Origin of the sequence: Sphingomonas sp. Leaf208, assembly GCF_001421415.1 — a bacterium.
GTDB lineage: Bacteria > Pseudomonadota > Alphaproteobacteria > Sphingomonadales > Sphingomonadaceae > Sphingomonas.
Genome location: NZ_LMKH01000015.1, coordinates 1 through 45,533 on the forward strand (window position 1 = coordinate 1; position 45,533 = coordinate 45,533).

36 protein-coding genes and 4 pseudogenes are annotated in these 45,533 nt (G+C 62.2%); 20 read left to right on the forward strand and 20 right to left on the reverse strand.

Features of this window, described 5'->3' with window-relative positions; genetic code table 11:
• Positions 1 to 336: 336 nt before the first annotated feature.
• Together ASE69_RS09245 and ASE69_RS09250 are read right to left on the reverse strand one after the other, a co-directional pair.
• The gene (locus ASE69_RS09245; protein ID WP_056485482.1) at positions 337 to 771 is read right to left on the reverse strand and encodes an acyltransferase; all 435 of its coding nucleotides are present in this window, start codon (positions 769 to 771) and stop codon (positions 337 to 339) included.
• A 72-nt stretch (positions 772 to 843) separates the two neighbouring features.
• Positions 844 to 3,738, reverse strand: coding sequence for a TonB-dependent receptor plug domain-containing protein (locus ASE69_RS09250; protein ID WP_082453025.1), 2,895 nt, complete (start codon positions 3,736 to 3,738; stop codon positions 844 to 846).
• A gap of 157 nt (positions 3,739 to 3,895) precedes the next feature.
• Here ASE69_RS09250 and ASE69_RS09255 point away from each other — a divergent pair, with 157 nt between their 5' ends.
• The 3 genes from ASE69_RS09255 to ASE69_RS09265 are packed head-to-tail and all read left to right on the forward strand — an operon-like array spanning position 3,896 to position 6,911.
• Complete coding sequence (locus ASE69_RS09255) at positions 3,896 to 5,191, forward strand: extracellular solute-binding protein (RefSeq protein WP_056485484.1); 1,296 nt, start codon at positions 3,896 to 3,898, stop codon at positions 5,189 to 5,191.
• A complete protein-coding gene (locus tag ASE69_RS09260; protein WP_056485486.1) occupies positions 5,188 to 6,069 on the forward strand; it encodes a carbohydrate ABC transporter permease in 882 nt (293 codons plus the stop codon). Before ASE69_RS09255 ends, ASE69_RS09260 begins: the two co-directional genes overlap by 4 nt.
• Positions 6,060 to 6,911: a carbohydrate ABC transporter permease gene (locus tag ASE69_RS09265; protein WP_056485488.1), complete on the forward strand. Its 852-nt coding sequence runs from the start codon at positions 6,060 to 6,062 to the stop codon at positions 6,909 to 6,911. Before ASE69_RS09260 ends, ASE69_RS09265 begins: the two co-directional genes overlap by 10 nt.
• On the opposite strand, the gene ASE69_RS09270 is transcribed toward ASE69_RS09265, so the two are convergent.
• Positions 6,872 to 7,981 (reverse strand): ABC transporter ATP-binding protein, encoded by a 1,110-nt coding sequence (locus ASE69_RS09270; protein WP_056485490.1) that lies wholly within the window; start codon positions 7,979 to 7,981, stop codon positions 6,872 to 6,874. The two genes, ASE69_RS09265 and ASE69_RS09270, sit on opposite strands and share 40 nt — an antisense overlap.
• Positions 7,982 to 8,244: 263 nt before the next feature.
• On the opposite strand from ASE69_RS09270, the gene ASE69_RS09275 reads away from it, so the two are divergent.
• Positions 8,245 to 8,862 (forward strand): tyrosine-type recombinase/integrase, encoded by a 618-nt coding sequence (locus ASE69_RS09275; protein ID WP_093401111.1) that lies wholly within the window; start codon positions 8,245 to 8,247, stop codon positions 8,860 to 8,862.
• A gap of 235 nt (positions 8,863 to 9,097) precedes the next feature.
• Here ASE69_RS09275 and ASE69_RS09280 read toward each other — a convergent pair whose 3' ends face one another.
• The 5 genes from ASE69_RS09280 to ASE69_RS09300 form a co-directional block, all read right to left on the reverse strand.
• Positions 9,098 to 10,231: a hypothetical protein gene (locus ASE69_RS09280; protein ID WP_056485492.1), complete on the reverse strand. Its 1,134-nt coding sequence runs from the start codon at positions 10,229 to 10,231 to the stop codon at positions 9,098 to 9,100.
• 508 nt (positions 10,232 to 10,739) lie between these two features.
• Positions 10,740 to 12,944, reverse strand: a complete 2,205-nt coding sequence (locus ASE69_RS09285; protein WP_156362261.1) for a CHAT domain-containing protein — start codon at positions 12,942 to 12,944, stop codon at positions 10,740 to 10,742.
• A 127-nt stretch (positions 12,945 to 13,071) separates the two neighbouring features.
• Positions 13,072 to 13,335 carry a hypothetical protein gene (locus tag ASE69_RS09290; RefSeq protein ID WP_056485495.1) on the reverse strand — a complete coding sequence of 88 codons (264 nt, stop codon included), beginning with the start codon at positions 13,333 to 13,335 and terminating at the stop codon, positions 13,072 to 13,074.
• A gap of 215 nt (positions 13,336 to 13,550) precedes the next feature.
• Positions 13,551 to 14,099: a sugar O-acetyltransferase gene (locus ASE69_RS09295; protein ID WP_056485497.1), complete on the reverse strand. Its 549-nt coding sequence runs from the start codon at positions 14,097 to 14,099 to the stop codon at positions 13,551 to 13,553.
• A gap of 2 nt (positions 14,100 to 14,101) precedes the next feature.
• Positions 14,102 to 14,791 (reverse strand): DUF1349 domain-containing protein, encoded by a 690-nt coding sequence (locus ASE69_RS09300; protein ID WP_056485499.1) that lies wholly within the window; start codon positions 14,789 to 14,791, stop codon positions 14,102 to 14,104.
• A gap of 71 nt (positions 14,792 to 14,862) precedes the next feature.
• Here ASE69_RS09300 and ASE69_RS09305 point away from each other — a divergent pair, with 71 nt between their 5' ends.
• Positions 14,863 to 15,411, forward strand: a complete 549-nt coding sequence (locus ASE69_RS09305; protein ID WP_056485502.1) for a TetR/AcrR family transcriptional regulator — start codon at positions 14,863 to 14,865, stop codon at positions 15,409 to 15,411.
• Positions 15,412 to 15,561: 150 nt separating this feature from the next.
• The gene (locus tag ASE69_RS09310) at positions 15,562 to 16,659 is read left to right on the forward strand and encodes a biotin carboxylase (RefSeq protein WP_056485504.1); all 1,098 of its coding nucleotides are present in this window, start codon (positions 15,562 to 15,564) and stop codon (positions 16,657 to 16,659) included.
• 246 nt (positions 16,660 to 16,905) lie between these two features.
• On the opposite strand, the gene ASE69_RS23215 is transcribed toward ASE69_RS09310, so the two are convergent.
• On the reverse strand, positions 16,906 to 17,028 hold the full coding sequence (locus tag ASE69_RS23215; RefSeq protein ID WP_268795490.1) for a hypothetical protein: 123 nt from the start codon (positions 17,026 to 17,028) through the stop codon (positions 16,906 to 16,908).
• A gap of 125 nt (positions 17,029 to 17,153) precedes the next feature.
• A complete protein-coding gene (locus tag ASE69_RS09315) occupies positions 17,154 to 18,116 on the reverse strand; it encodes a hypothetical protein (RefSeq protein ID WP_156362262.1) in 963 nt (320 codons plus the stop codon).
• Positions 18,117 to 18,621: 505 nt separating this feature from the next.
• Here ASE69_RS09315 and ASE69_RS09320 point away from each other — a divergent pair.
• Entirely contained in the window at positions 18,622 to 19,641 is a 1,020-nt protein-coding gene (locus ASE69_RS09320; RefSeq protein WP_200924154.1) for an IS110 family transposase, read from the forward strand.
• Between the two features lie 432 nt (positions 19,642 to 20,073).
• On the opposite strand, the gene ASE69_RS09325 is transcribed toward ASE69_RS09320, so the two are convergent.
• Both ASE69_RS09325 and ASE69_RS09330 read right to left on the reverse strand, forming a co-directional pair.
• Positions 20,074 to 21,126, reverse strand: coding sequence for a S1 family peptidase (locus tag ASE69_RS09325; RefSeq protein ID WP_056485512.1), 1,053 nt, complete (start codon positions 21,124 to 21,126; stop codon positions 20,074 to 20,076).
• 181 nt (positions 21,127 to 21,307) lie between these two features.
• Positions 21,308 to 22,500: pseudogene (locus ASE69_RS09330) on the reverse strand (IS701 family transposase).
• Between the two features lie 144 nt (positions 22,501 to 22,644).
• Between ASE69_RS09330 and ASE69_RS09335 the strand changes: the two are divergent.
• A pseudogene (locus ASE69_RS09335) lies at positions 22,645 to 22,971 on the forward strand (transposase); the annotation flags it as partial.
• A gap of 235 nt (positions 22,972 to 23,206) precedes the next feature.
• Here ASE69_RS09335 and ASE69_RS09340 read toward each other — a convergent pair.
• Positions 23,207 to 24,141 (reverse strand): annotated as a pseudogene (locus ASE69_RS09340) (IS110 family transposase).
• Between the two features lie 159 nt (positions 24,142 to 24,300).
• Here ASE69_RS09340 and ASE69_RS09345 point away from each other — a divergent pair.
• Positions 24,301 to 24,738, forward strand: a pseudogene (locus tag ASE69_RS09345) (IS5 family transposase); the annotation flags it as partial.
• Between the two features lie 544 nt (positions 24,739 to 25,282).
• Here ASE69_RS09345 and ASE69_RS09350 read toward each other — a convergent pair.
• On the reverse strand, positions 25,283 to 27,151 hold the full coding sequence (locus ASE69_RS09350) for a hypothetical protein (protein WP_056485515.1): 1,869 nt from the start codon (positions 27,149 to 27,151) through the stop codon (positions 25,283 to 25,285).
• A 430-nt stretch (positions 27,152 to 27,581) separates the two neighbouring features.
• Here ASE69_RS09350 and ASE69_RS09355 point away from each other — a divergent pair, with 430 nt between their 5' ends.
• Positions 27,582 to 27,917, forward strand: coding sequence for a hypothetical protein (locus ASE69_RS09355; RefSeq protein ID WP_156362263.1), 336 nt, complete (start codon positions 27,582 to 27,584; stop codon positions 27,915 to 27,917).
• A 228-nt stretch (positions 27,918 to 28,145) separates the two neighbouring features.
• On the opposite strand, the gene ASE69_RS09360 is transcribed toward ASE69_RS09355, so the two are convergent.
• A complete protein-coding gene (locus tag ASE69_RS09360; protein WP_056485521.1) occupies positions 28,146 to 29,687 on the reverse strand; it encodes an alginate export family protein in 1,542 nt (513 codons plus the stop codon).
• Between the two features lie 282 nt (positions 29,688 to 29,969).
• On the opposite strand from ASE69_RS09360, the gene ASE69_RS09365 reads away from it, so the two are divergent.
• From ASE69_RS09365 to ASE69_RS09395, 7 genes are read left to right on the forward strand one after another with little or no spacing between them, the layout of a single operon-like run.
• Positions 29,970 to 31,313, forward strand: coding sequence for an MFS transporter (locus ASE69_RS09365; RefSeq protein ID WP_056485524.1), 1,344 nt, complete (start codon positions 29,970 to 29,972; stop codon positions 31,311 to 31,313).
• Complete coding sequence (locus ASE69_RS09370) at positions 31,310 to 34,294, forward strand: xanthine dehydrogenase family protein molybdopterin-binding subunit (protein WP_056485527.1); 2,985 nt, start codon at positions 31,310 to 31,312, stop codon at positions 34,292 to 34,294. Before ASE69_RS09365 ends, ASE69_RS09370 begins: the two co-directional genes overlap by 4 nt.
• On the forward strand, positions 34,291 to 35,118 hold the full coding sequence (locus ASE69_RS09375) for an FAD binding domain-containing protein (protein WP_056485530.1): 828 nt from the start codon (positions 34,291 to 34,293) through the stop codon (positions 35,116 to 35,118). Before ASE69_RS09370 ends, ASE69_RS09375 begins: the two co-directional genes overlap by 4 nt.
• Positions 35,106 to 35,657 (forward strand): (2Fe-2S)-binding protein, encoded by a 552-nt coding sequence (locus tag ASE69_RS09380; RefSeq protein ID WP_056485534.1) that lies wholly within the window; start codon positions 35,106 to 35,108, stop codon positions 35,655 to 35,657. The genes ASE69_RS09375 and ASE69_RS09380 overlap by 13 nt, the downstream gene beginning before the upstream one ends.
• Positions 35,650 to 37,197 carry an AMP-binding protein gene (locus ASE69_RS09385; RefSeq protein ID WP_056485537.1) on the forward strand — a complete coding sequence of 516 codons (1,548 nt, stop codon included), beginning with the start codon at positions 35,650 to 35,652 and terminating at the stop codon, positions 37,195 to 37,197. Before ASE69_RS09380 ends, ASE69_RS09385 begins: the two co-directional genes overlap by 8 nt.
• The gene (locus tag ASE69_RS09390) at positions 37,194 to 37,979 is read left to right on the forward strand and encodes an enoyl-CoA hydratase/isomerase family protein (protein WP_056485540.1); all 786 of its coding nucleotides are present in this window, start codon (positions 37,194 to 37,196) and stop codon (positions 37,977 to 37,979) included. Before ASE69_RS09385 ends, ASE69_RS09390 begins: the two co-directional genes overlap by 4 nt.
• Before the next feature lie 53 nt (positions 37,980 to 38,032).
• Positions 38,033 to 38,527, forward strand: coding sequence for a MaoC/PaaZ C-terminal domain-containing protein (locus ASE69_RS09395; protein ID WP_056485543.1), 495 nt, complete (start codon positions 38,033 to 38,035; stop codon positions 38,525 to 38,527).
• On the opposite strand, the gene ASE69_RS09400 is transcribed toward ASE69_RS09395, so the two are convergent.
• The 5 genes from ASE69_RS09400 to ASE69_RS09420 all read right to left on the reverse strand — a co-directional run bounded on the left by ASE69_RS09400 (position 38,511) and on the right by ASE69_RS09420 (position 44,046).
• Complete coding sequence (locus tag ASE69_RS09400) at positions 38,511 to 39,425, reverse strand: LysR family transcriptional regulator (RefSeq protein ID WP_056485546.1); 915 nt, start codon at positions 39,423 to 39,425, stop codon at positions 38,511 to 38,513. The two genes, ASE69_RS09395 and ASE69_RS09400, sit on opposite strands and share 17 nt — an antisense overlap.
• Before the next feature lie 153 nt (positions 39,426 to 39,578).
• Positions 39,579 to 42,212 (reverse strand): AAA family ATPase, encoded by a 2,634-nt coding sequence (locus ASE69_RS09405; RefSeq protein WP_056485549.1) that lies wholly within the window; start codon positions 42,210 to 42,212, stop codon positions 39,579 to 39,581.
• Complete coding sequence (locus ASE69_RS09410; protein WP_056485552.1) at positions 42,209 to 43,324, reverse strand: metallophosphoesterase family protein; 1,116 nt, start codon at positions 43,322 to 43,324, stop codon at positions 42,209 to 42,211. Before ASE69_RS09410 ends, ASE69_RS09405 begins: the two co-directional genes overlap by 4 nt.
• A gap of 99 nt (positions 43,325 to 43,423) precedes the next feature.
• Positions 43,424 to 43,708, reverse strand: a complete 285-nt coding sequence (locus ASE69_RS09415; RefSeq protein ID WP_056485555.1) for a helix-turn-helix domain-containing protein — start codon at positions 43,706 to 43,708, stop codon at positions 43,424 to 43,426.
• Entirely contained in the window at positions 43,705 to 44,046 is a 342-nt protein-coding gene (locus tag ASE69_RS09420) for a type II toxin-antitoxin system RelE/ParE family toxin (RefSeq protein WP_056485558.1), read from the reverse strand. The genes ASE69_RS09415 and ASE69_RS09420 overlap by 4 nt, the downstream gene beginning before the upstream one ends.
• A 416-nt stretch (positions 44,047 to 44,462) precedes the next feature.
• Between ASE69_RS09420 and ASE69_RS09425 the strand changes: the two genes are divergently transcribed.
• The 3 genes from ASE69_RS09425 (at position 44,463) to ASE69_RS09430 (ending at position 45,516) form a co-directional block, all read left to right on the forward strand.
• Positions 44,463 to 44,744 (forward strand): hypothetical protein, encoded by a 282-nt coding sequence (locus ASE69_RS09425; protein ID WP_235518397.1) that lies wholly within the window; start codon positions 44,463 to 44,465, stop codon positions 44,742 to 44,744.
• Positions 44,745 to 44,855: 111 nt separating this feature from the next.
• Positions 44,856 to 45,059: a DUF5818 domain-containing protein gene (locus tag ASE69_RS22925; RefSeq protein WP_082453030.1), complete on the forward strand. Its 204-nt coding sequence runs from the start codon at positions 44,856 to 44,858 to the stop codon at positions 45,057 to 45,059.
• Positions 45,060 to 45,165: 106 nt separating this feature from the next.
• Entirely contained in the window at positions 45,166 to 45,516 is a 351-nt protein-coding gene (locus ASE69_RS09430) for a hypothetical protein (RefSeq protein ID WP_056485563.1), read from the forward strand.
• The last annotated feature ends 17 nt before the right edge of the window (positions 45,517 to 45,533 follow it).

The following is a 45,533-nucleotide window of genomic DNA, read 5'->3' on the forward strand; positions in this document are numbered from 1 at the left end:
GCAGCAGCTGGCCTTGATCGAGCAAGCCGCCCAGAACGCCGTTTATATTGCTGATCAATGCAATGAGCTTTTGATTGGTATTCGAGCGGATGAATGCCTTCAGACTGTTCGTGATCGCATCGCTGAAATTTCCGAGCAAGGCCGACTGTAGATAGGCGTTCTGATGCTACCTTGGCTTGAAGACCCAAAAACGGCCCCTCAGGGCCCCATAGCCTCGCCCCAACTCCGGCCGTCCGTTCATTTGGCGATACGCCATTTTTTTCGGCGCCTCGTACGAGAGCTTCGGTCAGAAGGAACGTAGAGAGGTGGTCTTGACGACGCGATCGTGATTAGCCGTTACTCGAACTCAAGGTCTTTGATACGCACGGCATATGGTGGACAGTAAAGTCCATGTGTTTCGGTAGATTTCGCAACCACCGAACCGGCGTTGATGACGCACCCCTCTCGCACGATAACGCCTGGGTAGATGGTAACGTTGGCGCCTACCCAGCAACCGCGCTCAATCAGGACAGGTCTGAGGCGATCGCCGTCCACGCCCCGCCGCCAGACCGAGCGAGTGATGTGATGGGTCAGCGAGATGATCGTGCACCGGTAGCTGATCCGCACCGCCTCGCCGATCTCGACGCCACCGCCGGCATCGATCAGTCCTTCCGGGCCGACGAACGCACCCTTGCGCAGCGTCAGGCGATGCGGATCGATAACCGTGCAGCTCGGATCGATAAAGGCCCCTTCCTCTATCGTGATGAGGTGCAGCATGTCTTGTGTCAGCACGGGCGTCTTTTCTCAGTTCTGCAATCCGCCGTCCGTCGTCGAGGCGTCCCTCGCGGTCAACTCCCTACCGTCTCAGTACCTGACCTTCGCCCCCGCGTAAAAATACCGACCGACAGGCGAGATCGGCACGTTGGTCTCGAAGCCGATGTCTGGCTTCTGGTCGGCGAGGTTGTTGACCCCGCCATAGAATGAGAACCGCGCGTCGACCGCAACCTCCGCCTGCACGTCGTGCTGCCACAGTTCTTTGTACCGGAAATAGCGCGGGTCGACGAGGCTGGGGTTCGCGTCGGTATCGACCTTGGCGAAACGCCGGACACCGTCCTGCCAGCGCAGATTGTAGCTTAGCGTCAGCGCCCCCGCGGTCCAGCTCGGCGAGAAGGTGAAGGTATATTTCGGGCGGAACGGCTGATCGACATTGTCCTCGGTAACCGCGCCCGGCGTTGCGACCTGTTCGAGCTTGTCGAGATAGCCGCCGACCAACCGGATATCGAACGCCCCCATACGCGCCGTCCGGAAGCGATAGGCGATATTGAGTTCGGCGCCGGCGGTACGGAACGCCGCGACGTTCTGCGGCTGGACGACATAGCCGTTGATGAACCCGGTGCCGCGCTCGCGACTGATCGCGTTGCAATAGGCGTTGTCGAGCGTCGGCTGGTCGACGCACAGCGAGGCGATCGTGTTCGCATCGGGCGTGTTGATCGCGTCGCGCAACCGGATGTCGTACCAGTCGAGCCCGATCGACAGCCCCGAGATCGGTCGCACGACGACGCCCGCCGTCCAGGTGCGGGCGACTTCGGCGCGCAGATCCGGATTGCCCTGCTGCGTGCCGGGAATGAAGATCGTCGCGTTCGGATTGTTCTGTGCGGTGAAGGTTGCGGGATTGCCCCCTGCCCCGGTGATCAGCGTCTGGCAGTTCGCGGTGCGGAACTGCGTGCCGAGCGTGCGGTTGCCGAGATAACACGGATCGGAGAAGAAGTTGCTGCTGCCGGTCTGCGGGCGGAAGATCTCGCCGATGTTCGGCGCGCGGACCGAGCGGCCGTAGGAGCCGCGGAAGCTGATCTCGCGGATCGGCGCGTAGATGCCGTTGAACTGATAGGCTCTGGTCGAGCCGACCGTCGAATAGTCCGAATAGCGTCCGGCGGCACCGACCGAGAGCAGGCTGGCGAACGGCACGTCCTTCAGGAGCGGCGCGTTCAGCTCGCCGAATGCTTCCCAGACATCGAAATGGCCGCTCGACGGGGTCGGCAGAATGTATTCGTCATATTGGTAGAACAGATTGTCGGTGATCGCCTGCGCCGGACGGAAGCTGCTCGACTCGCGACGATATTCGCCACCGACCGCGAATGCGATCGGGCCGCCGGGAAGCGCGAAGAACTGCCCGAAATCGCCGTTCAGCGAGGCGTAGGCGACGTGTTGCGTCAGACGCGCATTGCTCGCCGGGTTGCTCAGGAAATAGCCGAACGAGGCCGGGGCCACGGTATTGCCGCCGAACGTGTTGACCGGGACGCAGCCAGCCGCGCGGGCTTCCGCCGAACGGCAGACGATCGTTCCCCCCGGCCCGCGTACCGCATCGAGCGCGTTCAGGAAGCGGTCGTTCAGGCGGTCGTTGAGCTTGGTCGCGCGGACGTCGGTCTGGCCGTAGGTATAGGACACATCGTAGCTGGCATGCTCCGAGATGCGGCCGGTGACGTCGACGACGCCGCGATACGTGCGTCGGCGATCTTCTTCGCCACGCCGCGGGATGTCGAAATTGTTGCGGTTGACGTCGACCGAGCCAAGTCCGGCGGCGGTCGCCGCGGCGAGGATGCTGGTCGGGATGTAGGGATTGTCGAGCGCGATGGTCGCCGGATAATTGCCGCCATAACCGCCGAAGCTTGTCACGGTCGACTGGACGAACTTGCCCTCCAGGCTGATCTTGAACGCGTCCGACGCGTCGTAATGCGTCAGAGCGTTGACCGCATGGCGGCGGGTGCGCGGGAAGATATCGCCGATATAGCCCGCGACCGGCGTGTCGTCGCCACCGACCGAATAGCCGTCGTTCTGCAGGAAGCGGCCGGGCGTATAGAGCGCGCCGTCGCCGCGGAATGTCTGGTCGCCGATATACACGATGCCCTGGTTCGAGCTGTACGGATAGCGCAGGTCGCCGACCGGTCCGATCTTGTAGCTGCCGGCGCGCGTCGGGTCGTAATTGTCGAGGTTGATGAAATACTGGCGGTCGCCCTGCGCGAGATACCGGCGGTCGTCGTTCGCGAGCGGCTGGTCGGCATTATACTCGTAGGCTAGCGTCAGGTTGCCGCGACCGTCGGCGAAGTTGCGGCCTGCGATCAGCGAGGCGAAGCGGTTGGCAGCGTCGCCGCGCTCGGAGATGCCGAACTGGCTGCGCGCCGCGACGCCGTCGAAATCGCGCTTCAGCACGAAGTTGACGACCCCCGAGACGCCGTCCGCACCATACACGGCCGACGCCGCGCCGGTGAGCACGTCGACGCGCTCGATCAAGTCGGTCGGGATCGCGTTGATGTCGACCGCCGCGGTGTCGGGCTGGCCGGCGACGTGGCGGCGGCCGTTGACGAGCACCAGCGTCCGATTGGGCCCAAGCCCGCGCAGGTCGAGCAGGTTGAGCCCGACCTGCCCGAAGCTGCCGTCCGCCTGCGCGTTGCCCGCGGTCCGCGTGCTGTCGCGAGAGTTGGTGAGCGCCGGCACGCGCTGCAGAAAGGTCGTGACGTTGGTGTTGCCCGACTTCTGGAGGTCGGCGGCACTGAACGAGACGATCGGGTTGGGTGCTTCGTAATCCGGGCGTGCGATGCGCGAGCCGGTGACGACGATCTCGCTTTCGGGGTCCGCGGCTGGGTCTGCGGCAGGCGTTGGCGCAGGCGTATCGGCCGCTGGCGGAGCGATCTGCGCTTGGACCGAATTCGCGGCGAGCAGCGCCACGCCGGACAGCAGATGACGGCGGCGAAGGATACGCATGACTTCTCTCCCTGTTCGCCGGCATTGGCCCCCGCCGGCGTTCATTATGCTTGGCTTAGGCGCATCGCCGGTTGCGGAGCAAGCATTTCGCCTGTGCAAACCCCGACAAGGCATTAACATAGCGCAATATTTCGCCGGTAATCGCCTTGCGCAGGGGGTGGCGCGGAACGCCGCGATACGCCACGATCCGGCGATGGGGGAACAGGCGCAGGACTGGACGCGGAGAGCCGCATTGGGGCTCCTGCCGACATTGGGTCTTGCTGCCTGTACCGGCACGCGCGGTCCCGAACCGCTGAAGTTCTGGGCGATGAGCTACGAGGGCGATTATTCGCCGATGCTGATGCCCGCCTTCACCGCCGCGACGGGGATCGCGGTCGATGTGCAATCGCTCCCGGCGACCGCAGCGCACGAGAAGCTGCTGACTGCGCAGGCAGGCGGCGCGATGCCCGACGTCCTGATGCTCTATACCGGCTGGGTCCAGGAGTTCGCGACGATCGGCGCGATCGCCCCGATCCCGTCGCCCGCGCTGGTCGCGGACATGTTTCCCGGCGTGCTCGATGCGACGCGTGTTCAGGGGCGCGACTTCGCCGTGCCGTGGTCGGTCGCGCCGCAGGTCCAGTTCTACCGCCGGGATATTCTCGCCAAAGCGGGCTATGCCGCGCCTGCCGAAGACTGGGACGGCTGGCTCCGCATGGGCCACGCTCTCAAGCGACGGCGACCCGACGACTTCGTGTTCATGCTGCTGCTCAACTGGCCGGACACGCTCATCACGATGCTCGGCCAGACCGGCGCGAAGATGCTGCGCGACCACGATACGCGCGGCGATTTCCAGACGCCGGAAGCACGGGCAGCGTTCGCCTATTACGCGCGAATCTTCGCCGAAGGGCTCGCACCGAAAGCGCTTTCAACCGAAATCCAGGATCCGGTCGCGGCCTTTGCACAGGGCTATTTCGCGATCTGGCCGACCGGGCCGACCACGTTGCTCGACCTGCATCGGCGTGCCGCGGAGATACCCGCCCAGCGTTGGGATACGGCGCGGCTCGCCGGTCCACACGGGGTCGGCGCGGTGTCAGGACTGAGTACCAGCCTATGCGTGTCCGCCTCGACGTCGCGCCCAGCCGAGGCGTGGGCGCTGGTCCGCCACCTCAGTTCCCCGGCGAGTGAACTCCGCTACCAGCGCCTGATCGGCAATCTCCCGGCCCGCCTGAGCGCCTGGTCGTCGCCGCAACTCCGCGCACCGATACTCGCGCCGTTCAAGGAGCAGATGCGCTTCCCCACCGCCGCGCCGAAGGTGATCGAGTGGGAGCGGATCAAGCTCGAGATACAGTTCGCCGCCGAGCGCGTCGTGCGGGGCGTACAGTCGATCCCGAAGGCGCTGACAGGGCTCGACGCGCGTGTCGACCAGTTGCTCGCCAAGCGCCGAGCGCTGGTCGAGGCGGGGAGGCTCGCATGACCCGCCAGGAACGCGCCGCCTGGCTATTCTCCGCTCCCGTCCTCGCGATCATCGCGCTGGTGTTCGTCCTGCCGACCGCGCTGGCGATGGCGTTGTCGGTCACTGATTACTCGATCTACGCGCTCGCCGACTGGGCGAACCTGCGCTTCGTCGGGCTTGGCAATTTCGTCGACCTGTTCTCGACGCCGCTGTTCTGGCGCGCGATCGGCAATACTGCGCTGTTCGCGGTGCTCGGCGTGCCGATGGCGATCGGTGCGTCGCTCGCCGTCGCGCTGCTGCTCAACGACGCGACCGTGCGGTGGAAGCCGCTCTGGCGCGTGCTGCTGTTCGCGCCTTACGTCACCAGCATCGTCGCGACCGCGGTGGTGTGGCGGTTCCTGTTCAACGAACGCTCGGGGCTCCTCAACCGCGCGCTGGCGACGATCGGCATCGCGCCGGTCGACTGGCTGGGCAACCCGCACACGTCGATCCCGGCGATCCTGATCTTCGTCACGTGGAAGATCTTCGGCTACAACATGATCGTCTTCACCGCCGCGCTATCGGCAGTGCCGCAGGACCTGATGGAGGCGGCACGGCTCGACGGCGCCGGCCGCTGGGGCCGCTTCCGCCACGTCACCCTTCCCGCGATCGGGCCGACGCTGCTGCTTGCAGCGGTGATGAGCGTCGCAGGCTTCCTCCAGATCTTCGCCGAACCCTACGTCATGACGCTGGGCGGCCCTGCGCAGAGCACCACGACGATCCTGTATTTCATGTTCGACGAAGGCTTCAAATGGTGGAATCTCGGCCAGGCCAGCGCAGTCGCGTTCGTCCTGTTCCTGATGATCCTCGTGCTGACGATGGTGCAGACGCGGATCGGGAGGCGCTACGAATGGCTCTGATGAAACCCCGTGCGATCCTCGCCAATGCGGCGGTGGTGCTGCTGACCACGCTGACGATCGCGCCGCTGCTTTACATGGTGATCGTATCGTTCATGCCGCGCGGCGAGTCGAGCAACCTCCCGACACCGCTCTGGCCATCGCGCTGGTCGCTGGAAAATTACCACGAGCTGCTCGTCCGGCGGCTGATCGATGGCGCGTGGTTCGACTACCGGATCGTCCCCGCACTTTTCAACAGCGTCGCCATCGCCATGATCTCGACGCTCCTCGGCCTGCTGCTCACGGTGCCGGCCGGCTACGCGTTCGCCAAGCTCCGCTTCCGCGGACGCGAGCGGCTGCTGAAGATCCTGATCGCGTCGCTGGTCGTGCCCGGCCAGGTCGCGATGCTGCCGCTCTTCCTGATCTTCAAGCAGCTCGGGCTCGTCAACAGCTATGCGGGCGTCATCCTGCCATCGCTCGCTGGCATCTTCGCGATCCTGTTCGTACGGCAGGCGACACTGGCGATCCCCGACGAGATGATCGACGCCGCGCGGATCGACGGGGCGAGCGAGACCCGGATCTTCGTGACGATCGTCCTTCCCCTCCTCACGCCGATCGTCGTCACGCTGTCACTGTTCATGTTCCTCGGCTCATGGAACGACTTCCTCTGGCCGCTGATCGTGCTGGCCGACCAGCATCTCTACACGCTGCCGGTCGCGGTCGCGGCGATCGCGCGCGAGCATTCGGCGGATGGCGAGCTGATGATGGCCGCCGCGGTCGTCACGACGATGCCCGTGCTGCTGCTCTTCCTGGCGATGCAGCGTTATTACCTGACCGGGCTGCTCGGCGGCAGCGTGAAGGGATAGGCGCGGCCATCGGCGCCGAACACATGCGCGGCGTCGGGCGCAACGCCGACCCGCAGGGCTTCGCCAAGCGTGATCGAGCGGTCCCCCGGCAATTGCGCGACGATCGTATCCGCCGCGCCGCGCGCGCCGAGATGCGCGAACGACAACGGCCCGAGCCGCTCGAATAGCTCGACCGCGCCAACCAACGGCCCCGCGTCGTCGACATGCAGATGTTCGGGGCGAACGCCGAGCGTGACCGGCGAACCTACCGCATCCGCCGGGACGATCGCGCCGGTCCTTACCGTCTCGCCGCCTGCCAGCCTTACCGTCGTCCCGTCAGCATCGACCGACGCGATCGTCGCCGCCAGCAGGTTCATCCCGGGCGAGCCGATCGCCGCGGCAACTGCCAGGCTCGCCGGTCGCCGGTACACTTCGATGGGCGGCCCGACCTGCTCGACACGCCCCTCGCTCATTACGACGATGCGGTTGGCGAGCGTCATCGCCTCGAGTTGATCGTGCGTCACGTAGATCATCGTAGCGCCAAGCTGTTGATGCAGCCGCGCAAATTCGTGCCGCATCCGCGCGCGCAGGTTGGCATCGAGGTTCGACAACGGCTCGTCGAGCAACAATACTTTCGGTCGACGCACGACTGCGCGCGCGATCGATACCCGCTGACGCTGCCCACCCGACAAGGCTCGCGGCCGCCGGTCGAGCAGATCCGACAGATCGAGCATCGCCGCGACCTCCGCGACGCGCTCGGTAATCTCGCGCTTGGCGACTTTGGCGACCTTCAACGGAAACGCGATGTTCTCCGCGACTGTGAGATGCGGGTACAGCGCGTAGGACTGGAACACCATCGCCAGCCCGCGATCCGACGGCGCCGCATCGGTCACATCGCGTCCGCCGATCGCCACCCTTCCGGTGCTTGGCACCTCAAGCCCGGCGATCATCCGCAACAATGTCGACTTGCCGCAACCCGACGGCCCGACGAGGACGACGAACTCGCCGTCGGCAATCGTCAGGTCGGTCGGCAGGAGCACTGTGGTGTCGCCGAAGCTCTTGGAAAGTCCGCTGATTTTGACGCTCGCCACCGCATGTCCTTTACTTATCACACGTTGGGTAGCGGCTGACACGACAGCGGGCAAAGCCATCGTACCTTGCAACCAACCGCTACGCGCTGACGAGGGCCCACTTCCGGCCGCACAGAGACTGCGCGGCGCCGCCCGAAACCGACAACTCGTTCAGCATCATCGACGGCTGATCAACCACATTTCTAAACCGACAGTTTACTGCGCATGCGTATACTCGATCGACCGATCTGGGCCGATGGAGATGATCGATGGGTCACTCGTCAATGGACCCCGCCTTTCACGAACTTCGGCCTTGGAACGAAGGCCGGCTGATTGGTGCGAAGCGGGCGCTGAAACAGCAACAGGTCTGGGCCATTCGCTTCTGGCTCGACCAGCAGAGGCGACTGCGCGACCGAGCGCTGTTCGACTTCGCCATCGACAGCAAGCTCCGCGGCTGTGACGTGGTCAGGGTGCGGATCGGCGATGTAGTTTCCGGCGGGCGCGTCCGCGACCGCGCCGTCGTGGTTCAGCAGAAAACCAAACGACCGGTCCAGTTCGAGATAATGGATACGGCGCGAAAGACGATGCGAGCATGGTTGGAACGACGTGGGGGGACACTGAACGACTTCGTTTTCCCGAGCCGCAACGACTACATGGACCACATGAGCACGCGGCAATATGCCCGCCTCGTGCGCGAGTGGGTGGTCGGCATCGGCCTACCGGCGCAGGATTATGGGACGCACTCGCTACGGCGCACGAAAGCGTCGATCATCTACAAGGCGACTGGCAACCTCCGCGCCGTTCAGATCCTTCTTGGCCATGCCAAGATCGACAGCACGGTGCGCTACTTGGGCGTTGACGTGGAGGACGCTTTGGAATTGGCCGAACGCACCGAGGTCTGAGCGGACCCACAATGCGACATTCAGGCGTCGTTGCGCACTCCCCAACTTCAGACATCCGTTCATGTCAGGTCGACATCTCGACGAGCCGCCGTGGATTGGCGAAATCTGAGACGAAGCAGTCGTTCGCGCGAGCGGCAGTGAACGACGGCTCCTGCCAGGAGCGGGCATGGAAAGTGTCAGATCTCCGGCTCTCGAGCGGGCAACCTCGCCAATGCAGCGCTCATTCTTGGTCAAGTTACGCGTCAAGCCGGTCGCGCTGGGCGATGAGATCGCGCACGAACGCGCGCAGCGCGCCGGAATAGGCAAAATAACCGTCCCGTACCGGCTCGGGATTTATCGCAAACAAATTTGCAGTCAGGGTTGATGCGTCGACTAACGCTTTCGCGATTTGTATTTTAGGCCGGTCAGCGTGAAGCCCGGCGTTCATCTCACTGACTACCCGATCTACCTCTCGTCCCAGGCTCAGCAACGTCGTTTCGTCGCCCACGGTCCGATCCTCCACGAACGCCCATAACCGATTGCGATAAGCCGCTTTATCAAGAACGCGCTTTCCCCGCTTGGCCTCAGTCGCCGGAAATAGTGTGTCAGCTAGTTGCTCTAGATACCGTCGGCCGGAAAGAGCTACTTGCGCGATCTCTTCTTCCGTCTCAGCATCATTCAGCCGCTCGGCCGCTGCGCCCAGCGCGTTAAACAATCGCGGATTGACGTCCTCGAGCAACATGACGAGCTGATGGGCACCGTCTTCGCCGCCCGGAAGCCCTTCAGTGAGCAAGCGCTGGAACGCGGCAACCCGCTCGAAATGACGGGGCGTGTCATAGTCATCAAGGATAGTCCTGCTGGCGCCTGTGTCCTCCCAGCCAATGTCGCGATATCCGTAAAGCCGCATCTGCTTCAGATCGCCATCGTCGCAGCCGTCGAGATTGCCCATCGAATAGAAGCCGCGCAGCCTCGTACCCTCGATCCGGTATTCTGGGGGTAGGCGATTTCTGTAGAGCGCGAGATGCGGGCCGTAATCGAGATGAACCGAAACGGCGCCGACATACCCTTTGTGGGTGCGCAATGCTTCGTGAAGTTCTGCGCCGAGTTCGCGTGGCATGTTCTCAAAAACCATGCCAAAAATCGTCGGGAACCCTTTTTGGAGACGATCTTCGTAAAAAAAGCTAAATTCGCTGCTGTTAAAAAGCGCGTCGAAGAGTTTTTCCGGGTCTTGCCCCCGTTCAATGCCAACCAGAACATCGCCGACCGACAGTTTCATGTGACGGCCGGATCGCTGCACGATGCCCGGCGCAAACACCGCGCGCCGGATGGCGTGCCAGTAATTGCCGCTTTCAGGATAGCGGGTCCAATCGAACAACAAAGCAATCATCATAGCTGGACTTCCCTACCGTCTGACCGATCGAGACCCTTCTGTGCGACCAAGCAGGCAACCGGTTTGGCCATGAGGGGAAAGTGTTTAGACCGCGAACGCTGACCGCGCCGTGACCGTAGTTTGGCTGCTGGGTGGGTTTGCCATCGGTAGACCATGGCCTATTACGTAGGCGATCGCACGCTTGAAGAGGAGACCAGCGCGCGAAACGTCCACCACTAAATCGGACTAATACGTTTGAAATGGCGCCAGAAAGTGAACCAGAACCGGTCACTCAAGGTCCCCTGCGCGCATCTTAACTCCGGCCGCTCGTTCAAGAAGCTTTATCGGCGCAGAGTCGGCTTGGTTCGGCACGTAGGAACAAAACTGGCAAGCCGCTCATAGCCTTCGCGCGTCCTCCATGAAGTGATCAGCCGTACATCCATCGCGTAAAACGCGGTCGTAGATCGCGTGGGCTGCCTCCTCAAAGCCCTCCGCGCGGAGGTTCATTCATGCTTATCGTCAAATCGGCTCATGTGAGTAGGACGGGGCAGCCCCACGCCATGATGCTAGACAGCTGGTCGGCGTCGCGCTCGATGCGGAAAGCGCCGCTGAACTCCCGCCCAAGTTTCTCCTCGATGGCCGGCACGATGGATCGGGGATCGCGCAAGGCTCGGATGGCCTCGCCGAAGGCACCAACCACGTCTCTATGCCCTAGTCCGGAAGCGAAGAGCCCGCCGAAGGCGAGAGCGACGGCGTGGCTTGCCGGCCAGAGATGACCGGCGACCATCTGGGCCGGCCCGACGAGACTCTGCGCCAGCCCGATCTGTGCCATGCCGGCCATCCCCTGAGTGGTTGCGCCACTGCACGTGTTCAGGACAAGCAGCCGCCTACCATCCCCGGGGACGTCGAAGTCGGCGATGTTCTCCATCGACAGAATCTCGGTCTCGTGTGCGTCGTCCGTCCGACTACCTCGCGCCACTTCGACCACGATGCCGGAGTGGCCTAGCTGATGCGGCACGAAATCGCTGTGGCCGCAGACCCAGAGGACATCCGGCTCGCTCTGCTCGTAGAAGGTGCGAAAGTCGTCGGCGTCTCCGTCCTCGCTGCCTTCGAACACCGTCACCGCCCATCCGTAGGCCTCGCCGAACGCCAGCAGCATCTCGACCTCGAGATGCGTGTAAAGAGTAAATCCCGCCCATATGGAAATGGAGCGCACCGGCCTCATAGTCCGGGCTTCCGCGAGGCTCACCTCAAGCGGAAGCAGGATGCCGAGCTCACGCTCCAGCAGCGCCTGCAGCGGGTCGGAGACGGACGGGAACACCACCAGCGATCGCGGATCTCCAATCCTGCTGAAGACGCGGGCGATCTCCTTAGGTCGATAGTATCGCATCATCGCCTGCTCGAGCGAGGCTCCACGCTGGTAGTCGGGAGTCCCTTCGAGCCCTTCGTCGATCTCCTCGTCGGCGTTTCGCGAGATCTTCAGGGCGTCCTGCAGCGCCTCGACGACGGTCTGATGTCCGCCGGCTACGGTGCCCAGGCTCGTCTTGGCTCGACCGGGCCAGAGGACGGCCGCACCCCCGCTCAGCGCCGGATGAACCAGCAGCACGTTGTCGTCGCACGAAGCATGCCCTCGTCGTCCGTACCATGCCCGCAGCAGCTCCATCGCACCAGCCAGGTCCTGTTCGAGCACGAGAAGGCGGATGAGCGGACGGATGACGTCGACGCGGGCGTCGCGAGCGAGAAGCGGGTTCGAGCCGACGGAGGTCGCGTCGGCCGCGCGTACATTCGCAAGCTGGATCTCCCGGACGATCTCCGCTCGTCGCAGGCGCCACTCCTCGTAGGTATCCACAGTGGCCACGAGGAACTGCAGCCGCTCGTGTTCGCGAAGAACGTCGCTGAACTCGCTGAGGATCAGTGTCGCCCATTCGCGGGCGGAACGGCCCGTGAGCGGAGCCGAACGCGTGATGAACGTGGTCGCGACCACGCTGGCGACCTCTCTCGGTATGACGCCCCTGTTCCAAACGCCAGCGAGCATCAGCACCCACTCGTCCCGCCTTCGTCCGTCCTCGCTGATCGCCCAGCTGGTCATGGACGCAAGCGCGGACCACACCTCCGCCGTGAGTGCACTACTCTTATTAGCGTTAAGGTCGAGAATCTCGACGAGGATGTCCCAGCAGGCTGCGAGTTCCTCGACGAAGACAGCGCCGATCGACATGTCGCGCGCCAGCAGGAAGAAGGTGATGCACCAGCGCGGAAGCAGGCGCGTTCCGGCGATCGCTACGACCGGATCGAGTGCCTGCCGGAGCGGAAGGAAGGTGAAGCCGGAGTTGCGCCTGCGCGCCGAATCATGACCGGTTGCCAGTCCTAGAAAGGCCCAGTCGTACGCGGCGCCGCGACGTCCGAGCCGATAGGACACCTCCATTGGAAGGACCGAGAAAATGAAGCGGAGGAAAATAAGCGATCTGTACTCCAAGCCGTCTCTTGAGACGTTTCTTCCCTCTGCGCTAGCTAGGAGGCGATTCAGATCGCGGATTACGGCATCGGCCATCGTGTCGAGCGATCCGACGCTGCCTTCCGCCATCAACTGGATGCCCGTGATTACCGCAGCGAATTGTAGGACAGTTTGCTCGTCCTCCCAGTCAAGGATGGTCGACCACTCGAAGGAGAAACCATAGGCGAGGTTTAGCCGGAGGTCGTACGTTTCGGGAAACGCTTGCTGGTACGTGAGCATCATGCATTTGCGGTATCGCCGGTACTTCACGGCGCCCAGCGAAATCTGCTTCTACACGGGTCGATAATCCGGCGGCCTGACAGGCATAGCGCCAACCTTTCCTTCGAGACCTTGCCGATCCAGCGCCGCGTTAGCAGGTTGTGAGAGGAGCGATAACGTCGTGCATGGCGCCGATGCGGTTCGCGAAGAAGGTCACGCTGTAATGGCCGGTATCATCCTCGGCAGAGATGCGCCGGTGATCACGCGAGGCCAACCAAGCCACGCCCGCAGCATACGCTACCAAGATCGCTGAACTGAAGAAAAGTGCGAGATTGAGCGCCATTGGGGGCGTTACGGCACCTGGAAATGCTGTGTCGAGAACCGGAATGAGCAGCTTGATCAGCGAAACGACCATACAAATAGGTCACCCGCGCTGCAGACATATCGCCAACCCCATCTAAGCACTTTCACTTTTACCCCCGTCTAGTTGGGTCCGCTAGTGGGCGCTTGTGGTCCCGCGCCTCAAAGCGGGAGACCCAGTTGCGGACGTTCGCGGCCGCTTTCGACCTTCCGAACTTCGGACATTCATTCATGTCCATCCGAAGTCCGGCGTATTTGAGTGATCTGCCACTATCTCAGCAGGCGAGCAGGATTTCCCGCCACGGTCGCACCAGCGCGAACATCGCGCGTCACTACACTGCCTGCGCCGACGATCGCATTGTCGCCGACGGTGATGCCGGGCAGGATCAGCGCACCACCGCCTATCCAAACATTGCGGCCGATGATGACCGGCCGACCGAACTCAAGCATCCGGTCACGTTGGACCGGATCGCGCGGATGATCGGCCGTTAGAATTTGCACGCCCGGACCGACTTGCGTGCCCGCACCGATCCGAACTGATACGACATCGAGTACTGTGCATCCGAAATTGAGGAACGCGCCCTCGCCCAGATCGATGTTGAAGCCATAGTCGCAGTGGAAGGGCGGCCGGATCGTCGCACCGCGTCCGGCGTGCCCGAGACCTTCTACCAAAAGTGCATGGCGCTCCTGCGCGGTGGCGGTCGCGGCGCGGTTGTAGCGATCGCACCACGCAGCGGCGCGCGCCGCATCCTCGACGAGTTCCGGGTCGTCGGCTATGTAGAGCTCGCCCGCCAGCATCCGTTCCTTCTGGGTCATCATGATCAACTCAAGTCGTGAAGGTCCTTGCCGAGCGGCGCGGTGATGCTGAGGTCGGAGAACATTACTTCCAGTCCGGCGCGTTCGGGCGTGCATGCCATCGGCCCGACCTGATAGGAGGACGCGATCGGGAAGGGCGCGAGCCTGACCAACGGCCAGGTCTTGCCGTCCGCCGAGACCTGCAAACGCAGGACGCCCTTGGAGACGGTCGCGCGCATCCAGAAATCCTGCGCGTCATGCTCATAGGGGCCGGTTGCCCAGTCGGACTTTCCGTCGGTCAGCACACTGCTCAGCATGGTGCGCCCGTCGGACAATTCGATCCCCGCCTTGACCCAGCGTCGTTCGTCGACCCGCACCATGATGCCGGCCTGATCGTAGAGTTTTTGATACTGGCCGCGAATGCGCAGTTGGGCGGTAAACGCTGCAGGCGCGGTGAAGCCGAGGAAATGACCGCTGTCCCGGGTGAAGCCGTAATGCGTCTCGCGCCAGAAATCGCTGCCCGTGTCGGTGACGAGCGTCAGGTCTCCGCCGGGTGCGACTTTCCAAGACTTAGGCGCATTCAGCCAGCGACCATCATTCCGCCCAAGCGCCGAGATTGCCGAACCCTGCGCAGTTGCGACGCCGGCACTGCCCGCAATCGTCAGCGCCGCAGCACCACCGATTACCGCCCGCCTGCTCACCCGATCGTCCGTCATAGCCGCTGCCTTCCAATTACCCTCAATGTTGTGTACATATGTACACATGCCAAGATCGAGGTAAAGAGGCGATGACCCAACAGTCCCGGCGTAACGATCCGGCACGGCGGCAACGCATCATCGATGCGACTCTCGCGGTCATTGCCGATCTTGGAACCGCGGCAACGACTCATCGCCGCATCGCCGAGGCGGCGCAGGTGCCGCTCGGCTCGGTCACCTATTATTTTGCGACCCTGGACGACCTGCTTACGGCCGCCTTCCTGCAACTGGCGGCGGACTCGTCCGCTGCCTTCCGCGCGCGCCTCGAAGCCGCGACGGACCGCGCAGAGGCGTGTACGGCAGTCATCGACATCATTGCGAACCAGATTTGGGCGGAACCACGCACGTTGTTGTTGAGCTACGAACTCTACGCCTTCGCAGCCCGGCACCCTCCGGTCAGCGCGGTGATGCAAAACTGGATGGACAGCAGCCGAGGCGCCCTAGGCCGCTTTTTCGATCCGCTCACGGCGCGCGCGCTCGACGCGCTGATCGAGGGTATCGGCATCCACAATTCGATCGATTGCGCGCCCCTAGAGCGCGATGCGATCAAGACCATCGTCGAGCGGATTGCCGGGTGTTAGCCGGTCCGATCCTCAGGATACCCCAGCGCAAACGGCGCCACCGTCAGGGTCAAGCCGATGCATGAGGTATCACTGCCGCGTGACCGCAATCGATGTCCCTTTCATGCGCGCGCCGCTGCGGGCTAATGCGCGGTGCGTAGGAGATTATTCATGAAAACAGCGCCGGTCGCACTTCTCTACCAAGCGCTTCCACCACCGCTGATCGACGGACTGCGAAAGGACGCAAAACCGGGCGGATATTCAGATGGCGGCGCCGACATCGCGTTCGCCTTGCGGACGGCCGGGGTGAATGTGGTCACGCCCACCTCCTCGCCAGACCCTGCCAAGGCACTCGACTGGGTCTTTCCGGACACGGCCGAGGGCATCCGTAGCGCAGGCGAAGCTGGCGCAGCGGTCCTGTGGGCGAACACGGTCCTGTTCGAAGGACATCCGCTCGAGGCCGCCATGGCCGATTTCGACATCGTCGGGCAGCTTCCCGCGGCAATGCAGGCGTTCGACGACAAGTTCGAGACCAACCAAATCCTGGCCGAGGCTGGCCTGCCGGTAGCGCGGTCGTTTCTGCTGTCCGGCACGGCGAAGGAGAACGTCTGCGCACTGGCCGATGTCGAGCACGCTTGCGCGTCCCGCGGCATGTCCTTTCCGATGATCGTCAAGCCGGTGCGCGGACGTGGCAGCCAAGGCGTCACCCTGGTGGAAAGGCTCGGCGACCTGCGCGATGCCGCGACTACGTTGATCGCAGCCGCAACCTTCGGCGACATGCTGATGGTGGAGGAGTTTCTCGGCGGTGACGAGATGACCGTCACCGTCATGCCGCCCGCGTCCCCGCGCCCGGACGGTTCGCGGGCACCGACGCACTGGGCCTTGCCGCCCGTGTACCGCTTCGATCAGCGCGCCGGCGTAGCTCCGTATAACGGCGACGTTCCCGTCACCGCCAACAGCGTCGCAATCGCTCCCGAACGGCTGCTCGATCCGGCCATCGTGGCGATGATCGACAGCTGCATCTCGGCAGCCGCGCTGGTCGACGCTCGCACCGCGATCCGGATCGATTGCCGGGCCGATCGCCATGGTAAGTTCAAATTGTTCGACTTTAACATGAAACCCAACATGACGGGGCCAGGCCGCCCGGGACGCGAAGATCAGGATTGCCTCTCAGCGATCGCCGCCCGCGCCGAGGGCTGGAACTACGTCGATCTTTTGTTGGCGATGCTTGCTGCCAGATGGAGGCTCGAGCCGCTGGAGGGAGCTTAGCTAAGAACGTCAGCTACGGGGCGGGAGTACCTGCCCATGCTTCCGGTCAGACCCACATCCGGAGATCCGCAGCGCGATTGCCGCCACCGGAAAGCGGACATTGGTTCATGTGCTATGTGCTCGCTTTTCTGGGGGCCAGTGCGATCGCTATGGAGGGCGAGGCTTGGGACAAAGCAGTCATGCGCGTGCGATGTCCCTAACGACAGCTTCTGATGGATGCCGCCTCTCCGCTGAATACCATCATAGTTAGTCGAGATGGACGAATGCATAAGGCGTAAAGCCTGATCGACCGACCGCATTACCATGTTCCATCTTGGCGAACGGCACGAACGCCGTCACGCGACAAACCTGATTGTCGATGGTCGCCAAACCGCGACCTTGTTGAGTTGGTCGATCACTCGCCTGGCCTCACATATATAGCCGCAATTTAGCTCGCCTTACTCAAAAACCGATCATCCTGTCGGGCCAGGACAAATCCCGGCCCAACAAAACAATCAATACGGCAACGGTTTATCGACAAGGGCTGGATCAGCCTTTGCCTTGCGCTCCTTTTCTGCCTCTTCGACCGCCTTCTTTTGCGCCGGGGTCATTGGCGGTGTCACGCCAAGCAAATTCACCGCCCACGGAATTGTGACCGAGTAGGTTTCCGGCTTCGACATTGGAATAATTGGGTCGGTTGGCTTGGGCTTTTTGCCGGGTTTCGGAGGCTCTTTCGCATTGATGATATACATTACGGTCGGAGCCGGCGGCTCAGGCTCCTTGGTCTTTGCGATATCGAAAGGCGCGATTAGCGGTTGCCAGTTCGACGCCAACTTGTAGTCGATGCGGTACGAAGCGGTTTTCGTCATAGATGCGTCGAAGGTTACGAAGTAGGCTTTGACCCCTGCCGAACCGCCACCCGCATCAACAAGGAGGATGCTGCCCTCGCGCGTGAACCCGCGAATTTGAACGTGTGGAGTTCCCTTTTCCAAATCATTCAACTGCTTTCGGCGTGTCGCCAGATTAAGCAGCGGGCCATCCAACACTTTCGGCGTTCCGTCCGTTAACGTCGTGGCTTCGCATTTGGTAAGCGGGGTTTCCTCAGCGCCTTTCAACGCAGGATTATTGTAAACGACGAACGCCTCCTCCTCCTTACTTCCGTATGTTACCCCGTTGCTTTTCTGCGCCGCGAGAGCAATCGCGATTGAAGGCGCGACTGGGACGGTCGCACCGATTTTGTCGACTATTTGCTTGTCATTTTGTGTAGTCGCTGTGAGGACGACGCCGATGCTAAAAGACTTGTCTTGTGCCACCTCAAGATATCTTTTTACATCGCAGCGGATATTCTGAACGATCTCCGCGAACGGAACTGCCTTTTTTGAACGCAGCAGCGACATATCGAGCGTCTTAGGCTTCAACAAACCCCCGGCACAACCAGCCAGGCACAATGTCGCCGTTAAAAGAAATACGTGTTTCACTCGTTTTTCCCCAAGTTGCGAGCAGGAAGCTACGCTTACTCGCCGAAAAACGACTCGACGCCATCTGATGACTTATTTCGCGCAGAAATAAAACCGGCATTGTGTGATTGCACATGCCCAGACCATCTCTTTTCAATAACCTTGTGTATGTGAGATGTCTATGATGCGGCCGACCCGATGGCCGCATGAGAAATCCGGTTCATTCAATTGATGATGGAATCGCTCCACTGACGAGGCTGCGGGACCACTACCATACCGCTCCGCGCGTCCCGAATGTTAGCTTTCGGCGTGAGCTGACATAGCGAACATAGTATTGGAACGGCGTATGTTGGTCGACTTCTGCCGTGGCCGATGCGGCGGCGAGGACCCACAACCGGCCATTCGCGACCACGTTCAGCTCCTCATCTCCGGACATTATGGGATGGCTCGCCCCTTATCCAGCATCGGATATGATGCGGATCTTTGAAAAGGAAGGAGCGAGTCGATGTCTATCGCGTCTACTGCAATCCTTGGAATTGATCTGGGCAAAACCTCTTGCAGCATGGTCGGTGTCGATGAGCGGGGCACAGTTGTCCTGCGCCGGTCGCTGCGACGCCAGACACTGATCGACTACGTGGCAAAGCTTCCGACCTGCGTGATCGGGATGGAGGCCTGCTGCGGAGCGCATCATCTTGGCCGACTGTTTGCTGCAAGCGGTCACGAGGTACGGCTGATGTCGCCGGAGTATGTCCGTCCGTACGTGAAGGCGCAGAAGAACGATGATCGGGACGCGGAAGGGATTGCTGAAGCGGCCTCTCGACCGACGATACGCTTCGTCGAGCTGAAGACGCAGGATCAGTTGGACATCCAGACCCTACACCGCGCGCGATCGCGCCTGGTGGCTGAACGGACCAACTTGATAAATCAACTTCGCGCGGTTCTGTTTGAACGTGGGGTGAGCTTCCCGGTCGGGCGGCGCAAGCTTGAGCAGGGCATCGACGATTTGCTCACTGAGGGTGACAACACCCTATCGTCGCGTATGAGCCGGTTGATCGCGGAAATGCGTGCGGAATGGAAGCAACTCGATACGAAGATCGAGATGTTAAACGGGGAGTTCGTCGAGATGGCGGGCAGCGACGCTGCGATGCGTCGACTGACGACCATTCCAGGCATTGGCGTACTCAATGCAACCGCGCTGGTAGCCGCGGTCGGCGATGGTAGCAGCTTCAGCAAAGCCCGAGATCTCGGCGCTTGGCTCGGCCTAGTCCCTCGCCAACACACAACGGGCGGCAAGCCGCGCCTCCTGGGTATCTCAAAACGCGGCAACACGTATTTGCGCACGCTGCTTATCCATGGCGCCCGAGCTGCATTGCCGTCCCTGTCCAAAGGCGACACGCCGCTTGGACGATGGCTACAGGGGATGATCGAACTAGGTGTGCATCGCAATGCCATCGTGGTGGCGCTTGCCAACAAATTCGCTCGCATCGCGTGGGCTGCCCTGAGAAGGGACATGCCATTTCAGCGTAACTACCCCGTTGCAATATAAACAGTTCGGCAGCGTGAGGTATCACGCGTAGCCCACGAGGTTTGCAGGAAGGATTGGAGATGGCCTGATAGTCGATCGGCGTTTGGAAGGCCCGATGAATGAATTGGCACTCGATGCCGTGGACATTATGAGGCTCCAGACGCGCGGATTTCCATCTTGGCCGTGGGCTTGCCTACGAGACCGCATACGTTGGCGCAGACTAATCAGATCATCAAAAATCTCACTTGCAAACGGGGCGAGCCATACGTTCATTCACATACTGGCATCACCCGTGCGCTATTCCTTTACTGAAGCGCGGCAAACGACGAAATGTGGCGTGCCAACGCGCGGCCGCTATTAAGGCGGGAGTTCGTGGCCCTTCTTGCGTTGCGCCTCGGCACCGTTTGAGTGAGACCAGGCGTCCAACAGTTCGGCCGTTCCCCCATACTTGCATCACAGGATCTGGAGCAGATTTAGAGCGGCGATCGGAATGATGGCCTGATCTTCGGTGTCCCTGACATCCTGCATGTAGGGAGCGCCGTTGGCGCAGATGCCGATCACCTCGCGCCCCTCGCTGACTGCGGGACCGCCACTCATACCAGCCACGATACCGGCGTTCGTTAGCAGCCGGCGCACGCCGCCCCGTGACATTCTGGTGGCAACGATGGTCCCCGGAGAAACGCTGCAGGACGATCCGAAGCGGAAGTTCGGGAAGCCGCACACGGCGACGTGCGCCATTGGTGGCACGTCATCCTGGTTCGACCGCTTGAGCTGTCCACGCGGCGGGGCGGCCGACGAGATCACGGCTAGATCTAGGACGTCGCTCGCACAGACGATCGTCGCGGGGAACCGAACTGAGGGATCGTCGACGTGGAACATCTCGAGGTCCGGGTGAAGTTTACCGTCGCTCGCGTGCACGACATGGTGGCAAGTGATAAAGCCCACCCCCTCGAGCGCGAAGGCCGTCCCCTGACTGAGACCCTCTTCGCTCTCTACCACCCAGCACGCGGCCGAGATCACGCCAATGTCCCACTCAGGCGGCGTCGGGATCGCAGCCTGAACCCGTAACATGTTGTTCGCCTCAGCCTTTCGGGCAGGCTCGTCGTTCAGCCAGTCGATTACCTGATCCGCCCAGACCTGCCCGTCCATCCGGCTGTCGACGATGTCCAGGATCAGGAGCAGCGAGCGCGTGCCGAACAAGGCTCCAAGCCCACCGACCTCTTTGAACTCGGCATAAGTCCTGCGCCGCTCAGCGGCAGCAAGGATTTCAAGGGCCTCGTTCTCAGACATAGCGCTCGTCGTCGACACGAAAGACGGACCGGTTTCCTGCCAACGGACGACGAGCGCGTCAGCGGTCCGCCCAATCGACACTCTCCACGGCTGCCTTCCGGGCAGGTCATTGGCAAAGGCGGGCGCGTAATCGTCTACCGCATCCCTGATAATTCGGCTTGTGTGACCGCCATACGTGAAATCGTCGGCTGGAACGTCGAACCAAGTGTCAGTCATTGCAAAGCGTCTCCAAGCAGCAGCTAGCATTACAGTTGCATTCTCGACTTGAGGTGAGCGCGGCGGGCGGCCGCTTGGTGCGCTCGTCGCCATAACGACCATGCGATGATGTGGGCGGGCGCGATACGGCGCTGGGCGAACCGAACGGCGATGCGTCGAACTTCTTGTATGGACCAGCGGATCAGCGCCGGGGTGTCGTGCGCATTCTTTTTGGGGGCGTCACCTCGTTTGCGTGGTGGCGGATCACCGCCATCATGGCGAACGCGAGCATGACCAGCGACACGTGGCGATGCCATCCATGCCAGGAGCGGGTTTCGTTATGGTCGAGGCGGAGTTCGTTCTTGGTCGTCTCAAAGCTGTCCTCGATCGCCCAGCGGTGGCCTTCAACCTGCACGAGCGCGTCGATCCCGGTCCCGGCCGGGCACCAGGTTGTGAAGAACGCCAGTTCGCCGTCCGCGAATGTCGTCGGATCAGCAAGCCGCGTGTCCACACCCCAGTGCGTCCTTCACCGTAATCGGTAGCCTCGATGTCTGCGAGTTCGAGATAGGCCCAGTCGTGCAGTCTCGCTCCCTTCGTCCCATTGCCTGCCGACAGGCGATGCCAGGCGGCGGGATCGAGATCCTGGGCGATTTCACCTGCAGTGCCGAAAACGGCGGGCTTCCCCACCCAAGAGCCAAAGTGATGGTTGGAGCCAACGCCGAGGACATAGCCTTTCCCTGCTCGGCGTAGCGCCTGCTCGACGTCGCCGACGCCGTACACACTGTCAGCGGCGACCCAGGCGAACGGGACGTCGGCTGCAATCGCACGTGCGATCATTTGCACCGCCAGGGCTGGCTTGGTCGCGAACCGCGTCTCCGTCGGGACATGGGCCGAAACCATGCGCGCGCTGTTGCTGGTCCAGTTCTTCGGCAGATACAGCGCCCGGTCGATAAAGGCATGACCGCGGTGCGAGACATAGGCGGCAAAGACGCCGATCTGGCAGTTGGTGATTTTGCCCGCAGACCCGGTGTATTGGCGCGAGACACCACACGACGCCTTGCCCTGCTTGAGGAAACCCGTCTCATCGATCACGAGCACCGCATCCTCGGCAGCCAGCGTCTCGACGACATAGTCGCGTACGATATCGCGCAGCGTGTCAGCGTCCCACCGACCGCGGCCAAGGATCGCCTGCTGCCGCCACGGTCCCGGATCGCCTGCCGCTTCCGCACGCATCCAGCCCGTCTTGCGCCGCTCGTCGCCTAGCAGCCCTTCCAGGAAGAACCCCGCGGATGCCGCGACACGGTCCTGCGTGAACAAACCCCGCATCCGCGCCTTCACGTCACGCAGCGAAGTCGCCCAAAGCTCCAGCGTCGTCTCAATCGATGCACCCGTCATCCACGGTCTCCTGCCATGGAGACCCATTGATTCAGACTTCGCTTAAATTCGCAACTGTAATGTTAGGGTCAGGACCCATTGATCTGAGCGGCTTGATCTGATTCAGGCTCCGTGAGGAGACCGAGGATGAGCGACCTGTACTGACTGACCGACGAGCAGATGGCGCGGCTCGAACCGTATTTTCCCAAGAGCCACGGCAAGCCACGGGTTGATGACCGGCGAGTGTTGAGCGGCATCGTTTTCGTCAACCGCAACGGGCTACGATGGTGCGATGCCCCTCGGGAGTATGGCCCACACAAGACGCTCTACAACCGGTGGAAGCGATGGGGCGAAAGGGGTGTCTTCCTCCGCATAATGGAAGGACTGGCGGCCGCGAGCGCCACGCCGAAGACGATCATGATCGACGCGACCTATCTGAAGGCGCACCGCACGGCGTCCAGCCTGCGGGTAAAAACGTATGGCTCGCCCCGTCGGCAAGCGGTTTGTGTCTGATATTCTGAGCAGTCTGCGAAAACGTATCCGGCCTTTCGACGCGCGGTCGTTGGCCAAGATGGAGATCCGCGCGTCCTGGTCCTCATAAAGGGGCCGGCATCGAGTGCCATTTTAAGCCATAGGGTTCCAGGTCACCGGTCGACTGTCAGGCCATCTTTCACTTACCTCCCGCAGACATCATCCAGCCGGTGCAAGGTGCATCGGCTGATCTCGTTCACGCCGCCTGTGCGGCTGGATCGTAAGTACGCTCATGACGCAGCAGCGCCCAGACGATGCGTGCCATCTTGGCCGCTAGCGCCACCACGACGGTGTTGTGATGGGAACGCGACAGAAGGCCGCGCAGCCAGGCGCCAAGTCGTGTGTCGCTCTTGCTCATCGTCGGCAGCGATGCTCGGGCACCCTGGATCAGGTTTTTGCGCAGATAGCGGCTTCCGCGCTTGGTGATGCCGAGCAACCGCGGTTTACCCCCGGTCGTCGCTTGACGCGGCACGAGCCCAAGCCAGGCGGCAAGATCCCTGTTCGCTCATCCGAGCGGGCAGCCTCGGTAAACTCGGCATTGAGATCTGCGATCCGGTCATCAAGGGCAATCCAGCGCAGGCGCATATCGCTGACGAGCCGGTGGACACGAGACCCTAGCACTGGCTCGTCACCATCAAGCATCTCACCCAGCCGGACGGCAAGCTTTGCACGTCCTTGCGGGACTATGTAGCCGCGCTCCAGAAGAAGACTCCTGATCTGGTTCATCAACGAGGTGCGATCACCGACAAGCTGGTCACGGATGCGATGCAGCGTTTGCATGTCGAGTTGTTCCTCGGTTTTCAACTCGACGAACCGCATGGTCGGCCGTGTTGCCGCTTCCGCGATCGCCTCAGCATCGCGGTCGTCGTTCTTCTGCGCCTTTACGTATGGACGGACATATTCCGGCGACATCAGCCGAACGGCATGGCCTTGTCGTGCCAGCGCCCGTCCCATGTGATGAGCTCCGCAGCAGGCCTCCATCGCCACGACGCAAGCCGGCAGACCTGCGGCGTATGTGATGACCGTGTCGCGGCGCATCCGTCGGCGGACGACGACCTTGCCGGTCGCATCCAGCCCAACCACGCTGCAGCTGTTCTTGCCTAGATCAATTCCCAGAACCGATACGTCCATGACCTTCGCTCCTTCCTCAAACGACCTGCTGTCGTAGGAACCACGCTGCAGCTGTTCTTGCCTAGATCAATTCCCAGAACCGATACGTCCATGACCTTCGCTCCTTCCTCAAACGACCTGCTGTCGTAGGATGACAACGATTCGGATAAGGGGCGAGCCATCCATAAAGGGGGCCTTGGGCGCCTCATCGGTCGCACCAAAGGCGGTATGAATACGAAGCTGCACGCTGTCACCGATGCAGAAGGCAGACCGCTCAGCTTCTTCATGACCGCGGGCCAGGTCAGCGACTACACCGGCGCTGCCGCGCTGCTTGATGATCTACCCAAGGCGCAGTGGATGCTGGGCGACCGCGGCTATGACGCAGACTGGTACAGGGACGCCCTTCAGGCAAAGGGCATAACGCCCTGCATTCCGGGGCGAAAATCCCGGATCATCCCCGTCAAATATGACAAGCGCCGCTACCGAAGCCGGAGCCGTATCGAGATTATGTTCGGTCGTCTGAAGGACTGGCGCCGCGTCGCCACCCGCTACGATCGATGCCCGACCGTCTTCTTTTCCGCTATCGCGCTCGCCGCCACCGTCATCTTCTGGCTCTGATCAATGAGTCGTGACCCTAGGCAATAGCGCCCCCTTCACTCGTCAGTGAGACGCCAATGCTTCGGTAATGGAAAAGACTTGGAGAAGTCGATATCGCATTAGTCCATCAGTCAAGAAAACCTTACGAAGCAAAAGTCGCGTGGCGAGCGTGCGAAATCTCGGGTAACCCAAATCCAGCCATTCGGAACAGCCGTTAGCCTTCTGCCATTTGTTCACTGTGACGTGATGCCGTTTTCGCCAGGCAAGCCAGCCTTGCGCATTATGGCGATCTACGGTCCTTCGACTAGGACCGCCTATTAGTAAGGTACCCTGTCAACTGATACCATCAGGCTGCAAAGAAAAAGGCCGCCTTTCGGCGGCCGGTTGAAGATGCAGTGCTCGTATCCCTGATACCTATGGGCTTCAGTCGTCCTTGTCCGGATAGCGCATCGCTTCTCTCCTCTGGTGCACAGCGTACATGGGCGGTTCCTACCGTGAAGTAAACTGCGGACGCTTTAAATTTCTGCCGTACTCACCCCATCTGTTAAAACCTTGGGCCTACCCGCTATACGGCTTTACCGAGATTAGGAACGTTGATCGTACGTTCTGCGGCCCTAATGGCATCGCGTACGACCGAGGTCCTCGGTGCTCCGGCCTCTCGACCGAGCCTGAGCACAGCGCGGGCGGCTTCGACCTCTCGCCCGTGATCTCCTACGTGTGCGTACGCCCGGCGGGCCGTATCTGCGGCAGGAAGCTGAGCGATCCGCGCTGGTTCCTCGGCGCCAATTTCTTGCAGCAGCGCTCGGATGTCAGCCTCCTCCATACCGAGCTTGGGCTCGCCACCTGCATCAAGATACTCCAGTAGGAAGTACAGCAGGTTATTGGCGGCCCTGACGCGCTCCGATGGCCCCTTGTTCATTGGCTCGTCGAAGACGTCTTGATCATAAGCGCGGGAGGTGAGCTGGAAAGCCTCTCTAAGCAATTCCAGCGCCCGGGCATCCGCCGGCGCGTCTGAACTTGCCCGCTCGAGCCTAGCCCTCGCCTCTTCCCAGAGCATAACGCCGAGGCTTCGCGGAGCCGTCGAACGGATCCAGTGGTTTTGCGGCGTCGGCTCGGCGCGGAGCTTCAATCGCTCCACCACCTCCCGCATTTTCGCGATAGCCTCGTCACGCGCACCGAGCGCATCCAACGTGCGGGCAAGCCTGAACTGAACAACGACCCTTTTGGGAAAAGCCTCTTCAACCTCGGAATAGATGTTCAGGGCGCGACGCAGCTCGACCTCACCTTCTTCGACTAGATTACCAAGCTGAAAGTGTATCAGCGCGAGCTGCATGGCGATTAGATATCTGGCCTCCTTGAGCGGCTTAGGCTTTAGGTCGGGCGTAGACACTACTCTCGCTTCGGCCCTTTCCAAGCGCGACAGCGTCAAGCGGAGAACGCGGACTCGAGACGATGTAGGTTCCGTGCTGTTCGAAAGGGCTGGGCGAGCCTGAGCGATCGCGTCGGCGATTTCTGCTCTGAGCTGAGTCGGCAGGTCGTGGATTTTGGCCAACCGGGCGCTAGGCTCCTCGGCGTGCCGGGACGCAGTGTATCGCAATTCAGGTTCAAGCTCATCGATCTGCAGCTTGATCTGATCCCCATACTGGGCAATCCCGTCTATCATTGTCTTGAGCGCGCCCAGATGGTTCAGCGTGGTCGCGAGCCGCGCGTTCTCAGGACTGTTCTCGGAAACCAGCTGCTTGCGCTTGTACTTTAGACTGTGCTCGATTTGCCCCCAAACGTCCTCAAGTGCAGTTCTAACCTGGATCTCGATGGGAAGCTCGCGGTAGCCGTCGCGGTACTTGCCCCTGCCGCGTACAAGGATGTGGATCGAGCTATAATTGGAAGGCTTTTCGGCGATTCTGCAAACTGGGCTTCCTAGCCCGTAGTCCTCGAACAGGCGCATAACTCGGTTCGGCAGGTCCTGCACGTCTCCGGTCGAGTTGGTGCTGTAGATGACTACTTCAGAAATGCTGCCCGCAACAAACGCAGCGGCGGAGGAGGGATCCTGATCGATAGCGCGGAGAAGTGCTTCGATAATGTCGATAACGTCGAGCCGATAAAGTGTAACGATTCTCAGGCCGACCAAGTCTGTCACGTCGGAGACGCCGTAATCGGGATTCGGCTCCCCCTTGCCGCCAGATCGACGATCCTTGATCTTATCGATGACCTTATGATCCTCCTTAACCCTTGCCTTTACGGCATAGGCGAGGTCCGCCACAGCGGGGGTGCCCGTTTGTAGCGCCATAAGAAGACGGTCCCGGAGGTTGTCAGCCCCGCGTAGCGCCTCGACAACTTCTAGGAGAAGTCGCTCGTCACCCGTAATTTGGGAGATTGACGAGGTGTCATTGCCGTTCCCATTTGCCTCTTCCGCGCTATATTTGTCGCTTGTCATCAGGGGTAGCTAGAACGAAGTGGCTGTATCGTCCATCCATAGCCGATCGCAATCCGATCGCGAACGCGCATGAGCTCTGGGTGACCCATAAGCCGCCATTCCCGGCGCCCTACAGCCCTCCCAACTTCCGACCTTCATTCATCGGTGCGATCAACCTGCAGCGCCACCGGAATGGCGAATTCTGGGACTTTCGTGCCGTTCGCGCGGGCTAGTGTGAACGACAACTGTTGGCGAAAGCAAACGCAAACGCAATCGCCTCGCTAAGCCGAGCCCGCACGTAGGCGAAAGTCGAAGCCGGTAGCCGACTGGACGCTTCTAAGTTCCTGGGTACGAAGCGGAAGTTCATTTAAGTGGCCATGGACGGCATCCGGCATGCGACAGACTGCTCGACTATCGCTAAAGAATGTAAAAGTGATGTGCGGGGGAGATGATGGACGTTGACGCTTTCGAGGCGCCGCTCGCGGCGCTGGTAAAGGACATCGGCGGCAGGCTCGACGAAGTTGAGACGGAGGCCGACGCACGCTTTCAGATAATCGACCGGCTGCTTATCGAAGCGCTGGGTTGGACGCACGATGACTTCCGGATGGAGCGGCATAATACGTCGGGCTATACGGACTATCTCGTGCAGTATCGCGGCACACCGGCGCTGGTTATCGAGGCGAAGCGCATCGGAAAGCTGCCAATTGATACGGCCAGACGGCACGATCGATCAGCTTATCGAACTCGTCAGCTAATCGAACGAAAAGCGAATGCAAAGGCTGACTAGCCTGAGGTAAAACGTCCAAAGCTTCGGCATCTCCGGCTTTCAGCTCCGTTGGAAAAAACGGCTAGATTAATTGGATGGAGTTTGAACCGGCCAAGCGGTTTTCCGCCCTCGGTGCGAGTTTGCGCCCTGCCCGGCCGCATGAACGAAAGGCCGGTTGCGACGAACGCGACCCGAAAGCGGCCTGTCTGCTTTCCACCAATCGCAGTGTCACGTTAGAAGATCTAGTTCTTAGAATCTTATCGTTGTCCAAACGCCGGTAAAAAGAGCGTTAGAGTAGCCGGCGCGGGTCAGCACCTTGTCTGCGCGCAGATACTCGGCTCGGATCGTAAACGACAAATGAGTGTTAGCTGTCCAAGTCGTCATCATCCGCGCAAGCTGCGCTACAGCATGTCCAGATACATTTTGCGTACCAAGATAGGCTCCCCCGACGCCACTATAGACTGCATCCCGCTCGTCGTTTCGCCATACAAATGCCACTTCAGCCAACGCTCTGACACTTTTGAGGGGGGTGAAGCTGAAGGACGGTGCGACATCCAGAAAATTGCTCGGTCCCAGGAATGTGCCATAGCTGAAATACGGAGCGGTTCCGAACAGGACGTTGGCACTGCGCAGCTTGCCGGTGCCGAACGCACCGCCCCCGGAGCCGAAGTCCGCACGCCAGCCTACCCGGGGCGCGGTCGGCGTCACGGCTCCTAAGGCGAAGGTCTGCGCGGCGAAGGCCTGATAGGCCGAGATGGCGCGATTGTCGTACGAGCCCGTCTGGCGGTTGACGCTGACGTCGAGGTTCATCGGCCCGATATCGCCCCACAGGCGGGCACCCCAGAACCGACGCTCCTCGCGTGCGGTTTGCGCTCCCCAATGCTGGTTGCGGTTGCGAAGATAATAGAAGAACGGATCGAGATAGAGCTTCGACCCGCCGAATACGGAGGGTGGAACGACGACGCTGCCGGTCGCGCCGGCGAAGCGACGGGTGCGGTCGGTCGGGTCGTCGAACGCGTCGATTCCCAGCCTAGTGTAGCGCAGGTCGAAAAGGCCGACGCGCGCCTTCCGGCCATTGGCATAGAGCCGGACGCCGTCGAACGTGATGTGCATGTTCGGGTTTTCCTGGATGCTCACAAGTTGCAGCGGGCCGTCCTGGTAATCCTGGCGGCCAATCCGCGCACCCGCTTCAATCCCGTCGCCGACGATGCCCTTGACCTCGGCGAACAGTTCCTGGACGAACAGGTCGTTGCGCTGGACCGGGGTGACGGCACCGAAATACCCCCCCCCCTGCACGCCGCTGGCAAGTTCGCCATAGGCGCGAAAATGCTCGCCGACGTGCAGATCGGCGCTCACCACGTTGCGGAACAAGATCGTGTTGGTGTCACGCCCAGCGTGAAGCCCCGGACTGGTCGTCGTATCGTGGCGCAACCGCTGCTCCGAACTGAGCGTCAGAAAGACGTCGCCATCGCCAGCAAGCGGTATGAACTTCAACGCGTCGAGCTTACCAGTCCGTTTCGACGCATCGCGCAGAAACGACCAGTCTTCAGCCCATCGGGCAAGATAGAAGCGTCCGCCGGCCTTCGCCCCATAACCAGACGCGGCCTCTGGGTACCCAGTGGCGGGAGGCGACGCGGGCACCGGGACCGTGGCGATACGACCGTCGGAAACCGGTTGCGTGGTCGCTTCGGTCGGCGCGGTCGTCGGCTTCGGGGCGGGGGCTGTTTGGGCAGCGGCAGCAAGCGGCGTCGCCACCGCGCATAGCGCAGCACCGGTCAGGAAGCGCCTCATCCTCATCTCCTAATAGCCCGCTGGCGGCCTGTCGGTGTGCCCAAGCTCCACGGATCGATAGCCTAAGCTAGGGACAGACTCTGATCACGCCAAATAACCTTATTCGATACGTCTGATCACATTATCTGATACCGTCGAACATTATGGCCATCATAATATCTGATACCATAATTCATTTATCTTTATTTGCTTTGATAGGTCCCGTTCGTGATTACCGCGGCATTCGGGCTGCGCATGATGCGTTGAAGACGGCAAAAGTCGCCCCGGCTGAGAGGATCGACGATGGACGCGACGACACCTGATCTCCAGGACGCGAAGGCTGCCGGCTCGCAGACCGGCGTACTCGCCGTGGTCGCCTCGTGCTTCGGCTGGGGGCTCGACCTATTCGATCTGTTCATCCTGCTCTACGTCGCCCCGGCCGTCGGCCAGCACTTCTTTCCGTCGCATGAGCCGATGCTCTCGCTCGCTGGCGCCTATGCCGCGTTTGCGGTCACGCTGCTGATGCGTCCGCTTGGCTCGGCCGTATTTGGGTCATATGCCGATCGTCATGGCCGCAAGGGTGCGATGATCGTCGCAGTCGCAGGCGTCGGCGTCGCGACCGCAGCGTTCGGCCTGCTACCGACGGTCGAAATGATCGGCGTGTGGGCGACAGTGCTGTTCCTCCTGCTCCGCTTGGTACAGGGGGTCTTTGTAGGCGGCGTGGTCGCATCCACCCACGTAATCGGTACAGAGTCGGTGCCGGAACGCTGGCGCGGCATGATGAGCGGTACGATTGGCGGGGGTGGTGCGGCGATCGGCACGCTGCTCGCGTCGTTCGCGTTCATGGGCGTGTCTTATTTCTTCCCTGGCGACAGTTTTAATCAGACCGGCTGGCGCTTCATGTTTTTCTGCGGCCTGATCACCTCGGCGATCGGTCTCGTGCTTTTTCGCGGACTCGTCGAGTCCCCGCATTTCCAAGAGGCGCAAAAGGCGAAGGACGCCAAGCGTTCGGTCTCGAAGGCGGTCGCGGGCGTGTCGCCGGTGAAGATCCTGCTAGCCAATCCGGACTATCGCAAACGCTTCCTGGTCAATCTGCTGCTGAGCACCGGCGCCGGGGCGAGCTACTATCTAACGGCCGGTTACCTTCCCACCTATCTGAAGCTGGTGAACGGGCTGTCGGGACCGGCAGCATCAACAATCATGCTGCTCGGCAGCATCGCGGGTGCGGTTTCGTCGGTCGGCCTTGGCGAACTCAGCCAGCATATCGGACGGAAGAAGGCGTTCCTGCTGATCGGCGCCGCGTGCTTCCTGCTGCTACCCTATCTGATCTCTCACCTCGGTGACGTGCGCGGTGGGACGATCGTAGCCTATGCGTTGGCGATCAGCTTCCTCGGCTCGGCGAGCATGGCGCCGCTGATGATCTTCCTCAACGAACGCTTCCCGACCGACATCCGTTCGACCGGCACCGGGCTGTCGTGGAACGTCGGCTTCGCGATCGGCGGCATCATGCCGACCTTCGTATCGCTCGCTTCCGCGACGCCCGCCGCCATCCCGCGGACGCTGGCGATCTTCCTCGGCGCCACCAGTGCGCTGTACCTGATCGGCGGGGTCGTCGCGCCGGAGACCAAGGGGAGGCTCGCATCGTGAGCGTAATCGATCATGCCAAGCCGAACACCTGGGTCGGCCGCTCGCTTCCGCGGGTCGAGGACGCCGCGCTGCTGACCGGGCGCGGCCGGTATATCGACGATCTCGGCGTTAAGCCCGGCACCGCGCATGCCGCGATCTTACGCTCGCCGCACGGCCATGCACGCATCGTAGCGGTCGATGCCGCTCGGGCCCGCGCCCTCCCCGGCGTATTCGCGGTCGTGACCGGCGAGGAGGTCCAGCGCTACGGATCCAGCCTCGTCGTCGGGCTAAAGATCCCGGTCGAATGCTGGCCGATCGCAATCGACAAGGTCCGCTATTACGGCGAGCCTGTCGCGGTCGTCGTCGCGCTCGACCGGTATGTCGCGGAGGACGCGCTCGACTTGATCGCCGTGACCTACGAAACGCTGCCCGCGGTCGTCGACCCCGAAGATGCGCTGGCCGACGATGCACCGGTGCTGCACGAAGGACTCGGCGGAAATCTCGCGAACGAGCGCCGCTTCACCTATGGCGACCCGGACGCCGCGTTCGCGGCCGCGCCGCGCCGGGTAGGGATCACGATCCACTATCCCCGCAGCGCCTGCACCCCGATCGAAACCTATGGCGTGGTCGCGGAGTATGATCCGGGCACCGACGCGTACGACGTACTCGCCAATTTCCAGGGTCCGTTCAGCATCCACGCAGTCATGGCGCGCGGCCTGAACGTGCCGGGCAACCGCTTGCGCCTGCGCACGCCCGGCGACAGCGGCGGCAGCTTCGGCGTGAAGCAGGCGATCTTCCCCTATGTCGTGCTGATAGCGATCGCCGCGCGCGTCGCGGGACGTCCGGTCAAGTGGATCGAGGATCGGCTAGAGCATCTGATGGCGTCCGCCGTCGCGACCAATCGCGTGACGACGCTTGAGGCTGCGGTCGAGGACGACGGCCGAATCACCGCGCTGTCCTGGGACCAGCTCGAGGATACCGGCGCACATCTGCGCGCACCCGAGCCGGCGACGCTGTACCGCATGCACGGCAACATGACCGGCGCCTATGCGATCCGCAACGTCGCGATCCGCAATCGCGTGGTGCTGACCAACAAGATGCCGACCGGGCTCAACCGCGGCTTCGGTGGCCCGCAGGTCTATTTCGCGCTCGAACGCCTGATGCAGCGCATTGCCGCGGAGCTCGAACTCGATCCGGTCGACGTCATCCGCCGCAACTTCATCGGTGCCGACGCCTTTCCCTATCGGACCGCATCCGGCGCGCTGTACGATAGCGGCAACTATCAGGCGGCGCTGGCGACAGCGATCGGCCAAGGCGGCCTACAGGAACTCAGGATGCGCCGCGATGCCGCGCGCGCCGAGGGACGGCTGTACGGTATCGGCTTCGCGGCGGTCGTAGAACCCAGCGTGTCGAACATGGGCTACATTACCGCGGTGCTGACGCCCGACCAGCGCGCGAAGGCGGGGGCGAAGAACGGCGCGCAGGCGACCGCGACGATCAGCCTCGATGCGGTCGGATCGGTCACGGTACACGTCGCCTCCGTTCCGCAGGGGCAGGGTCACAGGACCGTGCTGTCGCAGGTCGTCGCGGATGCGTTCGGCTTGAAACCGGGCGACATCGCGGTCGCGACCGAGCTCGATACGGCAAAGGATGCCTGGTCGATCGCGTCGGGCAATTATTCCAGCCGCTTCGCTGCCGCCGTCGCGGGCGCTGCACAAATCGCGGCCATGCGGCTGCGCGCCAAGCTGGCGGCGATCGCGGCGAAACAGCTGGGCGCCGAGCTCGAGGACATCGTCTTCGCTGACGGCCGCGTCCATGCGGGCGACCCGGCTGCGTCGCTCGCTTTCGGGCGGGTCGCATCCACCAGCCACTGGGCGCCCGCCGAACTGCCGCAGGGTATCGACCACGCGATCCGGGAGACCGCCTATTGGTCGCCCCCCGAGCTGACAGCGCCGACCGGGGACGATCTCGTCAACTCGTCGCTGTGCCACGGCTTTATCTTCGACATCTGCGCGGTCGAGATCGACCGAATTACGTGCGAAGTGAAGATCGACCGCTATGTGACGATGCACGACTGCGGCCGCATCCTCCATCCCGGCATGGTCGAGGGCCAGGTGACGGGCGGGTTCGCACATGCGCTCGGTGCCGCGTTATACGAGGAGAGCAGCTATGCCCCCGATGGCGGCCTGCTGTCGGGGACGCTCGCCGACTATTTAATCCCGACGATCATGGAGACGCCCACGCTGCGGATCCTGCACCATGAAAGCCCCTCCCCGTTCACGCCGCTTGGCGCGAAGGGAGTCGGCGAGGGTAATTGCATGTCGACCCCGGTGTGCATCGCCAACGCGGTCGCCGATGCGCTCGGGATCGCCGACATCACGCTACCGATCCTCCCGGCCAAGCTCGCCGAGCATGTCCACGGCAAGGAGCCCGAACCGCGCAACCCGCCCGCACCCAAGGTCAAGTCGGTCTCGGGCAAGCCCGGCGAACGGATGCTGACTGGTCAGGGCAAGGCGGTGGTCGAGGCGCCGCGCCAGAAGATCTGGGACATGCTGCTCGACCCGCAGGCGCTAATGTCGATCATCCCCGGCGCGCACGGCGTCGAGAAGGTTTCCCACACCGAGTTCAGGGCGGACGTCACGCTCGGCATCGGTCCGGTCAAGGGACGCTATTCGGCGGCGATCAGCCTGTCGGAACTCAACGAACCGGCATCGGTCACTTTGTCCGGCGGTACCGAAGGCGCGCTGGGATCAGGACATGGCAGCGGCCGGGTCACGCTGACCGAAGACGGCGGCAAGACCACGATCGCCTACAGCTACGAGGCGGCGGTAGGCGGCAAGGTCGCCTCAATCGGCGGACGCCTGCTCGACGGTGCCGCCCGCGTCGTGATTGGGCAGTTTTTCGACGCGCTCGCCCACAAAGCGAGCGGCAAGACCGGCGGTCGGATCGGTCTGCCTGCGGCGTTCAAACGCCTGCTCGCGATGATAGGAGTCGGTGCATGAAGCCCGCAGCATTCGATTACCTGCGGGCGCACGACGCCGCCGAAGCGCTCGAGGCGCTGCACCAGGAAGGCGGCGACGCGCGTATCCTGGCAGGCGGGCAGTCGCTGTTCCCGATGCTCAACATGCGATTGGCGCGGCCGAAGCTGCTGGTCGACGTGATGCACGTCGCGGAGTTCGGGCGCATCGACGACGATGGCGCGACGCTGCGGATCGGCGCCGGCGTCCGCCAGGCGGTGCTCGAACGGCATGTCGACCTGAACGTCCGCCAGCCAATGCTGGCCGCCGCACTCGCCTGGGTCGGCCACGCCCAGACACGGGCGCGCGGCACGGTCTGCGGCTCGATCGCGCACGCCGATCCGTCCGGCGAATTGCCGCTTGCCTTGCTGACCTTGGGCGGCAACGTTCATCTCCGCACCCGCAGGAAACGCCGCGTGCTCGAGGCCGACGCCTTCGCGACAGGCATGATGGCGACGCGGAAGGGCGACGACGAACTGATCGAAGCGGTTTCGTTCCCCGTCGCGCGGCCCGGAACCGGCTATGCGTTTCGCGAACTCGGTCGCCGCCACGGCGATTACGCGATCGTCGCGTGCGCCGCGATTGTCGATGCGAGCAAGACGGTGCTCGGGATCGGCGGGGTCGCGGACATGCCGGTCAAGCGCGACCTGCCGCTGCCGACCTCCCCCGACTTCGCTGACGCGCTGAACCAGTTCGCCTGGGATCTGGACGCACGCGACGATCTCCATGCCACCGGTCGCTACCGCCGCGACCTCATCCGCCAGCTCGGACGCCAAACAATCGAGGAGGCCGCAGCATGCCGCGCCTGACAGCCCATACCCGCCATCCGGTGTCCTTCACACTCAATGGCAGCACCGTCTCGGGACACGCCGAGCCTCGCATGCTGCTGAGCGACTTCCTTCGCCACGAGATCGGCGCGACCGGCACGCATCTCGGTTGCGAGCACGGCGTGTGCGGCGCGTGTACCGTCCAGATCGACGGCGGCCTCGCCCGCGCATGCCTCGCCCTAGCGGTGCAGACCGAGGGCGCCGAGGTGCGGACGGTCGAGGGGCTGTCACCCGATGGCGGCGCCACGCTGTCGATCCTGCAGGAAGCGTTCCGCGAGCATCACGGCCTGCAATGCGGCTTCTGCACGCCGGGCTTCCTCGTCACGCTCGATGCCGTCTTCCGCGACGATCCGCACGCCAGCGAGAATCATATCCGCGAGATGCTGTCCGGCCATCTGTGTCGCTGCACCGGCTACGCCCCGATCATCAAGGCGGCGCTAGTGGCGCAGGCGAAGCTGCTCGCCCGCGGTGCACAGCCTCATCCCGACGACACCATGCCCCAAGAGGATGCCAATGCTTGATCTCGGCACCACCTTCCTCGCTGCGCTGGAACGCGATCCCCGGTCGCTGGCGATCATCGATGGCGACGTTCGGCTGACCTATGCGGAGTGGTATGCGCGGATATCGTCGCTTGTCACCGCACTCGACGATATCGGGCTCAAGTCCGGTGATCACCTCGTCAGCGTGCTGCGAAACCGCTGGCAGGCGGCGTCGCTGCACTGGGCTTGCCAGTTTTCCGGGATCATCCTGACGCCGATCAACTGGCGCGCGAAGTCGGACGAGGTCAGCTACGCGGTCCACGACTCCGAGGCGCGCGCGATCGTGTACGAGGATTTCCCAGCCAAGGCGGTGGCCGCTGCGGGGCTCGACGACAGCGTCATACGCATCAGCCTCGACGAAGGACGCCCTGGCGAGCGCCGGTTCGCCGACCTGCTGGAAGCCCGCGGCGGTTCGGCTAAGCCGATGGTCAACGCCGAAGCTTGGTCGCTGATGCTGTACACATCCGGCACCACATCCAAACCCAAGGGCGTGCCTCGCCGCCAGCGCGCCGAGCGTGCCGCCGCGATCGCGCATGTCGCGCAGAATCTGTATGGATACGGGGAGCGCACGCTGGGCGTCATGCCGCTGTATCATACGATGGGAGTGCGCTCGCTGCTCGCCTGCGCCATCACCAACGGAACGTTCGTATGCATGCCCAAGTTCGATGCCGGCGAGGCGATCGGACTGATCGAACGCGAGCGGATCGAGAACCTCTACCTCGTTCCCACGCTGTACCATGACATCGTCAACCATGCCGATTTCACGCCCGACCGCGTCGCCTCGGCACGGAAACTCGGCTTTGCTGGGGCGCCGATGACCGACGGTCTGCTGAAGATGCTGGATGCCGCGTTCCAGCCCGAACTGCTGGTAAATCATTATGGGTCGTCGGAAATCTACACTTGCACGATCGACCCGGATGCCCGTCGCAAGCCGGGCAGCGCGGGCAAGTCCGGTATTAACCAGATGATCCGCGTGGTGGCGCTCGAGTCCGACGATCCCGAAGACATCGTGGCCCCCGGCATCGAGGGCCAGATCATCGCGACGCTCTCCGGCGACGAGGCGTTCGAAGGCTACTGGCGCAGACCTGAAGCCGACGAGCGAGCGTTAAAGCATGGCTGGTTTTTCAGTTCCGACACCGGCTACTATGACGCCGACGGCGACTTGTTCGTCACCGGACGGCTCGACGACATGATCATCTCGGGCGGCGAGAACGTCTCGCCTGTTGAGGTGGAAAGCCTGTTGTCGCTTCACCCCGGTGTCTCGGAAGTTGCGGTCGTCGGTTTGCCAGACGAGCGTTGGGGCAAGGCGATCACCGCGTTCGTCGCCACGTCCGCGCCGGTGACCGCTGAAGAACTCGATGCGTATTGCGCCAATTCGACCCTGGCCAATTTTAAACGGCCGCGCGCGTTCGTCTTCGTCCGCGAGATCCCGAAATCGCCCGTAGGCAAGCCGCTGCGGCGGCTGCTGGTCACAGGCGACTACATTCCCGCCACCCCTGCAGATAAGGAAACCGCTGCATGACCGATCCCTACAGCAATCTCGATGGCTTCACCGTCGTCATCGACGCCGAGCAAAAGCGCGGCGACATCGTACTCGACCGCGACGACTACAACACCATTAGCATGCCGCAGCGCGACCAGCTGAAGGCGGCATTCGAGGCACTCGACGCCGACGACCGGGTGCGCGTGATCGTCGTCCGCGCGAACGGCAGGCATTTCTCATCGGGTGGCTACATCATGGGCTTTCTGGAGGCGACGCCCGAGCATGTCTCGAAGCTCGCCTGGAACATCGCCGCGCCCGCGCGCTGCGAAAAGCCGGTGATCGCGGCCAATCGCGGCTATTGCTTCGGCGTCGGGTTCGAGCTGTCACTTGCCTGTGACTTCCGCCTCGTAACGGAAACGACGCAATATGCCCTTCCCGAACAGAAGCTGGGCCAGATCCCGGGCTCGGGCGGCTCGGCACGCTTGCAGAAGATCGTTGGGATCACGCGTACCAAGGACATTGTCATGCGCTCCCGGCGCATCAAGGGCCAACAGGCCTATGACTGGGGTATTGCGACTGAGATCGTCGCCGATGGTGAGCTCGAAGTCGCAACTGATGCACTTGTGAAGGAACTCGTGGCCTTCTCCCCCCTTGCACAGCGCACTGCCAAAAAACTTCTCAACGACACCGAAGATGCGTCCTTGGCCACCGCAATCGAACTTGAAGGGCATTGCTACAGCCGACTGCGCGCTTCCGAGGACTTCGCGGAAGGCGTAAAGGCGTTTCACGAGAAACGCGAACCAGCCTTCAAAGGTCTGTGACAGTGAAACGGGCTGGCAAGGTCCAGCCCGTTTCCTCTTCCGAAGGATTGTTGATGCCCGACAACCGTTACCTCGAAGACATCGTGGCCGGCGAAAAATCGATGGGCAAACCTATCGTGATCACAGAAGACGCGATCTTGGCCTTCGCTCGGGAATTTGATCCCCAACCGATGCACGTCGACCAGGCTGCATCAGCGGCGGGACGCTTTGGTGGAATCATCGCAAGTGGGTGGCATGTCGCATCGCTGGTTATGCGTGACTTTGTTATTGCCGCGCCGTTCGGTGGCACCCCGTTGCTTGGGGTCCGGACCGACGGGCTGTGCTGGCTGTTACCAGTGCGCCCCGGCGACACGCTGACCGCCTACCGTACGGTAATTGACGTGGTCGGATCTCGCAAACATCCCTCTTACGGCCGCATATTGGTCGCGACCAAGGTCATCAATCAGGACGATGCCGTGGCGGTGACTCTTGAGACGTTAATCCAAATACCCACGCGGCCAACGAGCACCTCACAGGCCGATAACCGATTGCCTATATCGCGGCCGTAATAAGACCGTCGCCGGTCATCGCCAGTAATTCCTCGCGAAGGTGATCGATAAACGCCAACGAGGCAGGACCGAGTGGTTGGCGTGGATGGTGGATGACGGCTAGGCGCCAAACCATTGCCGGCTCAATCGCCCGGACTCGAATCCGTCCGGCTGCGAGATGACGACGTACGACGATGCTCGGCAGTATTGACGCCCAGTCGCTGTCGGCCACGAGTTCGACGATCCCGTCAAGCACGTCGAGCTCCAGCCGCGGATCAAGGGCAAAATTGCGGTTCGATGCCAGCCGGTCTAATTCCACGCGCACGCCATGTCGCTGCGTTGGGAGCACCAGCTTGTGTTCGGTCAGCTTTTTCAGCGCAATGGGCGTATCGTCGTCATCGCTACCGCTGGCGGTTACGAGCACCATCTGCCCCTCGACCAGCGGATCCATAATCAGCCCAAGCTGGTCCGTTGGTCGGTTAATGACCGCAAAGTGAATCTGTCCATCGTTGACGAGTTCGATTAGTGCAGAGCTATAGCCGTCCACGACTACGACCTCGATATCCGGATAGGCCTGAGTAAACCGTATTAGCATTCCCGGTAACAGGCTCGTAGCGAGCGAGGTGGGAATGCCCATGGTCACGCTCCCCGATACCACACCTGACAGCCGCGCCATCTGCTCATGCGCAACGGACAGGTTGCGTACGACTGGCAGAACGAGACGATGCAGCGTTCGCCCCGCCGCGGTCGGGACCATCGAACGTGGCGTCCGCTCGAACAGTTTCTGACCTAACTCCCGTTCTAGGCGTGATATCTGCATCGATACCGCAGGTTGCACGACATGCAGTCGATGCGCTGCTTTCGTTACACTCCCCTCCTCGAAGAGTGCGATAAAGTAGTTGATTTGACGAAGGTCCAAGCACTTTCTCCACGGCTAACCGGTGCGACGAGAGGCGGCGCTCACAGCTTAGATAAGCCTTTTTGAATACCCTACCCGTCCATAATCCGACGGTTGGAGCTATCAGCAGTTTGAGCTGTCAGCTTATGTTTATGACTGGTTAAACTAGCAGCCCTACTCGGTTTTCGTTAGCGTTCTGCGGTTGCCTAGATGTCGAAAGGCACGATCGCGACAGGTCAGAATTATGACCTGCATCCGCGTTGCGGCGTCGGTTAGGATCTCGGTCATCAGATCTAAGCGGGTATCGTCCGAATAGACGAGCGGGTCGTCCAGGATCAGCGACACCGGCACACCTTGCTCGAGTAGCATGTCAGCGAAAGCTAGCCGAGTGAGCACCGAAAGCTGCTCCTGCGTTCCTCGCGAGAGATCGCCGCAAATCTCGCCCAGACCACCACGCATGATCGACGTCAGGCCTAAATCATCCCCAAAGCTCGGATCGCAACCAGGCAGTAGCCGTTCGATGTGCCGACGCGCGCGCCGCGCAACCGGCCCGACGAACGTCCGTGAAGTCTCTGCACGTGTACCTTCCAACGTGTCGCGTAGCAGCTTCAGCGTTTCCGCCTCCTGCGTCACGCGCGCCAGGTTGGCGGCGGAAGCATACGCTTCTTCTCGCGCAGCCGCGGCGCGGTCTGCCAGTCCCTTGCCGCCTTCCGCCTCGATCCGCGCCTCAATCCCCGCGATCACCTTCTCCAGATCGATGCGCTGCGTCCGGGCGACCTCGACACGTTTGTCCAACACCCCGATCTGGCGCTCGATCGCCGCCACATCATGTGCCGTCGCAGCACGTTCGGCGTCCTGCAGACTAATCAGCGCTGCCGCTTCCCGCTGACGCGCCTCCAGCAGAGCCTCATTCAGGCGGTCTATCTCAGGCTTGCCTTCCAGAGCAGCGAGCTGGGCTACGGCATTGGCGGCATCACGCTCGGCGCCAGCCGCCTGAACCATCAGCGGCGCATTGCGCGCTTCCAGCTCGCGCAGTTGCGCAGACGCCGCCTCATCGACACCCTCCGCCCTTGCGAGCGCTGAATCCGCCTCCGCCGCGATCACGCTCAACGCGTCGACGTCCGGTCCTTCCTCACTGCCCTCCCCTTCAGTGCCTTCCGGCAATCCTGCCATGAAGGCCTTCAGGGCTGGAGCACCGGCGTCGAGACCGAGCAACGCCACGGCCGGCGTGATTCCAGATATCCGCGCTTCAAGCGTCCGCACGTTGGCAACAGCATCACGTGCGACCTCATTACGTGACCGCGCGTCGGCGACACTCGTCACTCCGTGGTCGGCCAACGCGGCGCCCAGATCATCGCGGGCGTTGACGAGCGCCGTTTCGGCGCTTTGCAGCCCCGCTGGCGGTCGGATGATCAGCTCAGCGCCATCAAACTGGATGCGCGTCTCACGCGATAGCGTCCGGTCACCCGGCTCAGCCGGCATTCCGTCGATCCGAACACCGCTGACATCGCCCGCGAACTCGATCCGGGTCGCGCCCGCCTCGACTGCCGCGCGCGCCTTGTCGACGCCACGTTCGCGCTCCTCCAGCGTCTTGATGACGCTGGGTAGGATCACGGTCGCACCAAGTTCGCGGGCTGCCTCCAGTTCGGCTTCGAGGGGAAGCAGCTCGACGTGCCGATGGCGTACCCGGGCGATCTCGACGTGACGTGCTCGTGCGGCAACCAACTTGGTGGCCCCCTCGAGCCCCGCGTGCGCCTTGCGCCGGTTGTCGCGGGCGGTCGCCAGCCGATCACGCGCCGTACCCGCTCGCTCACGCGTGCTGGTCAATTCCTCTTCCAGGCCGGATCGTTTCTCACGAGCCTTGCTTAGCGCTGCGGCCTTGTCAGTGACGGCCTTCCGAGCATCGGTGAGACGCGCAGTAAGATCCTCCAGTCCCTTGACCTGATCAGCAAGGCGGCCTTGCTCGGCCAGTCGGGTATCGCGCAACTGCGCCGCGGACCGCGCCACGTCGATCTGACCAACCAGAACCTTTCGCCGATCTGCGTCGGTCGTATCGGCAAGATCACGGTCCAACACCTTCAGCCTGGCGCGAGCTGCTTCGAGATCAGAGAAGCCCTGTTCAAGGGCGGCGAGCCGGGTGGCGGCTTCGGTCGCAGCGTTCTCGGCAGCGTCATGCTCGGTACGTGCTGTCGTCTGGCGACCGCTAGGCCGGCCCGTGGTGGTCCAATAGTCTGCGAACTGGCTGTCGATGCGGGGCCTCACACGCTGGTACGCTGCACCGCCCATGATCGTGCCGACCTCTGCTTCCAGAGTTGCGCGCACGCTGTCGCGCACGATCTCACCGGGGGGCGTAACCTCAAGCGCCTGCGCCTGCCCTACCCAAAGCAGTCCCAGCGCACCGTGAGCGGCCGCGTCGCCGGCTTGGCTCGTGTCACGGCGCGCACCAAGCAATGCCTGCAGCTGAGCTTCAGCATGTTCGCCTTGTGCACGGCCGTTTGGTCCACGGACCTCGACCGACGCACCTTTGAGGAAGCGCTTGTTGACCTGCCACTCTTCGCCTTTCGCCTCGAAGCCGATCTCGATTTGCGGCGCTACGGCTTCACCGTGTGGCGCATAGCTGCGCGCCAGCCGGTTGGCTGTATTGTGCCGAATGAAGAAGGCTGCACGCATGGCTTCGAGCAGCGTCGACTTGCCGGTCTCGTTAGGCTCGATGATGACATTCAGGCCGTCGGTGAGCCCATCGAGGACGAACGGATCGCGAAACTTGCGAAAGTTGGTCAGCGCGATGCGCCGGATCTTGAGGCTCATGCTGCGTCCTGTCCGCGCTGATATTCCACAAAGAGGCGCTCGAGCGCCCGCTTTGCCGTGACGCCGTCGGTACCGCCGGTCTCGATCATGCTCATGAGCTTTGCGGCAGCCGTTCCGATCATCCCCTCTACCTGCAGATCGGCCAGATCCTGCTCGCTTGGCCGACCGACCAGGTCATCTGCCGCAACCGCCAGATGCCGGAGGCGATGGCGCAGGTCATTGTCGAGCTTGCCAAGGATCGTGATCCGGTCGGACAGGCTGACGATGCCGGCAAGCGACAGCTGCACGAGCGTTGCCGACGGTTCGATCGGGCCAAGCAGCCGATCGCACTCGGCTACAAAGCCGTCCGCGTCAGGGATCGTCCAATCCCGCATCAGCCATTGGAACCTGCCCGTGCGGATCGGTGACACGACCGGCTCCACGCCTGGCTCAAGCGTCACGAGCAGCGCATATCCCGGTTCGTCGCGCTGGAAGCGATCTGTTTCCGGTGTGCCGGAATACCAGGTTCGCGCATCGACCCGTAGCGCTCCATGCCAGTCGCCGAGTGCAAGATAGTCCAGGCTGGAACGTTGGGCGCGGTCGGGGGCGATCTGGTTTTGCGCTTCGCCACGCGACGAAAAATCACGGATCGAACCATGGGCCAAGCCAATGCGCAGTATCGCGCCCGGCGTCTCCATCGTGTCGAACAAGGCCGTGGGGTCATCCAGATTGTGCCGGTGCGTGAGCGGTGCCGGCAGGAGCCAGTGTCCGGGTTCCAGCTCGCACGGCTCGGGCTCGGTGATGATGCGGATGTTCGCCGCCCGTTTGGCGCGAACACGGTCCCACAGACCACTGTTACGAGCGAAGTCGTGATTGCCGGGGAGCAGCCACCACGTGCAGGCATATCGCTGCATCCGCGACACTGCCTGCACAATGACGCGATCTTCGGGACCCTCGGTATCGAACACGTCTCCAGCGACCAGAACATGCGCGGCACCATGCTCGACCGCTGCCTTGCCGATCGCATCGATCGCGTCAAAGCGCGCTTCACTGAGCGCTGCGCGGACATCGCTGTCGAAGCGACCGTACGGCTTACCTAGCTGCCAGTCTGCGGTGTGGATTAAGCGTAGCATAGGGCCCTCTTGGTAACTTCTCGCCCACGTGTCGAATGCCGCCGCCACTTTGCCGTTCTGCTGGCAAACATCATCGTCATTGCGCTCTTGTTCAGGACGCTACGCCCGCTGAACGAGCTGCTCGATGGTGTCTGGTTCGGCTTTGATCAGCGACAGCAGGACTCGCGCCGGAGCATCTGGTTGGCTGCGGCTCTGCTCCCAGTCCCGCACCGTCCCCAGCGGGAGATGGTAGGCGCGGGCAAACTGATCCTGTGTCTTACCAGTACGTTTGCGGATCGCGGCCACATCGATGGGCGCTGCTACCCTTGCGTGACCCGTTTCCCCATTGGCATGAGCGATAGCATCACTGAGGCCAGCTGCGATCTTGTCGAAGGCACTCTTCATTTTTTCCTCCTAAGGCTGTCGGTCAGCGTCTTGGTGAAAGCGGCAAGGGCATTTCGCTCACCCTTGGTGAGATTGGCCTTTTCGTTTTTTCCAAACACGGTCAGCAGGAACGTCGGCATGTCGATACCCGCATAATAGGTGATGACCCGATACCCGCCAGATTTACCGCCGCCCGGCCGCGCCACCCGTAACTTACGGGCCCCGCCACACCCCGGCATGATCTCACCGGCTTCCGGATTGGCAGCGATCAGATCGACCACCATCTGCTGCTCCTCGGCACTCATGCCCACGTCCTTTGCCGCCGCAAGGTAGGCATTGGTTTCGATGACCGACTGCATGCCGGCACATGTACGGGTTACCCGTAGTTAGTCAAGCGCGTCGTGTCGCCAGTGGGACCTCGCCTGTTCGGAGCCATACGACCATCAAGCAATCCATCACTCGCAGCCTCTCAGCCTAGCTCTGCTACGTGAACGAACCGCTGCTTACCGCCGACTGCCGCCCGGTAACGGACGGGCCGCTATCACCAGAGAAACGGCCGATTAGCCACCTTGCCCATCGAATGAACGAACGTCTGTTTACCGCCCTCGCTGCCCGAAAACGGCCGGGCCGCTTTCCACCAGTTTTACTGTAAATGCCGACGGTCTGCATGCACCAGGAACTCGCCGTTTTCACCGGACAAGCTGCACGTTCCTGCCCTTCGACATCTGCCGGAGCGCGGTGCTGTCCCTTCGGAGAACCTTCGATCGCGTACTCTTTGGCAAACGTCTTTTCCGGATTTCTCAGCCGACCGGCCGCGAATGCCCCTGCCGCCCCCGCGACCAATGTGGTAGAAGTGCGCATGCTCAAGACAAGAATGAAGCGGCTCGCCGATCGCGGTGATCGCGTGGTGCAGCGCCTTGCCGAAATCGAAGCCTCGATCACGAACCTTTCTAACGAGGATCTGCTCGACCTAGCTGACATCTTCAAAGCCGAGCCCCGCCCGCCAATTGGGGAGATGGCGTTCTTAGAAATGGCACGGCGTGAAATCAGTCTCTGAGGATGGCGTGAGCACACGTCGGCAGAATTATGTGCTCACGCTGATCCACATTGGTTACACCCAAGAACAGCCTGCAACTATACACAATCATGATGGAGCGACGACGCAGCGATGGTAGCGATTGGCACCCGGATCGATGAGATAGGCACGCTGATCCGCGATGGCGGGGCCTTCTATCTTCGCCGCGATGTCGGCGGGCGCTACGAGCTAGAACTGCATCGCACCCCCGTAGATCTGGTAGAAAGACGCGTCCGGCTTATCGGCACATTGGTTGGCCCAGATCTGGTGAACGCTGACGGCGTTGCGTCAGCTTAGCCGGTCGGGAATGCCTTCGCCTCAGTCGTCAGTCACTGGCCGCAATTCTGATTCAACCTGACTCATTGCCGTTGCGCACAAACCACGAACAGCCATCATCCTAGCCATGGAACAGCGGATCATTCACGCCTGCGGTCATGAGCAGGTTCATTATCTTACCGGGTTTGACAGCCAGCAGGAACGCAAGGTCAAATGGCTGAAGACGACGAGCTGTCGAGACTGCTTCGTTGCGGAAAAGCGAGCAGAGGAAGCCGCTGCAGCAGCGTTGAGCAACGCTGCTATCTCCCATCTTGATCTTCCACCGCTGACCGGCACCGACCGGCAAGTTAGTTGGGCGTCTACGATCAGGACCAAGCGGCTCGCAGTCCTAATCAACGTAAGCGTGGCCGGCAGACCGCAGATTATGCGGCTTGCGCCACTGGCTCTACGGTTTGTGCAGCCCAGTTCCAGGGCATGAGTTCGTCCCATCGCGCG

Bases quoted from the DNA above. Each gene is read 5' to 3' on its own strand.
- ASE69_RS09250 (WP_082453025.1), bottom strand. From the start codon at position 3,738: ATGCGTATCCTTCGCCGCCGTCATCTGCTGTCCGGCGTGGCGCTGCTC.
- ASE69_RS09260 (WP_056485486.1), top strand. From the start codon at position 5,188: ATGACCCGCCAGGAACGCGCCGCCTGGCTATTCTCCGCTCCCGTCCTC.
- ASE69_RS09265 (WP_056485488.1), top strand. From the start codon at position 6,060: ATGGCTCTGATGAAACCCCGTGCGATCCTCGCCAATGCGGCGGTGGTG.
- ASE69_RS09275 (WP_093401111.1), top strand. From the start codon at position 8,245: ATGGACCCCGCCTTTCACGAACTTCGGCCTTGGAACGAAGGCCGGCTG.
- ASE69_RS09280 (WP_056485492.1), bottom strand. From the start codon at position 10,231: ATGATGATTGCTTTGTTGTTCGATTGGACCCGCTATCCTGAAAGCGGC.
- ASE69_RS09285 (WP_156362261.1), bottom strand. From the start codon at position 12,944: ATGATGCTCACGTACCAGCAAGCGTTTCCCGAAACGTACGACCTCCGG.
- ASE69_RS09290 (WP_056485495.1), bottom strand. From the start codon at position 13,335: ATGGTCGTTTCGCTGATCAAGCTGCTCATTCCGGTTCTCGACACAGCA.
- ASE69_RS09295 (WP_056485497.1), bottom strand. From the start codon at position 14,099: ATGATGACCCAGAAGGAACGGATGCTGGCGGGCGAGCTCTACATAGCC.
- ASE69_RS09300 (WP_056485499.1), bottom strand. From the start codon at position 14,791: ATGACGGACGATCGGGTGAGCAGGCGGGCGGTAATCGGTGGTGCTGCG.
- ASE69_RS09305 (WP_056485502.1), top strand. From the start codon at position 14,863: ATGACCCAACAGTCCCGGCGTAACGATCCGGCACGGCGGCAACGCATC.
- ASE69_RS09310 (WP_056485504.1), top strand. From the start codon at position 15,562: ATGAAAACAGCGCCGGTCGCACTTCTCTACCAAGCGCTTCCACCACCG.
- ASE69_RS09325 (WP_056485512.1), bottom strand. From the start codon at position 21,126: ATGACTGACACTTGGTTCGACGTTCCAGCCGACGATTTCACGTATGGC.
- ASE69_RS09350 (WP_056485515.1), bottom strand. From the start codon at position 27,151: ATGACAAGCGACAAATATAGCGCGGAAGAGGCAAATGGGAACGGCAAT.
- ASE69_RS09355 (WP_156362263.1), top strand. From the start codon at position 27,582: ATGGACGTTGACGCTTTCGAGGCGCCGCTCGCGGCGCTGGTAAAGGAC.
- ASE69_RS09360 (WP_056485521.1), bottom strand. From the start codon at position 29,687: ATGAGGCGCTTCCTGACCGGTGCTGCGCTATGCGCGGTGGCGACGCCG.
- ASE69_RS09365 (WP_056485524.1), top strand. From the start codon at position 29,970: ATGGACGCGACGACACCTGATCTCCAGGACGCGAAGGCTGCCGGCTCG.
- ASE69_RS09375 (WP_056485530.1), top strand. From the start codon at position 34,291: ATGAAGCCCGCAGCATTCGATTACCTGCGGGCGCACGACGCCGCCGAA.
- ASE69_RS09380 (WP_056485534.1), top strand. From the start codon at position 35,106: ATGCCGCGCCTGACAGCCCATACCCGCCATCCGGTGTCCTTCACACTC.
- ASE69_RS09385 (WP_056485537.1), top strand. From the start codon at position 35,650: ATGCTTGATCTCGGCACCACCTTCCTCGCTGCGCTGGAACGCGATCCC.
- ASE69_RS09390 (WP_056485540.1), top strand. From the start codon at position 37,194: ATGACCGATCCCTACAGCAATCTCGATGGCTTCACCGTCGTCATCGAC.
- ASE69_RS09395 (WP_056485543.1), top strand. From the start codon at position 38,033: ATGCCCGACAACCGTTACCTCGAAGACATCGTGGCCGGCGAAAAATCG.
- ASE69_RS09405 (WP_056485549.1), bottom strand. From the start codon at position 42,212: ATGAGCCTCAAGATCCGGCGCATCGCGCTGACCAACTTTCGCAAGTTT.
- ASE69_RS09410 (WP_056485552.1), bottom strand. From the start codon at position 43,324: ATGCTACGCTTAATCCACACCGCAGACTGGCAGCTAGGTAAGCCGTAC.
- ASE69_RS09415 (WP_056485555.1), bottom strand. From the start codon at position 43,708: ATGAAGAGTGCCTTCGACAAGATCGCAGCTGGCCTCAGTGATGCTATC.
- ASE69_RS09420 (WP_056485558.1), bottom strand. From the start codon at position 44,046: ATGCAGTCGGTCATCGAAACCAATGCCTACCTTGCGGCGGCAAAGGAC.
- ASE69_RS22925 (WP_082453030.1), top strand. From the start codon at position 44,856: ATGGTAGCGATTGGCACCCGGATCGATGAGATAGGCACGCTGATCCGC.
- ASE69_RS09430 (WP_056485563.1), top strand. From the start codon at position 45,166: ATGGAACAGCGGATCATTCACGCCTGCGGTCATGAGCAGGTTCATTAT.